The 57,314-nt window shown below is 60.7% G+C and carries 53 protein-coding genes (1 of these 53 running past the window's edge); 19 read left to right on the plus strand and 34 right to left on the minus strand.

All coding sequences use genetic code 11. The annotated features are described in order from the left end of the window. The first annotated feature begins 121 nt into the window (after nt 1–121). Nucleotides 122–484: an ArsR/SmtB family transcription factor gene (locus ACIOTL_RS08885; RefSeq protein WP_388022035.1), complete on the plus strand. Its 363-nt coding sequence runs from the start codon at nt 122–124 to the stop codon at nt 482–484. Nucleotides 485–656: 172 nt separating this feature from the next. Continuing rightward, entirely contained in the window at nt 657–1,124 is a 468-nt protein-coding gene (locus ACIOTL_RS08890) for an SRPBCC domain-containing protein (RefSeq protein ID WP_388022037.1), read from the plus strand. Between the two features lie 55 nt (nt 1,125–1,179). Here ACIOTL_RS08890 and ACIOTL_RS08895 read toward each other — a convergent pair whose 3' ends face one another. Then, on the minus strand, nt 1,180–1,767 hold the full coding sequence (locus tag ACIOTL_RS08895; protein ID WP_133833365.1) for an HAD-IA family hydrolase: 588 nt from the start codon (nt 1,765–1,767) through the stop codon (nt 1,180–1,182). Between the two features lie 226 nt (nt 1,768–1,993). On the opposite strand from ACIOTL_RS08895, the gene ACIOTL_RS08900 reads away from it, so the two are divergent. Further along, complete coding sequence (locus tag ACIOTL_RS08900) at nt 1,994–2,455, plus strand: DUF3817 domain-containing protein (protein WP_105661272.1); 462 nt, start codon at nt 1,994–1,996, stop codon at nt 2,453–2,455. Between the two features lie 149 nt (nt 2,456–2,604). Here ACIOTL_RS08900 and ACIOTL_RS08905 read toward each other — a convergent pair whose 3' ends face one another. Continuing rightward, nucleotides 2,605–3,573, minus strand: a complete 969-nt coding sequence (locus ACIOTL_RS08905) for an arsenic resistance protein (protein ID WP_105661273.1) — start codon at nt 3,571–3,573, stop codon at nt 2,605–2,607. Nucleotides 3,574–3,721: 148 nt separating this feature from the next. On the opposite strand from ACIOTL_RS08905, the gene ACIOTL_RS08910 reads away from it, so the two are divergent. Further along, on the plus strand, nt 3,722–4,096 hold the full coding sequence (locus ACIOTL_RS08910; protein ID WP_105658356.1) for a DUF3054 domain-containing protein: 375 nt from the start codon (nt 3,722–3,724) through the stop codon (nt 4,094–4,096). Here the strand turns inward: ACIOTL_RS08910 and ACIOTL_RS08915 are convergent. Continuing rightward, complete coding sequence (locus tag ACIOTL_RS08915; protein ID WP_208294227.1) at nt 4,085–4,627, minus strand: hypothetical protein; 543 nt, start codon at nt 4,625–4,627, stop codon at nt 4,085–4,087. The genes ACIOTL_RS08910 and ACIOTL_RS08915 overlap by 12 nt on opposite strands. After that, the gene (locus tag ACIOTL_RS08920) at nt 4,628–5,224 is read right to left on the minus strand and encodes a sigma factor-like helix-turn-helix DNA-binding protein (RefSeq protein WP_400342380.1); all 597 of its coding nucleotides are present in this window, start codon (nt 5,222–5,224) and stop codon (nt 4,628–4,630) included. A gap of 164 nt (nt 5,225–5,388) precedes the next feature. Here ACIOTL_RS08920 and ACIOTL_RS08925 point away from each other — a divergent pair, with 164 nt between their 5' ends. After that, complete coding sequence (locus ACIOTL_RS08925; protein WP_105658354.1) at nt 5,389–5,670, plus strand: Lrp/AsnC family transcriptional regulator; 282 nt, start codon at nt 5,389–5,391, stop codon at nt 5,668–5,670. Between the two features lie 85 nt (nt 5,671–5,755). Here the strand turns inward: ACIOTL_RS08925 and trpD are convergent, their stop codons facing one another. Further along, nucleotides 5,756–6,823, minus strand: coding sequence for an anthranilate phosphoribosyltransferase (trpD, locus tag ACIOTL_RS08930; protein ID WP_133833364.1), 1,068 nt, complete (start codon nt 6,821–6,823; stop codon nt 5,756–5,758). A 286-nt stretch (nt 6,824–7,109) separates the two neighbouring features. Between trpD and ACIOTL_RS08935 the strand changes: the two genes are divergently transcribed. The 4 genes from ACIOTL_RS08935 to ACIOTL_RS08950 all read left to right on the plus strand — a co-directional run bounded on the left by ACIOTL_RS08935 (nt 7,110) and on the right by ACIOTL_RS08950 (nt 11,413). Continuing rightward, nucleotides 7,110–7,748, plus strand: a complete 639-nt coding sequence (locus tag ACIOTL_RS08935) for a heme-copper oxidase subunit III (RefSeq protein WP_105658353.1) — start codon at nt 7,110–7,112, stop codon at nt 7,746–7,748. 76 nt (nt 7,749–7,824) lie between these two features. Then, nucleotides 7,825–8,619: a cytochrome c gene (locus ACIOTL_RS08940; protein WP_105658352.1), complete on the plus strand. Its 795-nt coding sequence runs from the start codon at nt 7,825–7,827 to the stop codon at nt 8,617–8,619. Nucleotides 8,620–8,690: 71 nt separating this feature from the next. Continuing rightward, complete coding sequence (locus ACIOTL_RS08945; protein ID WP_105658351.1) at nt 8,691–9,740, plus strand: ubiquinol-cytochrome c reductase iron-sulfur subunit; 1,050 nt, start codon at nt 8,691–8,693, stop codon at nt 9,738–9,740. Nucleotides 9,741–9,742: 2 nt separating this feature from the next. Beyond that, on the plus strand, nt 9,743–11,413 hold the full coding sequence (locus tag ACIOTL_RS08950) for a ubiquinol-cytochrome c reductase cytochrome b subunit (RefSeq protein ID WP_133833363.1): 1,671 nt from the start codon (nt 9,743–9,745) through the stop codon (nt 11,411–11,413). A 1,058-nt stretch (nt 11,414–12,471) separates the two neighbouring features. On the opposite strand, the gene ACIOTL_RS08955 is transcribed toward ACIOTL_RS08950, so the two are convergent. The 6 genes from ACIOTL_RS08955 to ACIOTL_RS08980 all read right to left on the minus strand — a co-directional run bounded on the left by ACIOTL_RS08955 (nt 12,472) and on the right by ACIOTL_RS08980 (nt 18,507). Continuing rightward, nucleotides 12,472–13,254 (minus strand): GntR family transcriptional regulator, encoded by a 783-nt coding sequence (locus ACIOTL_RS08955; RefSeq protein ID WP_133833362.1) that lies wholly within the window; start codon nt 13,252–13,254, stop codon nt 12,472–12,474. A 113-nt stretch (nt 13,255–13,367) separates the two neighbouring features. Continuing rightward, nucleotides 13,368–13,769 carry a cytochrome c oxidase subunit 4 gene (locus ACIOTL_RS08960; protein ID WP_105658347.1) on the minus strand — a complete coding sequence of 134 codons (402 nt, stop codon included), beginning with the start codon at nt 13,767–13,769 and terminating at the stop codon, nt 13,368–13,370. Nucleotides 13,770–13,771: 2 nt separating this feature from the next. Next, nucleotides 13,772–15,490: a cytochrome c oxidase subunit I gene (gene ctaD, locus ACIOTL_RS08965; protein WP_105658346.1), complete on the minus strand. Its 1,719-nt coding sequence runs from the start codon at nt 15,488–15,490 to the stop codon at nt 13,772–13,774. 2 nt (nt 15,491–15,492) lie between these two features. After that, nucleotides 15,493–16,416 carry a cytochrome c oxidase subunit II gene (gene coxB / locus ACIOTL_RS08970; protein ID WP_286134304.1) on the minus strand — a complete coding sequence of 308 codons (924 nt, stop codon included), beginning with the start codon at nt 16,414–16,416 and terminating at the stop codon, nt 15,493–15,495. A 172-nt stretch (nt 16,417–16,588) separates the two neighbouring features. Then, nucleotides 16,589–16,963 carry an iron-sulfur cluster assembly accessory protein gene (locus ACIOTL_RS08975; RefSeq protein ID WP_105658344.1) on the minus strand — a complete coding sequence of 125 codons (375 nt, stop codon included), beginning with the start codon at nt 16,961–16,963 and terminating at the stop codon, nt 16,589–16,591. Nucleotides 16,964–17,097: 134 nt separating this feature from the next. Beyond that, on the minus strand, nt 17,098–18,507 hold the full coding sequence (locus tag ACIOTL_RS08980; protein WP_388022047.1) for a M20/M25/M40 family metallo-hydrolase: 1,410 nt from the start codon (nt 18,505–18,507) through the stop codon (nt 17,098–17,100). A gap of 69 nt (nt 18,508–18,576) precedes the next feature. Between ACIOTL_RS08980 and ACIOTL_RS08985 the strand changes: the two genes are divergently transcribed. Continuing rightward, nucleotides 18,577–19,170, plus strand: a complete 594-nt coding sequence (locus ACIOTL_RS08985) for a DUF3043 domain-containing protein (RefSeq protein ID WP_105658342.1) — start codon at nt 18,577–18,579, stop codon at nt 19,168–19,170. A 403-nt stretch (nt 19,171–19,573) separates the two neighbouring features. Here the strand turns inward: ACIOTL_RS08985 and ACIOTL_RS08990 are convergent, their stop codons facing one another. Beyond that, nucleotides 19,574–20,638 carry a quinone-dependent dihydroorotate dehydrogenase gene (locus ACIOTL_RS08990; protein ID WP_105661278.1) on the minus strand — a complete coding sequence of 355 codons (1,065 nt, stop codon included), beginning with the start codon at nt 20,636–20,638 and terminating at the stop codon, nt 19,574–19,576. 42 nt (nt 20,639–20,680) lie between these two features. On the opposite strand from ACIOTL_RS08990, the gene ACIOTL_RS08995 reads away from it, so the two are divergent. Next, a complete protein-coding gene (locus ACIOTL_RS08995) occupies nt 20,681–21,745 on the plus strand; it encodes an alpha/beta hydrolase (protein ID WP_388022050.1) in 1,065 nt (354 codons plus the stop codon). On the opposite strand, the gene ACIOTL_RS09000 is transcribed toward ACIOTL_RS08995, so the two are convergent. The 8 genes from ACIOTL_RS09000 to ACIOTL_RS09035 all read right to left on the minus strand — a co-directional run bounded on the left by ACIOTL_RS09000 (nt 21,742) and on the right by ACIOTL_RS09035 (nt 30,027). Next, nucleotides 21,742–22,548: an isoprenyl transferase gene (locus tag ACIOTL_RS09000; RefSeq protein WP_388022052.1), complete on the minus strand. Its 807-nt coding sequence runs from the start codon at nt 22,546–22,548 to the stop codon at nt 21,742–21,744. The genes ACIOTL_RS08995 and ACIOTL_RS09000 overlap by 4 nt on opposite strands. Then, complete coding sequence (recO, locus tag ACIOTL_RS09005; protein ID WP_105661281.1) at nt 22,545–23,294, minus strand: DNA repair protein RecO; 750 nt, start codon at nt 23,292–23,294, stop codon at nt 22,545–22,547. The genes ACIOTL_RS09000 and recO overlap by 4 nt, the downstream gene beginning before the upstream one ends. A 49-nt stretch (nt 23,295–23,343) precedes the next feature. Continuing rightward, a complete protein-coding gene (locus tag ACIOTL_RS09010) occupies nt 23,344–24,180 on the minus strand; it encodes a serine O-acetyltransferase (protein ID WP_105661282.1) in 837 nt (278 codons plus the stop codon). After that, complete coding sequence (gene leuA / locus ACIOTL_RS09015; RefSeq protein WP_388022054.1) at nt 24,066–25,805, minus strand: 2-isopropylmalate synthase; 1,740 nt, start codon at nt 25,803–25,805, stop codon at nt 24,066–24,068. Before leuA ends, ACIOTL_RS09010 begins: the two co-directional genes overlap by 115 nt. A 477-nt stretch (nt 25,806–26,282) precedes the next feature. Continuing rightward, on the minus strand, nt 26,283–27,245 hold the full coding sequence (era, locus tag ACIOTL_RS09020; protein WP_105658337.1) for a GTPase Era: 963 nt from the start codon (nt 27,243–27,245) through the stop codon (nt 26,283–26,285). Beyond that, the gene (locus tag ACIOTL_RS09025) at nt 27,238–28,524 is read right to left on the minus strand and encodes a hemolysin family protein (RefSeq protein ID WP_105658336.1); all 1,287 of its coding nucleotides are present in this window, start codon (nt 28,522–28,524) and stop codon (nt 27,238–27,240) included. Before ACIOTL_RS09025 ends, era begins: the two co-directional genes overlap by 8 nt. 4 nt (nt 28,525–28,528) lie before the next feature. Beyond that, a complete protein-coding gene (gene ybeY / locus ACIOTL_RS09030) occupies nt 28,529–29,002 on the minus strand; it encodes an rRNA maturation RNase YbeY (protein ID WP_105658335.1) in 474 nt (157 codons plus the stop codon). Continuing rightward, nucleotides 28,999–30,027 carry a PhoH family protein gene (locus ACIOTL_RS09035; RefSeq protein WP_105658334.1) on the minus strand — a complete coding sequence of 343 codons (1,029 nt, stop codon included), beginning with the start codon at nt 30,025–30,027 and terminating at the stop codon, nt 28,999–29,001. The genes ybeY and ACIOTL_RS09035 overlap by 4 nt, the downstream gene beginning before the upstream one ends. Nucleotides 30,028–30,336: 309 nt before the next feature. On the opposite strand from ACIOTL_RS09035, the gene ACIOTL_RS09040 reads away from it, so the two are divergent. After that, nucleotides 30,337–31,248, plus strand: a complete 912-nt coding sequence (locus ACIOTL_RS09040) for a GerMN domain-containing protein (protein WP_332728102.1) — start codon at nt 30,337–30,339, stop codon at nt 31,246–31,248. A 330-nt stretch (nt 31,249–31,578) separates the two neighbouring features. On the opposite strand, the gene ACIOTL_RS09045 is transcribed toward ACIOTL_RS09040, so the two are convergent. From ACIOTL_RS09045 to hrcA, 3 genes are all read right to left on the minus strand, one after another. Continuing rightward, on the minus strand, nt 31,579–32,352 hold the full coding sequence (locus ACIOTL_RS09045) for a 16S rRNA (uracil(1498)-N(3))-methyltransferase (RefSeq protein ID WP_400342381.1): 774 nt from the start codon (nt 32,350–32,352) through the stop codon (nt 31,579–31,581). A 2-nt stretch (nt 32,353–32,354) separates the two neighbouring features. Continuing rightward, nucleotides 32,355–33,479 (minus strand): molecular chaperone DnaJ, encoded by a 1,125-nt coding sequence (gene dnaJ / locus ACIOTL_RS09050; protein WP_105658331.1) that lies wholly within the window; start codon nt 33,477–33,479, stop codon nt 32,355–32,357. Nucleotides 33,480–33,544: 65 nt separating this feature from the next. After that, entirely contained in the window at nt 33,545–34,558 is a 1,014-nt protein-coding gene (hrcA, locus tag ACIOTL_RS09055) for a heat-inducible transcriptional repressor HrcA (protein ID WP_105658330.1), read from the minus strand. Between the two features lie 127 nt (nt 34,559–34,685). On the opposite strand from hrcA, the gene ACIOTL_RS09060 reads away from it, so the two are divergent. Together ACIOTL_RS09060 and ACIOTL_RS09065 are read left to right on the plus strand one after the other, a co-directional pair. After that, nucleotides 34,686–35,555: a DUF3097 domain-containing protein gene (locus ACIOTL_RS09060; RefSeq protein ID WP_400342382.1), complete on the plus strand. Its 870-nt coding sequence runs from the start codon at nt 34,686–34,688 to the stop codon at nt 35,553–35,555. Between the two features lie 90 nt (nt 35,556–35,645). After that, nucleotides 35,646–36,047 carry a DUF4870 domain-containing protein gene (locus tag ACIOTL_RS09065; RefSeq protein WP_105658328.1) on the plus strand — a complete coding sequence of 134 codons (402 nt, stop codon included), beginning with the start codon at nt 35,646–35,648 and terminating at the stop codon, nt 36,045–36,047. 16 nt (nt 36,048–36,063) lie between these two features. On the opposite strand, the gene hemW is transcribed toward ACIOTL_RS09065, so the two are convergent. Both hemW and lepA read right to left on the minus strand, forming a co-directional pair. Continuing rightward, complete coding sequence (gene hemW / locus ACIOTL_RS09070; RefSeq protein WP_105661289.1) at nt 36,064–37,293, minus strand: radical SAM family heme chaperone HemW; 1,230 nt, start codon at nt 37,291–37,293, stop codon at nt 36,064–36,066. Continuing rightward, the gene (lepA, locus tag ACIOTL_RS09075; RefSeq protein WP_105658326.1) at nt 37,294–39,141 is read right to left on the minus strand and encodes a translation elongation factor 4; all 1,848 of its coding nucleotides are present in this window, start codon (nt 39,139–39,141) and stop codon (nt 37,294–37,296) included. It lies immediately after the preceding gene. Between the two features lie 112 nt (nt 39,142–39,253). Here lepA and ACIOTL_RS09080 point away from each other — a divergent pair, with 112 nt between their 5' ends. Together ACIOTL_RS09080 and rpsT are read left to right on the plus strand one after the other, a co-directional pair. Further along, the gene (locus ACIOTL_RS09080; protein ID WP_105658325.1) at nt 39,254–39,823 is read left to right on the plus strand and encodes a type II toxin-antitoxin system PemK/MazF family toxin; all 570 of its coding nucleotides are present in this window, start codon (nt 39,254–39,256) and stop codon (nt 39,821–39,823) included. 170 nt (nt 39,824–39,993) lie between these two features. Beyond that, nucleotides 39,994–40,254, plus strand: a complete 261-nt coding sequence (rpsT, locus tag ACIOTL_RS09085) for a 30S ribosomal protein S20 (protein ID WP_105658324.1) — start codon at nt 39,994–39,996, stop codon at nt 40,252–40,254. A 175-nt stretch (nt 40,255–40,429) separates the two neighbouring features. On the opposite strand, the gene holA is transcribed toward rpsT, so the two are convergent. From holA to leuS, 5 genes are read right to left on the minus strand one after another with little or no spacing between them, the layout of a single operon-like run. Then, on the minus strand, nt 40,430–41,422 hold the full coding sequence (gene holA, locus ACIOTL_RS09090) for a DNA polymerase III subunit delta (protein ID WP_400342383.1): 993 nt from the start codon (nt 41,420–41,422) through the stop codon (nt 40,430–40,432). A gap of 34 nt (nt 41,423–41,456) precedes the next feature. Further along, a complete protein-coding gene (locus tag ACIOTL_RS09095) occupies nt 41,457–43,724 on the minus strand; it encodes a ComEC/Rec2 family competence protein (RefSeq protein ID WP_400342384.1) in 2,268 nt (755 codons plus the stop codon). Next, complete coding sequence (locus ACIOTL_RS09100) at nt 43,721–44,368, minus strand: helix-hairpin-helix domain-containing protein (RefSeq protein ID WP_400342385.1); 648 nt, start codon at nt 44,366–44,368, stop codon at nt 43,721–43,723. Before ACIOTL_RS09100 ends, ACIOTL_RS09095 begins: the two co-directional genes overlap by 4 nt. 15 nt (nt 44,369–44,383) lie before the next feature. Next, entirely contained in the window at nt 44,384–45,322 is a 939-nt protein-coding gene (locus ACIOTL_RS09105; RefSeq protein ID WP_400342387.1) for a DegV family protein, read from the minus strand. 9 nt (nt 45,323–45,331) lie between these two features. Beyond that, a complete protein-coding gene (gene leuS, locus ACIOTL_RS09110; protein ID WP_181148905.1) occupies nt 45,332–47,821 on the minus strand; it encodes a leucine--tRNA ligase in 2,490 nt (829 codons plus the stop codon). 289 nt (nt 47,822–48,110) lie between these two features. Here leuS and ACIOTL_RS09115 point away from each other — a divergent pair, with 289 nt between their 5' ends. Further along, nucleotides 48,111–49,985 carry a hypothetical protein gene (locus ACIOTL_RS09115; protein ID WP_400342388.1) on the plus strand — a complete coding sequence of 625 codons (1,875 nt, stop codon included), beginning with the start codon at nt 48,111–48,113 and terminating at the stop codon, nt 49,983–49,985. 111 nt (nt 49,986–50,096) lie between these two features. On the opposite strand, the gene glpK is transcribed toward ACIOTL_RS09115, so the two are convergent. The 3 genes from glpK to ACIOTL_RS09130 are packed head-to-tail and all read right to left on the minus strand — an operon-like array spanning nt 50,097 to nt 54,102. After that, nucleotides 50,097–51,617, minus strand: a complete 1,521-nt coding sequence (gene glpK / locus ACIOTL_RS09120; RefSeq protein ID WP_105658318.1) for a glycerol kinase GlpK — start codon at nt 51,615–51,617, stop codon at nt 50,097–50,099. A gap of 17 nt (nt 51,618–51,634) precedes the next feature. Beyond that, nucleotides 51,635–52,363 (minus strand): MIP/aquaporin family protein, encoded by a 729-nt coding sequence (locus ACIOTL_RS09125; protein ID WP_105658317.1) that lies wholly within the window; start codon nt 52,361–52,363, stop codon nt 51,635–51,637. A gap of 59 nt (nt 52,364–52,422) precedes the next feature. Then, entirely contained in the window at nt 52,423–54,102 is a 1,680-nt protein-coding gene (locus ACIOTL_RS09130) for an FAD-dependent oxidoreductase (protein WP_400342389.1), read from the minus strand. A gap of 106 nt (nt 54,103–54,208) precedes the next feature. Between ACIOTL_RS09130 and ACIOTL_RS09135 the strand changes: the two genes are divergently transcribed. Then, complete coding sequence (locus ACIOTL_RS09135; protein ID WP_332486174.1) at nt 54,209–55,216, plus strand: sugar-binding domain-containing protein; 1,008 nt, start codon at nt 54,209–54,211, stop codon at nt 55,214–55,216. 10 nt (nt 55,217–55,226) lie between these two features. Then, the gene (locus ACIOTL_RS09140) at nt 55,227–56,123 is read left to right on the plus strand and encodes an alpha/beta fold hydrolase (protein ID WP_400342390.1); all 897 of its coding nucleotides are present in this window, start codon (nt 55,227–55,229) and stop codon (nt 56,121–56,123) included. On the opposite strand, the gene ACIOTL_RS09145 is transcribed toward ACIOTL_RS09140, so the two are convergent. Further along, nucleotides 56,120–57,314, minus strand: the 3' portion of a protein-coding gene (locus ACIOTL_RS09145; protein WP_400342391.1) for a primosomal protein PriA. It continues 767 nt past the right edge of the window; 1,195 of the gene's 1,962 nt are visible here — the last part of the coding sequence; its start codon lies off the right edge, out of view — the gene reads right to left on this strand; its stop codon occupies nt 56,120–56,122. The two genes, ACIOTL_RS09140 and ACIOTL_RS09145, sit on opposite strands and share 4 nt — an antisense overlap.

Here is a 57,314-nt window from a genome sequence, read left to right on the forward strand (position 1 = left end):
AATTTTGAGCATACCTATCGCTTTATCTTGATCCGTGGCCATAATGGACACACCCATAGAGCTGGGTTGAAGCAGTTGAATCGGACCAGGGCGGGCGAAATGCGGAGAGGGAGCGCGTGAGATGACCAGTGAATTCATTGTCCCAACGGCTGAAGACGAGATCGTCTCCAGCGATCTTTTGGACATGTCGGCAACGGTACTCAAAACCTTGTCGGATCCGGCAAGGCTCCAGATGCTCTGGGCGCTGTCCATGGACGATCTTTCCCTGTCCGATTTGGCTCAGTTGATCGGCGTTAGTCCAACGGTTGCCGGCCAATTGCTATCCAAGCTGCGAGCAGCTGGTGTATTGCAAACGAGGAAGTCCGGCCGCCATGTCATCTACTCGATGCATGATGAGCGATCGCGCGAGTTCATTCGGCAGACCCTGGAGTTCGCGAGGCACCGGCTGGATTTGCAGGATCAGCGTCAACAAGCTGAGCAGTAAGCGGCCTTCGAAATCCGTGGCGTAAATGGACGAATATGGCTACTTCCAGCGACATTGCGAATAAGCCGATAATCTACATTATGTAAAGTAATGGAAATCCACGACTCCCCACGCAGGGTCTCACTGCAGCCATTTGTGCTGGCTGCCCCGTCTATCGAAGCAGGCTCCTTTCATGCCCATCATTCGAAAGTTCGCGGACGCTTCGGCGGGATCTGTGGATCTCAGGTGGTCCTTCGGCGTATCGACCGACAGGCTTTGGCACGCAATGATTGATCGTCAGGCATTGCCACTCTGGCTGGGAACTCACGTCGCTGGAAGCCTTGGCGTGGGTTCTACTGTGCAGATCGAGCATGCGGAAAACTTCATCTGCGAAAGCCGGATTGAACAGGTCGAGCCAGCATCCGCCCTCGTGATGTCCTGGAAGTTTCCGGAAGAATCTGTGTCGGAGGTTAGTTTGACTCTGCAGTCGAGCCTCTTCGGAGCTGAACTTGCGCTGAGCCACTCCAAACTCAGCGTTGGCGTCTCGAATTACTTGGCGGGATGGGAAACGCATCTCATGTATCTGGAGGCCGTCCTGCTTGGGGCTCCGCGCTCGATGGATCAATTCTGGGACGTTTATCAGGAGGTATTCGAGAACTAGGGCGCTTTCCTCTTGCCACTCCCCTCGATGTTATTCCAAACGATGATCGATCCGGCTAGAGTACACCGCGCCGGGTCAATGCCGACCTCAAATCCGCAGCGGAAGCAAAGTGATGTGTGTGGATCCCGAGATCGGTCGCCCCGACAAGTTTCCCGGCGGAATCGTCGGTAAAGAGGATCTGGTTTGCACACAGGTGCAGAGCATTGATTACGTGCAGAAATGCTCGTCGGTCTGGCTTCGGATAACCGATTGTTGCTGAATTGAATACTCGGGCGACGTGGGTGGCGATTCCTTGCCGCTTAAGTTCGATGTCAATGGTGTCGCTGCCGTTCGTGAGAATGGCGGTGGTGATACCTGCACGTTGTAGATCGTCGAGTAGCTGCAGCACATCCTGATCTACAACGGGCTCTATGCGACCCCATGCGTTGGCGGCTTCCGTGGATCCAATGCTCTTCCCAATCTCCTTGATCCATGTCAAACGAGATATTTTACCTGTAGTGAGTCCTTCCAGGCGAGCAGGGTCGAAAGCCGCCGCGTTCAAAGTGCCCGATGGCAACCCATATTCCATTTCAACGTCAGCAGTGGCGGCCTCGGGAAAGTTGCGGATCACTCCGTCCAAATCGAAAACTACTGCGTGGATCATGGGGCAATCCTGCCAGATGCAGGCGCATTGGGGCATCTGGGGCCAAGTGCATGCGGTGCCTTTCCTGCAGCGAGGGCCTGCCTAGAAATCTAGCAGGTGCTGCGTCAACCGGGAACTCCATGTTCCAGGGCAGGATGTCGGCGGTATCCCGGGAGCCAGATAGGCTAGTACTTGACCGAGTTCCCGGACTACTCCCCTATCTACCTTCAAGGACAGAAAACACCCTATGTCTCCAAGCGCCCTGTACCGTCTAGTTGCCCGCGCTGAAGCTGTCACATGGACGATGCTGATCATCGCATTGATTTTGAAGTACGTCGTCAAGGTTGGTGATTGGCCTGTATCCATTGCCGGCTTCATCCACGGCTTTGTCTTCCTGACTTATGCAACGATGGCTGTGCTCATTGGCATGAATCAGCGCTGGAGGAAGTCGCTGATCATTGGAGCTGCCGCGACCGCCGTCGTCCCATATCTGACCATTCCTTACGACAAGTGGCTGGAACGCAAGGGAAAGCTGGAAGGTACCTGGCGTACCGAAGCAACCGATCATCCAGATGATCGCAAGTGGACCGACGCGACGATGCGTTGGCTTGTTGCCCGCCCGGCGCTGACCACGGTCCTGCTATTCGTCGTTATTGCCGGTATCTTCTCGGCCATGCTTTTCATTGGCCCTCCAGGTGGCGAGCACTAATCATGGATTCTATGAGGAGCAGGCTGCTTTCGCCTGGGCATCACTGAATGCACTGACTCCTCAATCCAATTTGCCTGGCCCGGTCACTTCCATGTGTTCTTGGCCAGGCAAATTCTGTTTAATCCGGACATAGCAGGGTAAGGCTCGAACTACTTGGTGGTGCGTTGCTTCGGTGCGTAGTGAACCATCACCAACATTCCAATTAGCTCTACCAAGGTCTGGCTAACGACCACGGCAGAAGCTAATTCCAGCTCCGCGGGCAAAGCCAGGGCCAGGGGAAGCACCACCAGAGAATTGCGTGTGACGCCGCTGAAAGTAACTGCCCGCCGCGAGGCGGTGGGCAGCTTGAAGAGTTTCCCCGCGGAGTATCCAAGGACATTCATGATGCAGATAAACAGGGCGAAAACCATAATGGCCAGCCCTAATTGACCCAGGCTTGCGCTCACCGTGAAGATCTGCGAGCCCACCACGCTAAATAGCGTTCCCATCATCAACGGAACCATTAGATAGTCGGCCCAATCCCCGATGGGCTCTGCCCAGGTAAATCGTTTGGCGAGTGCCTGGGTGAGTGCTGCTGCCAGCAGTGGGAGCACGATCAGTCCCAGCAGTGCCCCCAGGAAAGGAGCTGGCACGATCACGTCGATCGCCGAGGGTCCAGCAAATATATAGAGGTATGCCGGCACGAGCAGCATCTGCAAGATCAACAAGAGCGGTGTGGCCGCCAGCAACCGTTGGCTGTCTCCCCCGGCTAAGCCGGTAAAGACGATAACGTAGTCGATGCAGGGCGCTAGCAAGACCAGCAGCACGCCGAAGAGCAGTGCCTGGTCCCCCGCCACTATTCGCGATAGCCCGAAGGCCACGAGCGGCACCACGGCAAAGTTGACCGCGCACAGTGCACCCATGAAGCGAGTGTCCCGGAAGGCCTCCGGAAAACGGGTCAGCGGCATGCCCAGGAAAGTAGCGTAGAGCAGCAATCCAAGGAACGGGTTAACCGAGTTCTCGAGACCCTTGCTTGCGGCAGGCAAGGCCAGGCCGAGAACGCAACCGGCAGTGATCGCGGATAAATAGAGGGCGATCTGGTGCGTTTGCATCCATGCATTGCCAGGCCAGATCTTCATAGGACTAATGCTAGAACAATAGCTGCGGCCACCATGGCCGTGAGCTCATTCGGGCGAGCCTCGACGGCGACCTTCTGTGTCTGAACCGACAACGATCCAGCCAACGCCGAATTACTCACGGACACCGGGGTAAACCTATGATGAGTACATGAAGGATTCTATTCGTAAGTGGCCGCTGTGGATGGCTGTCGACGTTGTTCTCATTGTTCTATTCGCCCTGCTCGGTCGACGTGAACACGAGCATGCCTTGAGCATTGGCGGCATCCTGATGACCGCCCTGCCGTTCTTGGTTGCCTACGTCGTCGTGACCTTGCTGTCCAAGCCTTGGACCACGATCAACAAGCTCTTCCCTGTTGGCGTACTGGTCTGGGTGGTGACCGTAGCAGCGGGCCTTGCGCTTCGCGTTGGCATGGATTCCACTGCGGCACTCCCCTTCATCATTGTCGCGACATTGGTTCTGGGCGCATTCTTGATGGGGCGTCGGCTGGTTACCTCAATGGTGGCTAAGCGGCTAGGTAAATAGCAGGCCGAGCCCGTAGGAACCGGCAGCGACGAGACCGCTGGCGAAAGTCCCCAGAATAAACTGTTCGGCGGCGCGATGGTTTTTCAGTTCAGAGAACCGGCCAAGACCCTTGACCGCCAAGACGACGGCAATGCCTTCTGGCCAACCGGCCCAGAGGCTTCCAACGATGGCCGTGCGCTCCAGGAGTCCGATCCACAGCCCGCCTCGAAGCGGTGAAGGGTCGGACTCCTCCTTTTGGAGCTCGACATCATTCTTCGCAGCAAGCCGGAAAACAAGTTCCGTAAACGGACCGCCGAAACTAATGGCAAAGATGGAACTCAGGACGATCGCGTACACCGGCGAAAGCCCGTTCTGCTCCAACGAAGTTTGAGAAGCAACTGCCAGCAGGGCCGAGAGAATGGCGAACAGGGCAGAGCCCACAACTAGCCAGTCGCGGACACGAGCTCGTTTGCCCATGGCATAGCCAAGGTAGGCAGCTATGCAAGAGACAAACGCCGCCAGGCTCAGACTCCCCCAAGCGATCCAAAGCATTTACTGCTCCTTTAGCATCTTCAGCTGTCGGTTCAGCGATTTGGCAGCTTCATCCATCATTCGGTTCGCCTCAAACCATAGCGCGGCCGACAGACGAGAAGAGACAGCCTGCTGGGTGATTCCTAATTCTTGGGCAATCTGCTGCTGGGTCAGGCCTTCATCGGCCAGAGTGCCAGCTTCCCATGCCGTGGCCCGTCGCTTTGAAACTATGCAGGCAGTCAGCTGGAGCTCGGCTTCCAGGCGGGTGGCTTCATGCGACGGTCCATGAACAGCTAGATGCGCATTGGTGTTCTTTGCCCGCTCAACTGCGACACGAGCATATTCAAAGGCAGGCCCCCGTCCGGCACGGGTTTCTTCGGGCAGTGGCGTTTCAACTTGCCCGAAGCCAATGCCGACACTCCAGTCCCCTGAAGCTGCCATCATCACTGCCAAGCGAATTGCTTCGTTGGCGCTATCCAAGACAGCTTGGACTTCATCGCCGGCGGTTCGCTGGAAGGGGCGAACCACTGGAACGGTAGCATTAGCTTGCTTGACTAGAGCCTCCACCTTGTCTTCGGTGGAACGTGAACGCCGCTGGTCAATGGTCAACACAATCATGAAACAATTGTAAAACTTTGTATCCGAATCTACAAATTAAAATCATTGTACTATGCGAAGCGGGGCGATGCGCCCATGCCTCTCATTCGCTGCTTTTCGACTAGAGTTGATTCCAGATCAGCCGCCTCCTGGCAGGCGACAAGTTAGAACCGAAAGGCACAGTGATGGTCACCGCATTCGTCATGATCCAGACTGCAACGGACAGTATCCCTGAATGCGCTAAGCAGATCTCCGCAATCTCGGGCATCAGCGAAGTCTATTCCGTAGCAGGCGACTGGGACTTGATTGCAATTGCACGAGTCAACAAGCACGAGGACCTTGCCGAAGTCATTGCCAATAAGCTTTCCAAGATTCCAGGCATCCGCGGCACCCAGACCCACATTGCATTCCGCGCATATTCGGAACATGATCTTGAAGCAGCTTTTTCCCTAGGCCTAGGCGACTAAGGACTTTTCAAGAACAAAGCCGGCCTTCGGTTCAGCGATTGTAAAATCGCGAACCAAAGACCGGCTTTGTTGGCATCTGACGGTGCTACGCGCCTACGATCGCCTGGGTCGTTGAGGACCAGGCTTCCAAGGTCGCCTTCGCCGCACCGGAATCGATGGAATGCGCTGCTTTCCCAATCGCCGCCCGCATGCGGTCTTCGAAACTGCCTTCAGCAGTATCGCTGTAAGCCACCATTCCGGCAGCCGCGTTCAGGAGGACCGCATCTCTAACGGGTCCGGGACTCCCCGAGATGACATCTCGTACAACCCCTGCGTTATGTAGTGCATCTCCACCGCGCAGATCATTAAGCGTCGCACGGGCAAATCCCACGTCCCGGGCATCGAACGTGAACTCGGAGACCGTGCCGTTGCGCACTTCCCAGACGCGGTTAGCTGTAGTGGTGGTTAGTTCATCCAGTCCGTCATCCCCGCGGAAGACCAGCCCACGCACGCCACGGCTTGCAAGAACGCCCGCCATGATTGGTGCCATGACCATGTCGGAGCAGCCGATGGCGGATGCGCTGGGCAATGCGGGATTGGTCAAGGGGCCCATGAAGTTGAAAGCGGTTGGTATGCGCAATTGACGGCGTGCTCCGGCAACGTGGCGCATCGAGGGATGGAAGACGTTGGCGAAGCAGAACGCAATCCCAACCTTGTCGTACACCTCTACAAGGCGCTCGATTGGTACCTCCAGGCGGACGCCCAATGCTTCAAGCACGTCGGCGGAACCCGAGGACGAAGAGGATGCGCGGTTGCCGTGTTTAACTATGCTCACGCCGGCGCCAGCGCACACCAGTGTGGCCATCGTTGAGATGTTGACGGTGTTCTGGCGATCGCCACCGGTCCCAACAATGTCCAAAGTTTGTGCATCGATGGTCAAAGGGCGCGCATTGGCGACCATGGAGTCCACCAAGCCGGTCAATTCGGCCACGGTCTCACCCTTGGATCGCAGTGCAACCAGGAACCCGGCAATCTGAACGTCGCTCGCCTCGCCGGACATGATCTCATTCATTGCCCAAGCGGCCTGTTCGCGGCTGAGATCGCCACCGTTGATCAGGGTGGCCAATAGATCTGGCCACGTCGGGAACTTTTCGTTTACAAGGCTCGTTGACACATGGGAAAGCCTATCCAGACACCGGGGCGCTACCCAATTCATGTCGTTAGATGATGTGGCTCAGGTCGCTAAAAATGCCTAGTTTCTGGGGTTAAATACGAAACACTTTCGTTGCATAAATGATTGTTTCGTGAGACTCGCCGGACGAAGCTCTACGAATTGTAGAAAGAGTTTTCTCTGTACTTCCGCATGTTTCCGCGGATGTTGCCAAGATGTGGCGCAACAAACCTCTGCCAACCCGCTTTTGCATTGGTATCTGAGGGGCATTTAGAGACATAATGTCAGTGTGACAACTGCGACTCATGCCCCAAATACGACGGCGCCACATGCGCCGAACCGCCCAAACATGGTGTCGGTGGGAACGATGGTGTGGCTCTCCAGCGAGCTCATGTTCTTCGCCGCCCTCTTCGCCATGTACTTCAGCCTCCGGGCTGCCGCGCCCGAACTATGGGCGACTGAAACTGCCAAGCTCAACGTACCGTTCGCGCTGGTTAACACCATCATCCTGGTGTCCAGCTCGTTCTCGTGCCAGCTAGGCGTGTTCCGTGCCGAAGAATTCAAGCCTCGCCGTTCCGGTGGGCTTTTCAACTTCAAGGAATGGGGAATGATTGAATGGTTCATTCTTACCTTCATCCTTGGCGCGATCTTCGTTTCGGTTCAGGCCTACGAATACGCTGTCCTCGTTAGCGAGGGCGTGGCATTCGACTCGAACTCCTACGCTTCGGCCTTCTACATTACGACCGGCTTCCACGGCATTCACGTCGCTGGTGGTCTGATTGCATTCTTGCTGATCATTGGTCGTGCGATGCTGGCTAAGAAGTTTGGTCACTTCGAAGCAACCGGCTCCATCGTCGTGTCCTACTACTGGCACTTCGTTGACGTTGTTTGGATCGCCCTGTTCGCGATCATCTACTTCTTGAAGTAGCAACTTAAATTCATTAGTTGCCTCAACAAGAAGTACGGCAACACCACACCAAAGAAACTAAGTGAGGAACCAGCAAGTGAAGGCTCTTTCGAAAAAGCGCCGCCACCCGCTCGCCGCTGTGGCCCTGCTTCTGTTCGGATTGCTGATTACCGGCAGTCTTTACACTGCAGCCGGTAACATCAGCGAAGCGAAGGCAGCTGAGACCACTTCTGCATCGCAGGCCGATGTAGAAGAAGGTCAGAAGCTTTTCGTCGCCAACTGCGCTACTTGCCACGGCATGAATGCCGAAGGCTCTGACTCCGGTCCATCGCTGATCGGCGTTGGCGCGGCTTCTGTTGACTTCCAGGTCGGCACCGGCCGTATGCCGATGCAGATGCAGGGCCCGCAGGCCCAGGTCAAGCCAGTACAGTTCGACGACGAGCAGATCTCCCAGCTGGCAGCGTATGTTGCAAGCCTGGGTGCAGGCCCAGCGATCCCTGATGAGGAATACTTGGATACCACCCAGGGCGACGCCGCCCACGGTGGCACCGTCTTCCGTGTGAACTGCGCAATGTGCCACAACGCGGCTGCTGCCGGTGGCGCGTTGACCCGCGGCAAGTTCGCACCAACCCTGACCGGTGTATCCGAGAAGCACATCTACGAAGCGATGGCTACCGGCCCACAGAACATGCCAGTGTTCAACGACTCGAACATCACCCCAGAAGAGAAGCGTGACGTTATCACCTTCCTGAAGACCATTGAAGCAAATGGTTCCGCTGGCGGTGCAGCCCTGGGCTCCCTGGGTCCAGTTGCTGAAGGCCTGTTCACCTGGACCGCAGGTCTGGGTATCATCATTGCCTTCACCATTTGGTTGACCTCGCGTCCTTCCTAAGGCAAACCCGCGGCCTCGGCCGTAACCATCACTACGTACATAAATTCCTAACAGAAGGATGAGAGAGAAACATGGGCGACCATAGTCACGGCAGTCCCGAAAACTCGGGCACCGTTGCTAAGGCTGACGATGTAGCTCAGGATCGATTCCCAGATCCGGGCTTACCACCCCATCGTCCGCGTCTCGCAGACCGCGATCCGCGCGCAGCCAAGCGACATGAGCGTCAAGTAGCGCTCCTATTTACCATCTCCATCATCGGCACGCTCTTCTTCTTCGTGGCCTACTTCGTCCTGGGCCACCTGGGCGAGATGACCTTCGCTGAACTGCGTGTGCAGAACGCTGCACTGGGACTGGGCACCGCTTTCGCGATGCTCGGTATCGGTGTGGGTATTGTTCACTGGGCCAAGACCCTGATGCCGGATCACGAGCTCATGGAAATGCGCCACGAGATCCGCTCGGAAGAAGATCGCCAGGATGCCGTCGAAATCATCGATACCGTGCTCGAAGAGTCCGGCATCAAGCGTCGTCCGCTGATCCGCAATACCCTGATCGGTGCCATCGCCTTGGCGCCAATCCCAGCAATCTTCATGTTCCGCGACCTGGATCGCACCGGTAACACCGCGAACGAGATGATCGATTCCCTGCGCCACACCATGTGGGACAAGGGCATCCGTCTGACCCGCGACCCATCTGGTACCCCGATCAAGGCTTCGGATGTGCAGATCGGTTCCGCATTCCACGTGATCCCAGAAGGCCTCAACGAGACCGAGCACCCGCTGAACGAAAAGGCCAAGGCCGTCGTTCTGCTGATGCGCATGGATCCAGCAGAAATGCAGATCTCCGAGGGACGCGAAACCTGGAACGTCGACGGCATCGTCGCATACTCCAAGATTTGCACCCACGTGGGTTGCCCGATTGCTCTGTACGAGCAGCACACCCACCACTTGCTGTGCCCTTGCCACCAGTCGACCTTCGACCTGACGCAGGAATGCAAGGTCATCTTCGGCCCAGCTGGCCACGCACTGCCACAGCTGCCAATTACCGTGGACTCCGAGGGCTACCTGGTAGCTCAGAGTGACTTCCACGAACCAGTTGGCCCGTCCTACTGGGAGCGTGGTTAATCATGACGACGACTAACGAATACCAGGCATCGACCGCTACCGGTCGCATCGCCAACTTCGTGGATTCCCGCGTCGGCGCTTCGGGCATGGTCAAGGAATTCGGTCGCAAGATCTTCCCGGACCACTGGTCGTTCATGTTCGGCGAAGTGGCAATGTACACCTTCGTACTGCTGCTGCTCTCGGGCACCTTCCTGACCTTCTTCTTCGATCCGTCGATGGCTCACGTCGTCTACGACGGCTCGTACGTACCGATGAAGGGTATCGGCATGTCGACGGCTATGGCCTCGACCATGGATATCTCCTTCGACGTGCGCGGCGGCCTGTTCATGCGACAGGTACACCACTGGTCGGCACTGCTGTTCGTCGCTTCCCTGTCCGTGCACATGCTGCGCGTATTCTTCACCGGCGCATTCCGTCGCCCACGTGAACTGAACTGGGTTGTCGGCGGCGTGCTGCTGATCATGGGTCTTGCTGCCGGCTTCACCGGCTACTCCCTGCCAGATGATCTGCTGTCCGGCAACGGCCTGCGCATTATCGATGGCGTCATGAAGGCACTGCCGATCGTCGGCACCTACCTGTCGATGTTCTTCTTCGGCGGCGAGTTCCCTGGCGATACCGTGATTCCGCGACTGTACTCGTTGCACATCATGATTGTTCCTGCGGTCATCATCTTGCTGATCGTTGTGCACCTGTTCATGGTCGTGACCCACAAGCACACCCAGTACCCTGGCCCAGGCCGCACCAACGACAACGTTGTTGGCTTCCCTGTTGGTCCGGTATACGCAGCCAAGGCCGGTGGATTCTTCTTCATCGTCTTCGGCATCGTGGCATTCATTGCTGGCCTGTTCCAGATCAACCCGGTATGGAACTACGGTCCATATGACCCATCCCCTGTTTCGGCTGGTACCCAGCCGGACTGGTACATCGGTTTCGTCGATGGCGCGCTGCGCTTGATGCCAGGTTACCTGGGCAACTTCAGCTTCGAATGGATCATTCCATTCCCATGGGGCGATAACACCCTGGTGATGTCGGTACTGCTGCCAGCACTGGTTCCTGCAGGCGCACTGTTCGCAGTGATGTTCGCATGGCCGTGGATCGAACGCTGGATCACCAAGGACAACCGTGAGCACCACCTGCTCGACCGTCCACGCAACGCTCCATTCCGAACCGCAGTGGGCGCTGCCGGCGTAGTCTTCTACTGCGTCATGTGGGCTGCTGCTTCCTCGGACTTGATCGCGACCCACTTCCACGTGTCGCTGAACGATGTCACCTACTGGCTGCGTACGCTGTTCTTCCTGGGCCCAATCTTCGCCTTCTGGTTGACTCGCCGTATCTGCCTGTCGCTGCAGCGCAAGGATCGCGAGATCGTCCTGCACGGCCGTGAAGCTGGCATCATCCAGATGTCGCCTGAGGGCGGCTTCTCGGAGAAGCACGAGGAAGTCGACGTCTACAAGCGTTACCTGCTGACCAACTACGTTGATCGCAAGTACATCCCGGCTCAGCCTGACGCAGCAGGACACGTCTCCGGTTCGGAGAAGCGTCGTGCAGCAATCTCGAAGTTCTTCTTCGAAGATCGCGTCGCCCCGGTAACCCCATCGGAGCTGGAAGCTGCTCATGCAGCCCACGGCCACCATGAGGTTGAGGGTGACACGCAGGACTCGATCGCCAAGTAATAGCGACCTGAGTTAGTCACAAAAGGAGGGACACACCGCAAGGTGTGTCCCTCCTTTCGTTAACCCGGCTTTCCCAGGGGGCCCAGTGAGCCTAGCGCCGGTGAGCGCTCCGAAGACGCATGGTGGACGCCCATCGAAATTCCAGTGGCTGAGAACGCCATCTGGCACTGCCGGGTGCTCAGGGTGGAAAGTCCGTTCCTGCTCCCCTAGCCGCGTATCGAGCTGCGCTCCCCAGTGCGGAGAAGAATTGGCCATCCTGTTTGGCACTTCAGTCAGAAATGCCGTTCGGGGCTGTATGCTACTGCCGGCCTGCAGTGCAGCCATTCTGGATTGGCTGGAATCGAATGCTGCACGCCAATGCCAGTTGCGACTGGCGCAGCTGCCCGGTGTCGTCCCGGGCCGAACCGGAGCGGAGAGCTGCTCAGTGCATTCGTCTTTCCAGCGAAGGCCCTCCAGACTGGGGACGAGCTCAGTTCCGCAATCACGTTCGCCAAGACTTCGAATGCAGCAGTTCAGACTCCCGTTTTGGCGCTCGGCATGGCCGAGCCGATATCCAGAGCGCTCTTCCAAAGGCTGCTCCCCTGCCAGAAAGAATGCCCGGCAGGCACCATGACCTCCAGTCCTGCTTCAGAATCGTTTGAATTGGATGACGGAATAACTCTGGACGCATCGACCGGATGGCAGAATCACGCTGCAAACAAGACTGTGTGATCTAGGGATATATTGGATCTTCGCTACGGCCTATCGCACCAGTGTGGCTGGTTTCCCACTGGACAGGGCGGCTGGAGTGTCCACTTTTCAACTTCCGTCGACATTCCATGTCCTGCTGCCTTGAAGCGGCTTTGAGCTTGCGCCGCGATCTTCTTCCGTGTGCGGGAGACCTGCTAGTTCCTGCTATAGCTCCATACCGGCGGACCAGGCTGCGGGAGTGCTTATTCAGTAGTTGATGCCCGGAACCATTTTGAACGGCAGATATGGCATCCTTGGGCATGGTTGACGGGTTTGCCTGGTACTTGCCCGTTGAAATCGAAGCAGCCGGCCGCCTGGCCAGGCCAGGCCTAGAAAGTATCGGTGTAGCGAGGCGTGCGTGTGCCCACTCGCTGCAACGGCACGAAGAGCTTGTAGCGGTCTGAGCGGTAGAGCGAGACCGAGTAGTCGGCTAGCCGATCGCCGATGTAGGCATACCGGGTGATCTGCAGGAGCGGGAAGCCTGGTTCTACGCCCAGGAGCACGGCTTGCCGCTTGCTCGCCGCAGTGCTTTCCACCTGGTCCTCACCCCATTCGAGCAAGATGCCATAGCGCTCGTGCAATGCCTGATAGAGCTTTGACGGCGGATCGCCATCCACAAAGCCAGGCACGAGATCGGCAGGCATATAGTTCTCGTCCAGGCTCATGGGGGTGCCATCGGCCAGCAGCAGGCGCTTGAACTGGACTACGGCAGTACCCTCCTCCACCATCAGCTGCGAAGCCAAGGTGGCGCTGGCTTTGATCTCCGCGAATTCGAGTACATGGGCATCGGGAACCATGCCGCGGCGCATCATATCTTCGGAGTAGGAATGCAGGCGGACACGAAGGTCCAATTTTTCGGGCACGACGAATGTGCCGATTCCCACCACGCGTTTGAGCACTTGTTCATCCACCAAGGCATCGATGGCTTGGCGGATGGTCTTGCGGGCCACGCCGAAGTGCTCTGCCAGCACGCGTTCGGGCGGAAGCTTGTAGCCGGGTTTGCAGGCCTCGCGCGCATGGGTCTTGAGAATCTCTCGGATTTGCCGGTACTTACTTTGCCGGCTGGCCGGATCAAGGTGCGCCTGGACATGTGGCTGCGGTGCGTGGCGCATGCTGCTTCTCCTTGATCCAAATAGCCTGACGGCCTATCGCCATCGAGGAACCCCTATTAAAAGACTAACGGGACGACAAGCAAAATTGCTTGTCGTCCCGTCAGGGTTACTGCCTAGTGAGCGTGATCGCCACGGCTGTATTCGTAAACCCAGCCGGTCACGCCAACGACGGCCAAACCGGCGCCGATGAAGAAGACCCACCAGCCCACAGCGAGGCCAAGGAAGCCAATCGCTGCAGCCGAAGCCAGGACCAGTGGCCACCAGCTCCATGGGGAGAACATTCCGATATCGCCGGCGTTCTCGTGGATTTCGCCATCCACGCGGTCCTCGGGCCTGTTGCCAACGCGCTTAGCGGTGAATAGCAAGTAGCCACCTACCATCGCGGACAATGCGACCAGCATCAGCAATGCCAGGAATCCGACCCATTCGCTCCAGTTGGTCATGTAACCGTAGACAATCGCTACTGGGGTGAAGAAGAAGACGCCACCCAGGAAAATCCAGGATTCAACTTTCATCGTTACACGTCCTTCTGGTCAGCCGAGCCGAAGATCTTCGCAACCGGAGTTTCGGGGGTTACCCGTCCACTCAGTTCCGGGTGGTGCAGATCCAGTGCCGGACGCTCGGAACGGATGCGAGGGATCGAGTGGAAGTTGTGGCGTGGTGGAGGGCAAGAAGTTGCCCATTCCAGCGATGCGCCGAAGCCCCATGGATCATCTACTTCGACCTTCTTGGCGTTTCGGTGGGTTACCCACACGTTCCAGAAGAATGGAATCATCGACGCACCCAGAATGAATGCGAAGACGGTCGAAACCTGGTTCATGGTGGTGAAGCCATCTTCAGGCATGTAGTCGGCGTAGCGACGTGGCATGCCCATAACGCCCAGCCAGTGCTGGATCAGGAAGGTGCCGTGGAAGCCGATGAACAGCAACCAGAAGTGGATCTTGCCAAGACGCTCGTTGAGCATCTTGCCGGTCCACTTCGGCCACCAGAAGTAGAAGCCAGCGAACATCGCGAACACAACGGTACCGAAGACTACGTAGTGGAAGTGAGCCACAACGAAGTAGGTATCCGATACGTGGAAGTCCAGCGACGGAGCCGACAGGATAATACCGGTCAGACCGCCGAACAGGAAGGTGATCATGAAGCCCATGCTCCAGAGCATTGGGGTTTCGAAGGTGATCGAGCCGCGCCACAGGGTTCCGATCCAGTTGAAGAACTTCACACCGGTTGGAACTGCGATCAGCATGGTCATGAAGCCGAAGAACGGCAGCATTACCGAGCCAGTGACGTACATGTGGTGTGCCCACACGGAAACCGACAGTGCAGCAATCGAGATGGTCGCGAAGACCAGGCCCTTGTAGCCGAAGATCGGCTTGCGGGAGAACACTGGGAAGATCTCGGAGACGATGCCGAAGAACGGCAAAGCAATGATGTAGACCTCAGGGTGCCCGAAGAACCAGAACAGGTGCTGCCATAGTACGGCACCGCCATTCTCTGGGTCGAAGATGTGGGCACCGAAGCGGCGGTCTGCACCCAGTGCGAACAGCGCAGCTGCCAGTGGCGGGAAAGCCATCAGGACCAGCAACGAGGTGATCAAGGTGTTCCACGAGAAGATCGACATGCGCCACATGGTCATGCCAGGTGCACGCAGGCAGATGATCGTGGTGATGAAGTTGACGGCGCCAAGGATGGTACCGAAGCCCGACAGTGCAAGGCCGAAGACCCAGAGGTCTCCGCCGATTCCTGGCGAGAAGGTGGTGTTCGACAGCGGAGCGTAAGCGAACCAACCGAAGCTAGCTGCACCCTGGGGGGTGAGGTAGCCGGCCAGAGCGATCAGCGAGCCCAGCGAGAAGAACCAGAAAGCCAATGCATTCAGACGTGGGAAGGCCACATCCGGGGAACCGATCTGCAGGGGCATCATGACGTTGGCGAAACCTGCGAACAGCGGGGTTGCGAACATCAAGAGCATGACAGTGCCGTGCATGGTGAACAGCTGGTTGTACTGTTCCTTGGTCTGCAGGATCTGCATGCCTGGTTCGAACAGCTCTGCACGAATCAGCAGCGCCATAACGCCACCGACACAGAACAGGATGAACGAGCTGATCAGGTACATGTACCCGATCTTCTTGTGGTCGGTCGAAGTAATGTAGTCGACGAACAGACGACCCTTGGACTTCGGCACTACGGCTGGAGCAATCGACTTCACGTCGTCAGTTGCATATTCAAACGTTGTCATGATTACTCTCCTTCCCCGTGCTCTACTACGACGCCGTTAACAACATCTGGCTTACGGTCGTACTCTTCACCAATGTGTCCATCTTCCATCTTTGCCAGCTGAGCCTTGAACTCGGACTCATTGACAACCTCGACGTTGAAGAGCATCTCGGAGTGGTACTCGCCGCAAAGCTCGGCGCACTTTCCGTCGTAGCTGCCTTCAACCTGTGGAGTCAGGTAGATGTAGTTGGTCTTGCCTGGGATCATGTCCAGCTTCTGCAAGAAGGCTGGTACCCAGAAGGAGTGGATGACATCGCGGCTATTCAGCTCAAGGGTTACCGACTTGCCCGCTGGCAGGTACAAGGTTGGCAGTTCTTCGCGAACGCCTTCCGAGCCATCGGTGTTCAGGTGAGCCTGTTCGCCGGCGTAATACTTCTCGGTGCCCTGGTAGCTGTAGTTGAAGTCCCACGACCATTGCTTGGCTCGGACGTCGACTACGACCTCAGAATCAACAGGGGCGTTGATCTGCTTTTCCAGGGTGTTGTTGAAGCTAAAGAAGACTAGAACAAGGACCAAAGGAATGGCCGTGTAGAAGATCTCCAATGGCAGGTTGTAGCTCAGCTGACGCGGGTAACCCGTATCGTTCTTGCGGCGGCGGTAGGCGATGACGCACCAGAGCATCAATCCCCAGGTCAATACGCCGACGACAATAACAGCGATCCACGAGTTAACCCAGAAATCCTGGATTGCCCCGGTGTGGTTGGTGGTGTCGCGCTCCACGTTTGGGAGCCAACCGCGTTTTGCCTCCGCTGTACATCCCGTCAACAGCAATGCGCCAGTGCCGACTAAAGCCAGTACTTTGGCTTTAGCGGACCCGCGACTGCCGGTTCGGTCTTGCGAACTCACAGACGGCCCTTCCTCTTTGTTGGTGCAGAATGTGGTCTTCATAAGTCACCTCGTGGTTTAAACGAGTTGCACGGTGAGGTGGCTCACGAAGGGAAACATAGTTTTACTACTTAATGTAGAGCTTACCCTCTTTGGGGTCAGAATGCCGAAAAACGCCGCTGTGCTAACGAGAAATTTCTTCAACGTTTGAACAGCGGCGTTTGTTCCCTACGGCCTAGTGGAAGGAATCTCCACAGGCGCAGGAACCCGATGCGGCCGGGTTGTCGATGGTGAAGCCCTGCTTCGAGATGGTGTCCTCGAAATCAATGGACGCGCCAGCGAGGTACGGGACGCTCATCTTGTCAACGATGACCTCAACGCCATCGAAGTTGCGTACCGCGTCGCCGTCGAGCATGCGCTCATCGAAGTAAAGCTGGTAGATAAGGCCCGAGCAGCCACCTGGCTGCACGGCGATGCGGAGACGAAGATCATCCCGGCCTTCCTGTTCCAGAAGCGAGCGAACCTTGTCCGCCGCCACGTCGGAAATCTCTACCTCATGGGTTGGCACCTCAGTTGGATCGCCCTTGGTCTGGTCAACAGATGCAGTCATGATTTTCCTCCCATACTGCTCGATGCGGCACCAAGCTCCAGATTTGTTACTGGAACCGGCACCTCTGTTCTTGCTTCTATCCTACGTCGCTACGCTGAAGAATTCTTCCCCTGCGTCTCTCCGTATGACACGGTTCATAGTCCCTTGGCGTTGATCCTCGCCAGCATGAGGGCTTCAGCCTCAATTGCGTGCTGGAAGTCGCCTAGATGCAGCGACTCGTTGGCCGAGTGCGCACGCGAATCGGGATCCTCGACACCGGTCACCAGGATCTGCGCCTTCGGGAAAACTTCCAGCAAATCTGCGATGAATGGAATTGATCCACCCAGGCCCATATTTACTGGTACAACGCCCCAAGCTTGTTCAAGCGCCCAGCGCGCAGTGTCATTTGCCGAAGCGTCCAGGTTCGCCTTGTAGGCGTTGCCTGCTTCGGTGGCGACAAATTCAACCTCGGCGCCGCGAAGGTCAACGCTTTTGACGTGTGCCTCAAGGGCCTTGAGCGCATCTGCAGGATTCTGCCCTGGGGCCAGGCGCATCGATACCTTGAAACGCGTTGCCGGCAGCAAGGTATTCGACGAGTGGTCGACACTCGGGATATCCATTCCAATCACGCTCAGTGCTGGTTTATTCCACAAGCGGTCGGTGATCTTGCCGGTGCCGGCAAGCTGGAAGGATTCCAGAACGCCGGAGTCCCTGCGGAATTCGGCTTCGTCGAAGTCGACTTCAGCGATGTCGTTGGCAACCAGGCCGGCAAAGGCAACAGAACCGTCTTCGTTGTGGAAGCTGGAGATCAACTTGGCGGCGAGGATCGGGCCATCGAGAACTGGTCCGCCAAACATGCCCGAGTGAACTGCATGGTTCAACGAGCGAACGGTGATCTCCGCTGCGCACATGCCGCGCAGCGAGCTGGTCAGTGCTGGGGTTCCAACCGACCAGTTGGACGAGTCGGCAACTACGATCACATCTGCTGCCAACTTGTCCTGATGGGCTTCGAGGAAGTTGCGGAATGATGGGGATCCTGCTTCTTCCTCCCCCTCGAAGAAGTAGGTTACGCCGACGCCGAAATCGCCAATGAGGTCCAGCACGGCGCGCATCGCCGCGATGTGGACCATGATGCCGGCCTTGTCGTCAGCGGCACCGCGGCCGAACAGCCTGTCCCCTACCTTCGTGGCTTCGAATACCGGGGTGTTCCAGTCCGCCGCGTTGCCAGGAGGCTGGACGTCGTGGTGTGCGTACAGGAGCACGGTTGGCTTTCCGGGTGCCGCCTTGCGCTGGGCTACCACGGCAGGCGCGCCCATAGCGCCGTTCTGCGCAGGCTCGCGCAGGATTTCCACGGTCTCCATCCCGGCCGACTTGGCCAATTCGGCCACTGCCGCAGCCGATTTTTCCAGGTTCTGCGGGTCGAAGGATTCCCATGCGATGCTCGGGATCGCGACCAGGGAAGTGAGCTCTTCGAGGATCTTCTCGAAGTTCGTGTCGATGTGGCTTTTTAGCGCGGCAATATCGACGCCGCTTGCAACAGCGTCGACGGTAGTATTTTCGGTCATGCCTTCAGCCTAGCAATTCCTCGCGTATCGAATGTCACGCCGCTAACTATTTCCGGCTAGAATAGAGGGGTGTTTGGACGTAAGAAGGATGAACCTCAATCCCCCGTAAATGTGGAGTCTGCCCAGCAGGCCCCGGAAACAACCGACGGCCGCAAGACTGGTCCAACGCCCAAGCGCAATGCGCAGCAGGCGAACCGTCAGCGCCCGTTGGTTCCTACCGATCGCAAGGCCGCTAAGGAAGCCCAGCGTCAACAGCGTGTTGAAGCGCAGAATCGTTTGCGCTTAGCCAACGAAACTGGCGATGAACGCTACCTGATGCCACGCGACAAGGGTGAGCAGAAGCGCTACACCCGTAACTTCATTGACTCTCGCTGGATGTTCGGCGAGTTCATGATGTTCATCATCCTGGCCTTCTTGGTTGTCTCGCTGGTGTTCCAGCGCAACCTGCAGATCCAGATGTTTGTGCAGGCAGCCCTCTGGGTTGTTATCGCACTGATCATCATCGAAGCAATTGTGACGACCATCCTCTTGAAGAAGCGCCTGGTCGCCAAGTTCGGCCACATGGAAAAGGGCGTACGCATGTACGCGGCAATGCGTGGAATGCAGTTCCGCAAATTGCGCCTGCCAAAGCCACAGGTCAAGCGCGGCGCAAATATCGACTAGTCGATACCGCTAGACCGCAAAGGGGCAAGCTCGCTGAGCTTGCCCCTTTCTAGTTAATTGCTTGGTTGAATAACAATGTTCAAAATTTGTGGAGCCAACTACAAGGTGATGCAAATTCTGCGATAGGAATATCGTTGCCGCGACGCATTTCTGCCAATCCTGTCCGTGCTCGCAGCATGCGGCCTTGTTGGCTCCGATACAAGGATTCATCCCGGTCGGCAACCGTTATTGCCACCTTCTCCCCTAGCGCGGCTGCCCTTGCCTAGTCTCCTGATCCAAGTTGCGTTCAAAGCTGTTGCAGGCATGACGTACGCAGAAGATGGGCCCGGTTAACACGGAATGGCTCCGATTCTTCGAGAATCGGAGCCATTCCGGAGCATTTGGGAAATTCCACTCCAAAGAACTAGAGCATGTGCTCCAGGTCCTTATTGATCGAACGTGCCCAGAACGGACCCTCGTAGAGGAATGCGGTGTAACCCTGTACCAGGTCCGCGCCTGCGTCCAGGCGTTCCTTCACATCCGCGGCATTTTCCACGCCGCCGACGGCGATCAGAGCCATCTCGGCCGGAACAAGTGCACGCAACTGGCGAAGAACTTCAAGCGATCGCTGCTTGAGCGGAGCGCCAGATAGCCCGCCGGCGCCAATCTCTTCAACCTTGGACGCATCGCTGGTCAAGTTCTCGCGACCGATGGTCGTATTGGTGGCAATAATGCCGTCGAGTTCAAGTTCCATGGCCAAGCGTGCAACGTCAGCGACATCCTCATCGCTAAGATCGGGAGCAATCTTGACCAGCAAGGGAATATGGCGGCCGGCAACCTTGTCAGCCAACTGGCCGACTTCCGAAAGCAGCGGACGAAGAGAGTCAACGCTCTGGAGCAGGCGCAGACCCGGGGTGTTGGGGCTCGAAACATTGACGACCAGGTAATCTGCGTGGATCGCCAGCTGGCGGGTGGACGCCAGGTAATCCCCTACCGCGTCTTCCAGCTCTACAACCTTGGTCTTGCCGATATTCACGCCGATGACCGGGCGGGTTCCAGCGTAACCAGTCTTGAGCTCTTGGCGAGAACTGGCGACACGGGCAGCGACAGTTTCGGCGCCTTCGTTGTTGAAGCCCATCCGGTTGATTACCGCGCGGTCCTCAACCAAGCGGAAGAGCCGCGGTTGCGGGTTGCCGGACTGGGCCTGTCCGGTGACGGTTCCGATTTCAACATGGCCGAAACCGATATCGCTCAACGCCAGGATTCCGGTGGCGCCCTTGTCGAAGCCAGCAGCCAATCCGAATGGGGATGGGAAGTCGATGCCCATAACGGTGCGCTTCAGCTTGGGTGCCGGAGCGAAGAACTTGCGAGCTGCCTTAGTGAGCCCTGCGCGTTGCGCAATCTTGATCGCGTTGAATGCAAAATGGTGAGCCTGTTCAGGATCCATCTTGGTGAACACGTGTTTGAAGACCAGTGGGTATATGCGCATGGAACCATTTTCCCGTGAAGAACCCGAAACAGACAACTTGAGATGGGTAGTATTCAAGATATGAAGCACTTCGTTGTTCCAGAAAGCAGCAGTTGGCCAGACTTTATGTCTTCAACTAGGCCGGGGCAATGGGTCGAAGATCCCCTCGGGCCTGATTTTGAGCACCAAACCTTGGATTTCGGCGTCGATGCGGAAGGACCGGCCGTCGCGACCTTGGTCCGCTATTGCCCGGCTGGATTCAGGAATCGGCTCGGACGACGAGCCCAGGGAATTGTTCTGAGCGTGCATGGCTGGAGCGATTATTTTTACAACCGCGAACTGGCAGCTTTCTGGCATCACCATGGATACCACTTCTACGCACTTGATCTACGCAGGCATGGACGCAGTCTGAGAGCCGAACATGCTTTGCCTGGTTATGTCGATGACTTGGCGGACTTCGATGAGGAGCTCAATGCGAGCTTGGAACTGCTGCGTAATGAGCATCCTCAATTACCGGTGGTTGCCCAAGGGCACTCGACGGGCGGCTTGATCCTGACCTTGTGGCTTGCGCGCCAAGCGCCGGGCATTAAAGCTCTGGTCCTGAATGCTCCATGGCTTGAGTTTCAGGGAACGGCGTTCCTGCGCATTCCTTTTCACGGCCTTATGGAAGCGATCACCCGCACGAATCCGCGCAGGAAGCTCAACGGACCAGAATTCGATCATTACTGGCAATCGTTAAGTACTGGTAGCCATGGCCAGTGGGACGTTCATCGGTTATGGCGACCACGGATCGCTTTTCCGAACACCGCGGGATGGCTGAAAACGATATTTGATGGCCATGCCCTAGTTGCGAAGGGGCTGAAACTTCAACAGCCGATCTTCGTCCTCACCTCGGATCGCACCCATATCGGCACGAGCTACTCCCCTGACATGCAGCACTGCGATTCGGTACTCGACGTTCAGCAAACGCGCTTGCGGGCGTTGAAACTAGGCAGTTTCGTTACCTTGTCCGAAATTCCGGGCGCAATGCACGATGTATTCACCTCCGCTGAGCCCGCCAGATCCGCAGCATATCGAGACCTAAGCCTCTGGTTGCGCTTGGTGGGAACAGCGCTGAAAACGTCCTAGGTCTGTGGCTTGTCGATAGCTCCGCCGTAACGGCGATCGCGTTTGGCATATTCTTCTACGGCGGTAAAGAGCGTTCGCCGGTCGACATCCGGCCAAAGCTGGTCGAGGAAGACCATCTCTGCGTATGCCGACTGCCAGAGCAGGAAGTTGCTTGTGCGTTGCTCGCCACTGGTTCGGAGGAAAAGATCCACATCTGGCAGTTCGGGAGCATGCAGGTATTTGGCGATAGTCTTTTCGCCAACCGAGCTAGCGCGAAGCCTGCCGGCTGCAACATCCTGGGCAATCGCGCTGACAGCGTCGCCTAGTTCTGCGCGCCCGCCGTAGTTCACGCACATGGTCAGCTGGCAACCCAGGTTGTCTTTGGTGAGTTCTTCGGCTTCCTTGAGTTCATTGATAACCGATTTCCATAGCTTGGGTTCTCGCCCCGACCAGCGTATGCGGACGCCCCATGAGTTCAACGTATCGCGTTGGCGGCGCAGAACATCACGTGAGAAGCCCATCAGGAAGCGCACTTCCTCAGGGCTGCGCTTCCAGTTCTCGGTTGAGAACGCGTAGACAGAGACGTACTTGACGCCCAGCTCCACGGCTCCGGCCACCACATCAAGCAAAGCTGCTTCGCCTGCACGGTGCCCCTCGGTACGAGGCAATCCCCGCTGGTTCGCCCAACGTCCATTGCCATCCATGACGATAGCTACGTGTTCAGGGATGAGTTCCTGCGGAATGGCGGGCATCTGCGGATTATCCGGATGCGCATAAGGAGCAACGGGGCCTTGGCGGCCGGTGATCTTAGGAAGCTTCTTCAATTTCTCTCCACAAGACGTAGGGAATTCACGGCACGCTCAAGGTGCCACTGCAAGTAGTTGGCCACGATATCTGCTGCTTGCTTGCGCGCTCGAGGTCCTGCTTCTGCCACGGTGGACCAGTCGCCTTCCAGCAGCGCCTGCAGATATTCAATGGTGACGGGGTGCGGCGATAACGATCCAGAGGGGCGGCATTCGGGGCAGACGACGCCGCCAAGCTGGACGTGGAGCGCTTGATGCGGGCCAGGCTTGCCGCAGCGCACGCAGTCGGTAAAGGACGGCGCCCAACCAGCAACCGAGAGGGCCCGCAAGATGTAGGAGTCCAGCACGGCTCCGGAATCGACTCGCTGCTTGGATAACAGGGCGATCGCACCGTGAAAGAGCTGATATTGCTGGAGGGCTGAATCGCTTTCTGTTTCCAGCAGTTTTTCAGCGATCTCCGACATGGCGTTGGCCACCGTGTAGCTCGGGTAATCCATGACCAGCAATTGGCCGTATGGATTTCGAAGCTGTGCCTGCGAGACGATATCGAGATTGCGGCCCATCACCAGAAGCGCGTCGACTTCCATGAACGGTTCCAGCGTGGCGCCCATCCGCGACGACGTGCGGCGTACGCCCTTCGCCACCGCACGGACAATCCCATTGGGTGTCAGCAGGGTGATGATGCGATCGGCTTCTCCCAGCTTGTGGGTACGCAAGACCAAACCACGGGTGTGGTAGCTCTTGGAAGCGAAACCTGATCTGGACACGGACAATATTCTCCCACTTCAACTCCCAAAGTTCTGAATCCAACGATTCCTATGGGTGTCGATTCGTCCCTGGGCGCGGTAGCTGCAGGAGCAACCCGGCATCTACCGGGCCCGAGGAAAAGGGGTTCAAGGTGTCTCTCGACTTGAATTGAGCGGGAACACCGACAGCGACGCAGTTATCAGGCAGGTCAGTAGCGACCACGGCATTCGCTCCTATATTGCACCGGCTACCTACTTGCACGCCACGCAATACCGTGGCACCGGATCCAATCATGCAGTCGCTGCCGATGACGGTTGTAGCTGGACCGGCAGACCCGGCTGCCGCGATAGTGGCCCCCTGGTAAATCAAAGTTCTGGATCCAATTACCGTATTAGGCCCGATAACGACACCAGTGCCGTGATCGATGAGAACGGGACTGCCAAAAACAGCAGAGGGATGGATGTCGATTTGCGTCAATGATCGGGCAATGAGCCTGATGATTTTCGACAGACCCCTGGTTGTCTTGCGCTGCCACAGCTGGTGAGTAACCCGATGCATCCAGATCGCGTGCAAGCCCGTTGAAGTAGTTGCCGTGGCCAATAGTCCTTGTGCTGCCGGATCGCCCGCAATGACCGCGCGGATTTCATCCATGAAACGGGGCAAAGCTCTTCCCTTTCCTCGTCGGCGCTTGCTTGCCAGCCGCCCTGGCAGTATATGGAAGGCAAAACGCCACGGCCAGCGTGGTGAGGCTGGCCGTGGCGTTGAGCTAGCAACAAGGTGGTGCCGCAGACCTACTTGCTGTCGCGGATCGCGCGGTTGACGGCCGAAACTACGGCCTTCAGTGCTGCAATGTTGGTATTGGTGTCCAGGCCAATGCCCCACAGGATGCGATCGCCCACGGCGCATTCGACGAATGCGGCTGCACGGGCGTTGCCACCTTCGCTCATGGCGTGCTCGGAGTAGTCCAGCACGCGCAGATCCACGCCATCATCGTTGAGCAGCTTGACCAGCGCGGAGACCGGACCGTTACCCTGGGCGCTGCGCTCATGGGCCACGCCGTCGATGATCAGCTTGGTATCCAGGCGGAAGCTTCCGTCCTCCGCCGAAGCCGCGGTCGCCGAAGCAATCTGGTAGTAGCCCCAGGGGTTCATGCCCGAATCTTCGCTGACCGGCAGGTACTCATCCTGGAAAACGTCCCAGATGCGCTGCGAGGAGATCTCGCCGCCCTCGGTATCGGTCTTGCGCTGGATGACCCCGGAGAACTCGATCTGCGCGCGGCGCGGCAGGTCCAAGTTGTAGTCGTTCTTCAGCAGGTAAGCAACCCCGCCCTTGCCGGACTGCGAGTTCACGCGGATCACGGCCTCGTAGGAACGGCCGATGTCCTTCGGGTCGATCGGCAGGTAAGGAACAGCCCAGACCAGGTCGTTGATGTCCTTGCCTTCAGCCGAAGCCTTGGCTTCCATCGCTTCCAGGCCCTTCTTGATTGCGTCCTGGTGCGAACCGGAGAAGGCAGTGAAGACCAGATCTCCGCCGTACGGGCTGCGTTCAGCCACTGGCAGCTGGTTGCAGTACTCGACGGTGCGGCGGATGTGGTCCATGTCCGAGAAATCGATCTGCGGGTCGATGCCCTGGCCGAACATGTTCATGCCCAAGGTCACCAGGTCGACGTTGCCGGTGCGTTCGCCGTTGCCGAACAGGCAGCCTTCGATGCGGTCGGCGCCGGCCAGGTAGCCCAGTTCTGCCGCGGCCACTCCGGTGCCGCGGTCGTTGTGCGGGTGCAGCGAGAGAATGATCGAGTCGCGGTTGGCCAGGTTGCGGTGCATCCACTCGATGGAGTCGGCGTACACGTTCGGGCTAGCCATTTCCACCGTGGCCGGCAGGTTCAGGATCATCTTGTTTTCCGGGGTCGCTTCCAGCACCTCGGCTACGGCCTCGGAAATGCGCTTGGCGAAGGCCAGCTCGGTCCCGGTGTAGGACTCTGGCGAGTACTCGTAGGTGATCTTGGTGCCGGTCAGCTGCTCTTCGTACTTCTTGCACAACCGGGCGCCCTGGACGGCGATGTCCACGATGCCGTCTTCGTCCTGGCGGAAGACGACTTCGCGCTGCAGGATCGAGGTGGAGTTGTACAGGTGGACGATGGCCTGCTTGGCGCCCTCCAGCGCTTCGTAGGTGCGCTCGATCAGGTGCTCGCGGGACTGGGTGAGCACCTGGATGGTCACGTCATCGGGAATGCCGCGCTCGATCAGCTGGCGGACAAAGTCGAAGTCGGTCTGCGAAGCCGACGGGAAGCCGACCTCGATTTCCTTGAAGCCCATTTCGACCAGCAGGTCGAACATCTTGTGCTTGCGCTCCGGGCTCATCGGATCGATCAGCGCCTGGTTGCCATCTCGCAGGTCGACCGCGCACCAGCGCGGGGCCTTGGTGATGTACTTGTCGGGCCAGGTGCGATCGGGCAGATTGACCTCGATCTGATCCTGGAATGGAACATACTTGTGGATTGGCATGTTCGAAGATTTCTGCATGTTCTGCATTTCTGTGGGTCCCCTAGACAAAATTAGTGCTTAGTTTGTGGGGCCAGACAAGAGCTACTCCGCGACGAGGGGTCGGCCTGTAGACCACTAGCGGTCCTTTGGATCCTCGCAGCGGCTAAGTAGTAGTAGAAGCTCGAAATGCACGAGATGAGCATAGCACCGCGCTTTGGAGGCAAGTGAAACTTATGTCACTTGCGTGTCACATAGTGGACGTCCGCCTTGCGCAAGGCAGCGGACAGGATGCCCAAGCAGGCGAACAATGGGGCTCATGGAGCTAAGCGCCAGGGAGGTCCATGGATGGAGGCGATCGGCATCGGCGCTGGAATCCATGGGCTGCGTCCCGGTGTTTCTCCCGCGGAAAGGCTGGCCCAGGAGATCCAGAGTGCGGGCCAAGCAGCCGATTAACCAGCTCGTCCCCCAAAACCGGTCTGGTCTTGAGGGACGAGCTACGCATTTTCCAGCGCTGGGGTGCGCAGCCTAGAAGCCGAGGCGTCCAAGCTGCTTCGGGTCGCGCTGCCAATCCTTGGCAACCTTCACGTGCAGGTCCAGGTAGACCTTGGTGCCCAGCAGCTTCTCGATGCCCTGGCGGGCGTTGGTGCCGACCTCTCGCAGGCGCGAACCGCCACGGCCAATGATGATGGCCTTCTGGCTGGAGCGCTCAACGAAGAGCGAGACGTGGATGTCGATCAGCGGATTGCTTTCGCTGCGTCCTTCGCGGGGAACCATCTCTTCGACGACGACGGCCAGCGAGTGCGGCAGTTCGTCGCGCACGCCTTCAAGGGCGGCTTCGCGAATCAGCTCGGAAACCATCTTGGCTTCCGGCTCGTCGGTCAGCTCGCCGTCCGGGTACAGCGGCGGGCCCACTGGCAGGTGCTCTGCCAGCACGTTGGCCACCTCTTCGACCTGGAATTCCTTGACAGCCGAGACCGGAACGATTGCGGCGAAGCCGTTCTCGCCGAAGTTCTGGGTACCCATTTCGGCCACCGCAACCAGCTGCTGCGCGAGCTGTTCGCGGTCCACCAGGTCAGCCTTGGTGACCAGGGCGATGATCGGCTTGCGCTGCAGCTGAGCCAGCTGCGTGGCGATGTAGCGGTCGCCCGGGCCGATCTTCTCATTGGCCGGGATGCAGAAGCCGATCGCGTCCACCTCGGAGAGGGTGTCGGCGACCAGGTCATTCAGGCGCTGGCCGAGCAAGGTGCGCGGACGGTGCAGGCCCGGGGTATCGACCAGGATCAACTGCGCATCCTCGCGGTGCACGATACCGCGGATAGTGTGGCGGGTAGTCTGCGGCTTGGCCGAGGTGATGGCCACCTTCTGGCCCACCAGCGCATTGGTCAGGGTCGACTTGCCGGCATTCGGGCGGCCTACGAAAGAGGTGAAGCCGGAGCGGAAGCCCTCAGGCCATCCGCTGGATGCAAGCAGGTTGTGGTTTTCACTCATGTGAGGAATCCTCGTCGTTCTCAATATGGTCGGATGCATCTGTTTCCAGACGCTCTACATGGATTTTGCCGATACGGTTGCGGCGGCCCGCGAGGGCTACCACGGTCAGGCGCAGGCCGTGCACTTCAGCGGTGGAACCGAGTACCGGCACCGATTCCAAGGCCTTGGAGAGCAGGCCGCCGACGGTGTCGACGTCCTCTTCCTCGATGTGCATGTCGAAGTGGTCGGCAATATCGTCAATGGATGCCGCCGCCACGGCGAAAATCGACCCGTCAGGGTTCTGGATCAATTCGGCCCTCGAACGATCATACTCGTCATCGATTTCGCCAACGATTTCCTCAAGCAGGTCTTCCAGGGTCACCAGGCCCGCGGTGCCGCCGTACTCGTCGATGACGATGGCCAGGTGGATGGATTCCTGCTGCAGTTCCTGCATCAGCTCTGCTGCCGACTTCGATTCGGGAACAAAGCGGACCTTTCGCGCCAATTCGGCCAGGGTCCGGGCCTGCTGCAGACCGTGGATCTCGCGGATCAGGTCCTTGAGGTAGATGATGCCCTGGATATCATCGGTGTCCTCGCCGATCAGCGGGATGCGGGAGAAGCCCGAGGCGATGAACAGGTCCATGGCGCTGTGGAAGGAATGATCCGCATCCAGCACCACCATGTCGGTGCGCGGCACCATCACCGAACGAACGCTGGTCTCCTCCAAGTCGATCACCGAGGAGATCAGTTCGGCCGATTCCTCATCCAGGTCCTCGCCTTCGGAGGCGCGATCCACCAGATCACGCAGTCGTTCCTTGCCCAGGTAGCCGTCGCCATCCACGCCGCCGGGGCTCAGCGCCTTGGCGATGGATGCCAACCACGTGGTGATGGGTCCGAGCACCAGGCGCAGGAAGCGGACCAGGGTGGCGGTGGACTGCACGACGTTCTGGGCGTTGGAACGCCCGTAGCGACGTGGCGACACGCTGACCAGGACGAATCCCAAGGCGGCCATCGCAATAGTGGAGATCATGCCGATCAGCCACACATTCTCGATCCACTGCGAAACGAGCAGGGCTACAGCGACAGCGGAAGCGGTCTCGAACCAGATCCGCCAGAACTTCACTGCCTGGGCGTGGGTTTCTGTTTCATCCAGAATTGCGGACAGCGATTTGGAATTGGACTCGGCGCGCAGGCGTTCAGCAGCGTGCCGGGATAATGCGTAGAAGGCTGAGTCTGCGGCAGTCAGCACGGCCGAGAAGGCCATGAAAACAAGGGCGAGAATCAGCAAAATTATTTCCACGGGGTTATTCCACCGTTTCCTTTGGCGCGGGGCGGCCGGTGTAGCTCTCTAGCAGCTGGCGCTGCAGCGCAAACATCTCTTCCTTTTCTGCTGGCTCCATGTGGTCGAAACCCATGAGGTGCAGCAGGCCGTGGGTGGTCAGCAACAGGATTTCATCGTGGGTGCTGTGGCCCCCGGCCTTGGCCTGCGCTTCGGCGACGGCAGGGCAGATGACGATGTCGCCAAGGATGCCGCTCTCCCCCGGCGCACCGGCAGTTCCTGGGCGCAGCTCATCCATCGGGAAGCTCATCACATCGGTGGGGCCTTCGAGGTCCATCCACTCGACGTGCAGGGCGCTCATGGCATCCTCGTCGATGAAAACGATCGATACTTCGGTTTCCGGATGCAGGAACATTGCCCGCATCACCGATTCTGCCAAGGCGTTGACATCCTTGAGATCGACGTCGTATTCGGTTTCGTTATTTACTTCAATGCTCATTTGCTGCGGCGTCCCCGGTTGTGGTCTTTGCGTCGGGTGTCATCCCAACGGTCGTAAGCAGTAACGATGTCGGCAATCAGACGGTGGCGAACCACATCCGAAGAGTCGAGTCGGCAGATGCTGATGTCGTCGATGCCTTCAAGGACATCGCTGGCCATGCGCAACCCGGAGGTCGCATTGTTGGGCAGATCCACCTGGGTGACATCCCCCGTCACTACCATCTTGGAACCGAATCCCAGGCGGGTCAGGAACATCTTCATCTGTTCACTGGTGGTGTTCTGCGCTTCATCCAGGATCACGAAGGCGTCATTGAGGGTGCGTCCACGCATATAGGCCAGCGGAGCGACCTCAATGGTTCCGGCTTCGAGCAATTGCGGAATGGTTTCCGGATTGATCATGTCGTGCAAGGCATCGTAGAGCGGGCGCAGGTACGGGTCGATCTTCTCGGTCAACGAGCCCGGCAGGAAGCCCAGCTTCTCCCCTGCCTCAACGGCAGGCCGGGTCAGGATGATGCGGTTGACCTGCTTGTCCTGCAAGGCGGCGACGGCCATGGCCATGGCCAGGAAGGTCTTGCCGGTACCGGCTGGGCCAATGCCGAAAGTAATTGTCGAATCCTCTATGGCGTCGACATAGCTCTTCTGGTTCACGGTCTTGGGGCGGATGGAACGTCCGCGCCCCGAGAGGATCTTCAGGCCCAGGACGTCGGTGGGTGCATCCGGATTGCCGGCGCTGAGCATCTTGATGATCTGCTCGATCGTTTCGGCGCTCATGCGCGAGCCGCGAGTGGCCAGCGAACGGGCTTCTTCGGTGACGCGCTGGGCCTTGCGGACTTGCTGCGGTTCACCTACCAGAGCCAGGGATTGGCCGTTGGGGCGGAAGCTCACCTGCGGGTAGGCGCCGGAGAGAATACGCAAGAGCTCGTCATTGGGACCGAGGGTGGCAATCATGAGCTCAGCTGTATCGAAACTGATGGTGAGCGATGCGGATCCGTTCTCCGCTGTCGCCTTATTCTGTTCAACCTGCATGCAGTGCGCGGCGCCCCTTTGCGAGCTTGGTGGTAATCGTGATTTGTCCTGCTTGCCATTCTATCGAGTCGCAGGCCAATCCGGAGAAAATTCAGGTCTCAGCGTAAGCAGTAGAACCTGAAAGTAGTCTTGAATGATGCTAATCGGGGCAAGTGGCGAACATATAGATTTGGTTACGGATTAGTAAGTTGGGCCATTTTTCTGCAGTTAGCCGCTTCTGATATGGCAAGCTTGAGAGCGGTTCCAATACGGCCAGGAGCCACAACAGCTAAAATCACCACGGATTGGTACGCAGTGCAATCAAGGATCTTGCGGAAGATTCCACGCCGATTCGGCGTTTTGGGAATCACTGCCGCTCTCGTCGTCGCCGCAGGATGCGGTCTGACGAATCGCGAGAGCTCCTATGAGATGCCATCGACCGCCGTGGCTGAATCGCTGAACCTGCCGAACGCCACCGACGCTGGCGAGGATGTCGGCATCGCGGCTAGCCTGCCCATCTACTGGCTGGAAAACACCGATACCGGCGTGTTCCTGTACCGCGAGTACATCGAGGACACCCGCCATCAGGAACCCATCGGCGATGCGATCTGGACGCTGCTCTCAGCCGACCCGATGAAGCCGAAACGCTATACCCATTTGAAGCCCACCGATGAAATCGGGGTTTCAATCAATAATGCGAATGTCATCACCTTGGATCTGCCGGCCAAGGTCTTCAGCGCCAATCTCGACCAGGGCCTGTCGGAGCGCGCCATCCAGCAATTGGTCTTCACCGCTACGGCAGCTGCCGCCAGCGCTGGACTGGTCGTGGGCGAGCTTCCCGCAACGGTCCGCATCCTGGTTGATGGCCAGGCAAATGCCACAGTCTTCGACGGTTTCCGGCTCAAGGATGTCTACGAGCGCGATGCGGCGTTCATTGCACCGATCTGGATCATCGATCCGCAGTTCAACAAGACCTTGGCGGATGGCTCGATCAAGATTAACGGCCGAACCACCCAGTTCGACATCGGCACCTTCTACTCCTTGCAGCGCAAGGACGCCGACGGCAAGCTCACGGTGATGACCGCTCAGAAGCAGGTCAACCCCGGGCAGATCAATGCCGACGGTTCATTCACCCTGACCACCGATCTGCGTGCCGGCTCATACCGGCTGACTTTCTGGGGCGTTGAGACCGAATCGGACCATCTGGTCGGCAAGGTCACCAGCGACTTCCGCGTCGAGTAACGCAGCATCCAGCGCTGCAGCCCCCGCCGGAAGTCCTGGACATGAACCTGGGCGCCCGTTGTCCTGGCCAGCTCCTGAACTGGTGGCGGATGAGCATTCTTGGCCTGCTGGCAGGATTTCCAGTGCCGTTGCCTTGGACAGCGTCCTTATCCGATCGGCTGCCGCATTCGCGTATCTGACCCGCAGCGACTTCGCGTTCCCCGTCCCGAGGCCTTTTCTCGGCTCGAACCCGTTGCGCCGGCCGGAGACGAAATTGCTCCGCAGATCCCGGCAGGCACATGCCTGCCGGGATCTGCGGAGCAATTCACCTGCTAACCGGAATTCTGGAACCTAGATTTCGCCGATCAAATGGCGGATCAAGACCAGGGCCGCGGGGCCCGCGGTCGAGGCACGCAGCACATGCTGGCCCAGCAGGGCTGGTTGGGCGCCGGCATCGACGAAGGACTGCAGCTCCGTTTCGGAGATGCCTCCTTCTGGCCCGACGATCATGATGATCTCCTGGCCGGTCCGCGCATCGGCGAGCCACGACTGCACATGCCGGGCCGCCGATTCCGCGGCCTGCTCGTGCAGAACCAGAACCAGTGCGCCATTTGCGGTATCGGCCGCGATGGCCTTGGCCAGTTCCTTGGAACCCAGCGGGTCCAGCACCTCTGGCTCATAGGCGCGGCGCGACTGCTTCTGCGCCGAGCGCACCTGGGCGCGCCACTTGGCCATGGCCTTGTCGACCTTGGCCGCGTTCCAGCGCACGATCGAGCGGTCAGCCTGCCAGGGGCGTACCGACAGCACGCCCAGTTCCACGCCGGACTCGACAGCTTGCAGGTCGCGATCCCCCTTGGACAGCGCCTGGACCAGGGTGACCGGGTGATCGCTGACCGCTTCCTCGGCACGGCGCAGGACCTTCACGCTCAGCAGGTCCTTGGCGGTGCCGATGACCTCCACAGTCAGGCGCAGCCCCTTGCCATCCAGCAGGTCCAGGTGCTCGCCCGCGGAGACCCGTTTAACGGTGACCGCGTGGTACGCTTCGGAGCCATCCAGTTCAAGAATGTCCCCGACCGATGCGTCCCGGCCCTGCTGGGCGTCAATGACGAAGCTGTGGTTGCTCATGCCTAGCGCTGGTTCAGCTTGTCGCGCAGGCGGGAGAACATGCCGCCGCTGTGCTCCACGCGGCCGGCGGAGAGTTCTTCGCCACGCAGCTTGGCCAGCTGCTCGAGCAGATCGCGCTGGGCAGCGTCGAGCTTGGTCGGGGTCTCCACCTGCAGGTGCACGATGATGTCCCCACGCTTGCCTCCGCGCAGGCGCGGCACACCGAGGCCCGGCAGGGTGACGGTGTCGCCATCCTGGGCGCCTGGCTCCACATTGATGGACTGGCCGCCGTCGAAGGTTTCCAGCTTCAGCTCGCAACCCAGTGCGGCGGCGGTCATTGGCAGGCTCATCTTGGCGTGCAGGTCGGTGCCGGCGCGCTCGAAGACCTTATGGCGGCGCACGTCGATCTCGACGAACAGGTTGCCGTTAGGCCCGCCGCCCGGGCCGGCTTCGCCCTGTCCGCGCAGCTGGATGCGGGTGCCGGAGTCGACACCTGCAGGAACGTTCAGCGACTTGGACACATGCTCGCGCACCCGACCTTCGCCGTTGCACTCCAGGCAGGGGTCCGGGATGGTGGTGCCGAAACCGCGGCAGGCCGCACAGGTTTCCACGGTCATCATCTGGCCCAGGAATGAACGCACTGGACGCTGCACCTGGCCTGCGCCATGGCAGATGTCGCAGGTGACCGGGCTGGTGCCTTCGCGCGTGCACGAACCGTTGCACGTCTTGCAGGTGACAGCGGTTTCCATCTCCAGCGGGTAGACCGTGCCCTTGACCGCGTCTTCCAGGTCGATGGTGATGGTGATCAGCGCGTCGCGGCCCGGCTGGGTGCGTGATGCCGGGCCCTGGGCCTGGCCGCCACCGAAGAACTGCTCGAAGATGTCGCCGAAGCCGCCAAAGCCCTGGCCGCCACCGCCGAAGCCCGGGTGGCCGTTGCCGTTCTCATCGCCGGTGGCGTCGTAGTTGGAGCGCTTGGTCTGGTCGGAAAGGACTTCGTAGGCTCGGGTGACCAGCTTGAACTGTTCTGCAGCGTCATCGCTAGGGTTTACATCCGGGTGCAGCTTACGCGCCAACTTGCGGTAGGCACTCTTGATTTCCTGCGGGGTCGCGTCCTTGGCGACGCCTAGGGTCTCGTAATGCGAGCTCACGTTATTCGCCGTGTCCTTTCCTGAGAATCTTGAAATTCGGTAGTGCCGGGCGGTGCCCAGCGAGGCTAGTTAGCCAAAATCTTCGACAGGTACCGTGCCACCGCACGAACCGAGGCCATGGAGGTTGGATAGTTCATCCGGGTGGGGCCCAGGACCCCGAGCTTGTTGCGCACATCGGTGCCGTAGGTGGTGGCGACCACGGCGGCTTCCGACAGCTGCCCGTAGTGGTGCTCGGTGCCGATGGCCACGGCCACGCCGCGCGAATCGGCTTCCAGCTCGGAGAAGAGCTTGAGCAGCACTACCTGCTCCTCGAGCGCCTCGAGCACCGGGGTTATGCTCAGCGGGAAGTCCCCTTCCACGCGGGCGAGGTTCGCGGTGCCTGCCATGATGATGCGTTGCGCGTTGGCCGCCTGGGCCATTTCTTCCAGCGCACCGATCACCTGGTCCACCAGGGGGTCGGCCTGCTGCGTCGAACTGCGCTCGATGCGGGTGAGCCGGCCGGCAAGTTCGGCAAGCTTCACTCCCCCGAAATTGTTGAGCAGCCACAGCTTCAAGTCATCCAGCTCATCATCGCTGTAGGAACGCTGGACCGGCATCATGCGCTGATCCACCGTGCCATTGGAAGCGATCATCACCATCAGCACCTGGGCCGAGCCCAGTCCGACCAGATCGAGGTTCTTCAACGAAGCGGTGTCGTAGTGCGGCACCTGGATCATTGCTACCTGGTTGGTCAACCGCGCCAGGAGGCGAACGGTGCTCTTGAGCATCTCGTCCAGGTCCGTGGAGCTGTCCAGGATCTTGTTGATGGCGTCGCGTTCAGCCCGCGACAGCGGCTTGAGCTCGCCGATCTCATCGACGAAGCGGCGGTATCCCTTTTCGGTGGGGATCCGTCCGGAGGAAGTATGCGGAGCGACTATGAGCCCCTCTTCTTCCAGCATAGCCATGTCATTGCGGATCGTCGCGGCGCTGACACCGAGGTTGTGCCGGTCAAGGAGCGCTTTGGAACCCACTGGCTCACGGGATTGGACGTAGTCCTCCACGATGGCACGCAGAACGTCTAGGCGTCGCGGCTCTGTCACAACAGCACCTCCTTGGATTCCCTGTGCCCGGCTTTGGCACTCTAACCTGTCAAGTGCCAAGTCTAATACGTTCAGCAGTTGCTAGCATTGGATTTCGAGCGTATTCGATCACAGCGAAAGGCAGTACGTGACTAATTACTCCTGGGGACCACGGGATCTGAGTGCACCGGCACCGAAAAAACTCCGCCAGGTCCCTGTTGAACGTGGCATGATTCTGGAAGATGCCACCTCAGGATGGGTAGGAGAAGTCATCCGTACCGAGAAATCCGGTGGCATGCGCGTGATCGTGCTCGAGGACCGCCACGGCAAGATCCGCTCCTTCCAGGCGGGCTTCGGGTTCTTCCTCGAAGGCGAAGCGGTGGAGATCATTGATCCCGTTGCCAAGGCCGCACCGCCCCAGAAGCTGGTCTCGGCTTCGGGTTCGCGTGCCGTTGCCGGACTGAAGGCCCGGGAGGCCAGGGCAAGCCGCATCTGGGTAGAAGGCAAGCACGACGCTGAGCTGGTTGAAAAAGTTTGGGGCCACGACCTGCGTGTTGAAGGCATCGTCGTTGAACCGCTGCATGGCGTGGACGATCTTGCCGGGGCTATCCGCGACTTCGCCCCCTCCGCGCAGCGCCGCCTGGGAATCCTGGTTGACCACCTGGTTGCCGGAAGCAAGGAATCGCGCATCGTTGCCGAGGCGATGAAGGTCCCCGGTGCAGCGCAAAACGTGCTGATCCTCGGCCACCCGTACGTGGATGTATGGCAGGCGATCAAGCCTGCGACACTGGGCATCAAGGCTTGGCCGGTGATCCCCAAGGGCACCGATTGGAAAACCGGTGTGCTCCGGGCCTTTGGCTGGCCGCACTCCACCGCGGAAGACATCGGCATCGGATGGCAGCGGCTCTTGTCCACGGTGCAGCATTACGGGCAGCTTGAACCGCAGCTCTTGGGCCGGATTGAAGAATTGATCGATTTTCTCACGACCGAAGATTACGGTTTCCTAACGATTGACTAATAGTTGGAGATTAGTCTGCGAATCTCCCCGTGCGCCCAGCCGCGGTCGCTATGATAAGAGGAACCACACTTAGCAAGACAAGGAAAAATAGTGACATCACGCCAGACGAAGCCATCGGAGAATTCCCGCTTCGAAGGTTCCAGGACCTCTGCGCTGCCGCTGACTCCTTCAGAAGATCGCCAGTGGGCAATGATGGCCCACTTCGGTGCCATCTTGGGTTGCGTTCCTTCGGCAATCGTCTTTGCCGTATTCCGGGACCGTGGCCCGTTCACTGCACAGGAATCGAAGGAAGCGTTCAATTTCACGTTCCCGCTGACCATTCTCGCCATCGTATTCAATGTGCTCATGGTCTTGCCGGTGATCGGCTGGCTTTTCGCAGTACTCGCCGTGGCCCTCTGGGTCTTCATGACGGTCTCGGGCGCCCTTGCTGCCATCCAGGCCAACAAGGGACGCCCTTACCGCTACCAATTCAATCTGCGGCTGATGAAGTAGCAGCGGTTTCCCAGTCTTAGAAATCGAGCAGTTCACGCACCACGAGGTCGGCCAGGAGCCGGCCTCGCTGCGTTAACACCAATGTGCCGGCGAACGCGGCCTTGGCATCAATCAGCTCGTCGGCGATCAAGCCGGCGACTTTCTTGCGTCCGGTTTCATCGAGCTCGCTAATCGTCATGCCCGAACCCAGCCGGGTCAACAGCATCGTGCGCTCAAGCTGCACGGCCTCGGCATCCGGGTATTCGCGGCCGTGGCCCGGGGAGATTCCAGCATCGATCCGTTGCTGATACGCGGCTGGATGCTTCACATTCCACCAGCGCAGCCCGCCAACATGGGAATGCGCGCCGGGGCCTGCGCCCCACCAGTCGCCGCCCTGCCAGTAAGCGATGTTGTGCTGGCAGGCATTCGCCGGGGTCTTCGCCCAGTTGCTGACCTCGTACCAGGAGAAACCGGCCGCGGCAAACATGTCGTCGGCCAACTGGTACTTTTCGGCATGGTCGTCATCATCGATGTTCGGTACCTCGCCACGGCGAATCTGGGCCGCCAGCTTGGTGCCTTCCTCGATGATCAGCGCATACGCCGAAATGTGATCAGGTTCGTAGCTCAACGCGGCTTCGATGCTGGTGCGCCAGTCTGCCAGGCTCTCCCCCGGAGTGCCATAAATCAGATCGACACTGACATCCAGGCCGGCCTCGCGCGCCCACGCAACGGCTTGCGGAACGCGCTTCGGATCATGGGTGCGCTCAAGCACCTTGAGCACGTGGGGCACCGCGGACTGCATGCCGAAGGACACGCGGGTGAACCCGCCGTCGGCCAGCTCCTGCAGGCTTTCGCGGGTCACCGAATCCGGGTTGGCCTCCGTGGTGATTTCCGCACCCGGCTTCAGGCCGAAGTCGTCGCGGATCCGGCCGAGCACCGAGACCAGGTCTCCGGCGGGCAGCAGCGTGGGAGTTCCGCCGCCGAAGAAGACAGTTTCAATTTCGCGGTGCGGTTGGCCCGAACGGTCCATCACCTCGCGGGCGAAGCTGATTTCCTTGCTGACGGTGGCAGCGTAGGTTGCTTGGCTGGAACCGGAGCCCAGCTCCGTGGCGGTGTACGTGTTGAAATCGCAGTAGCCGCAACGGACGGTGCAGAACGGAATATGCACATAAAAGGACATGGTCCGCCCCTGTGCCTCATGCGCGCATGAGGCAGGGAGCAGACCATCGGCCGGAGCCGGATCGCCGTCAGGCAGTACTGAAGGCATTTACTTCTTTTTCGGCTCGTCGGTGGACAGTGCGGCAATGAAGGCTTCCTGCGGAACCTCCACGCGGCCGACCATCTTCATGCGCTTCTTGCCTTCCTTCTGCTTTTCCAGCAGCTTGCGCTTGCGGCTGATATCGCCGCCGTAGCACTTGGCAAGAACGTCCTTGCGGATTGCGCGGATGTTCTCGCGGGCAATGATGCGCGAACCGATCGCGGCCTGGATTGGAACTTCGAACTGCTGGCGAGGAATCAGCTCACGCAGCTTCGAGGTCATCATGGTCCCGTAGTTGTAGGCCTTGTCGCGGTGCGTAATGGCGCTGAAGGCATCCACTTGCTCGCCCTGGAGCAGGATGTCGACCTTGACCAGATCTGCAACCTGCTCGCCGTCGGCCTTCCAGTCCAGCGAAGCATAGCCGCGGGTCTTGGACTTGAGGTGGTCGAAGAAGTCGAACACGATCTCAGCCAGCGGAAGGTGGTAGCGCATTTCGACACGGTCCTCGGAGAGGTAGTCCATGCCGCGCATGGTGCCGCGGCGGGTCTGGCACAGTTCCATGACCGAGCCGATGAATTCGCTGGGCGCCAGGATGGTGGCGGCAACCATTGGCTCGTGGACTTCCAGGATCTTGCCATCCGGGAATTCCGAGGGGTTGGTGACCGTAATCATTTGCTTGTCTTCGCCCATGACCTCGTACACCACGTTCGGCGCCGTGGAAATCAGGTCCAGATTGAATTCGGATTCCAGTCGCTGGCGGGTGATTTCCAGGTGCAGCAGGCCCAGGAAGCCCACGCGGAAGCCGAAGCCCAGGGCCACGGAGGTTTCCGGTTCGTAGGTCAGCGCAGCATCGTTGAGCTGCAGCTTATCCAGCGCATCACGCAGTACCGGGTAGTCGGTGCCGTCCATCGGGTACAGGCCGGAGAAGACCATTGGCTTGGCCTCTTCGTACCCGCCCAAGGACTCGGTGGCCGGCTTGTGGAAGTTGGTGACGGTATCGCCGACCTTGGACTGGCGCACGTCCTTGACACCGGTGATCAGGTAGCCCACTTCGCCAACGCCCAGGCCCTTGGTGGGCTCGGGGTTCGGCGAGGATACGCCGATTTCCAGCAGTTCGTGGGTGGTGCCGGTGGACATCATCTGGATCTTCTCGCGAGGAGACAGATTGCCATCGACAACTCGAACGTAGGTCACCACGCCACGGTAGGTGTCGTATACGGAGTCGAAGATCATTGCGCGAGCCGGAGCCTTGGCATCGCCGACAGGCGGCGGGAGCTGCTTGATGACCTCATCGAGCAGTGCTTCAACGCCTTCACCGGTCTTGCCCGAAACCTTCAGCACGTCTTCTGGCTCGCAACCGATCAGGTTGGCCAGCTCGGCAGCGTACTTTTCCGGCTGCGCGTTGGGCAGGTCGATCTTATTGAGCACAGGGATGATCGTCAGATCGCCCTCGATAGCCAAATAGAGGTTGGCCAGGGTCTGCGCCTCGATGCCCTGGGCGGCGTCAACTAGCAGGATCGCGCCTTCGCAGGCGGCCAGCGAACGCGAGACTTCGTAGGTGAAGTCGACGTGCCCGGGGGTATCGATCATGTTCAGTGCATAGGGGGTGCCATCTTCGGCTCCCCACGGCATGCGCACAGCCTGGGACTTGATGGTGATGCCGCGTTCGCGCTCGATGTCCATGCGGTCGAGGTACTGTGCCTTCATGTCGCGGGCAGCGACAACGCCGGTCAGTTGCAACATCCGGTCGGCCAGGGTCGACTTACCGTGGTCGATATGGGCAATGATGCAGAAGTTACGGATGAGCGACGGATCGGTCGCGGCAGGCACCGGAGCGGTGCGGGCCAATGGAGACACCTAAACAGACCTCACTAGCTGACTAAAAGACATAGTTGGATTAGCTTCCATTCTGTCATGATTTCCGCGTCTTCTCATATTTCGACAGCCTGAAACTGATAGTTTGTCGTCCATGGCACTGAATCCAGAGAAGATATTTAGCATCGTCATGCGCGCGCTGAAGGAAATCAGCAAGGTCCGCGCAAATTCGGCAAGCAAGCGCCCGGCCAGCAACCGCGGGGCCAGCGGGTCCCCGAGCACTGCCGGAAGCCGCTCTCGTGCCAACTCCATGCAGGATTCTCCAGCGGGTGCCGGCTACCCGGGTGATTACCGTGGCAAGATTCACTACGAGTACAACCCGGCGAAGGACGGCAACGCCGATCCGGGCGAAATTGTCTGGACTTGGGTTCCCTATGAAGAGGATTATTCGCAGGGCAAGGATCGCCCGGTGCTGATCGTCGGCCGTGATAGTGGCTGGCTGCTGGGGTTGATGCTCACCAGCAAGGACAAGAACAACTCGGATCACCGCGACCGCAACTACATGGACATCGGTACCGGGGACTGGGACCGCGAGCGGCGTCCGAGCGAGGTCAAGCTCGATCGCATTATCCGAGTCGGCGAGCAAGCCGTCCGCCGCGAAGGCGCCATCCTGGATCGCGAACGCTTCTCAAATGTGGTGAACGCCCTAAACGAACGCGCATAAGCACTCGTTGTCAGGCTCCCTATCTGATAAAGTTAATCTTTGTGTGTTGCGCAGGTTGGGCAACACGCCCCCTTCGGGTCGCCATAGGTGCCCCACACCGCTCAGTCGATGGCCTGAAGGATGAACCCTCTACCGACCGTATAAAACGATAAACGAGAGAGTTTATTAAAGTGGCTAACATCAAGTCCCAGAAGAAGCGTATCCTGACCAACGAGAAGGCACGTCTGCGTAACGTAGCTGTCCGTTCCGAGGTCAAGACCGTGATCCGTAACGTCAACGAGGCAGTAGTCTCCGGTGACAAGGAAAAGGCAACCGAGGCACTGCGCCTGGCTGGCAAGAAGATCGACAAGGCTGTAAGCAAGGGTGTTCTGCACAAGAACAACGCTGCTAACCGCAAGTCGGCTATCGCCAAGAAGGTTAACGCCCTCTAAGCCGAGCTTAGACTTCATCAACTCCCCCGCACTCATCGAGTGCGGGGGTTTTGTTTTGCCCGGAACTGCTCATCGAAGCTTCCAGGCAGACACGCGCTGATGGCTAGCCTTCATTAAGGAGCAGTGGGAGCGCGCAGGAGTGCATCGTGCCCGCCCCCACCTGGAACCTCAGCGGCTAGCGTCCCGGAGCCTTGCCTGCAATGAACATGATGGCGTGTTCCAGCGCGTAGCCCGGTGAACGGCTGCCGCCCTTGACCATGCGGTCGGTATTCGCTATTTCTTCGACGCACAGGGCAAGATCGCTGCGTTTCCAGCCGCGAGCCTGCTGCTGCGCCTGCTGAACTTGCCACGGCGCCATCCCCAACTCGGATGCCAATGAAGCTGCGGGTTCATTCACGCCGGCGACCTTGGCGATCTGGCGGACCCTCATCGCCAAGGTGGCCACAATGGGAATCGGGTCGGTTCCAGTACCCAGCGCATGGCGCAAAGTGCGAAGCGCCATCTGGGCGTTGCCGGAAATTGCGGCATCGGCCACCTTGAACGCAGTTGCTTCAACCCGACCGCCGTAGTACCTGTCGACCGTATCCTGGTCAATGGTTCCCGTGGTGTCGGCAATCAGCTGGGAGCAGCTCGATCCAAGCTCTGCCAGCGAGTTGCCTACCGCCGCTACGAGGGCTTTGACCGCGTCATTGGTAATCCGGCGCTTGGCGGCCTTGAATTCGGACTGGACGAAGTCGATCTTCTCGGAGTCCTTTTTCACCGGTTGGCAATTGACGATCAGGGCACCGGCAGCTTTGATTGCGTCAATCAGCTTCTTGCCGCGCGTACCACCCGAGTAATGCATGATGAGCACATTCTCGGGAGCCTGGTCTTTCAGGTAGGCCAGGGCGTCCTTGAGGAAGTACTCGTTCATGTGGGCCAGTTCGTGGACCTCGACCAGATTGGCGCTAGAAAACAGCGAAGAGCTGGTGGCCATGAGCAGCTCTCCAGGCTCGTACTTTGCCGCGTCAAGACGCGTGTGCTGGATATCGTCCCGCTGGGATGCCTGGGAACGCAGCAATTCGAAGGCGCGCGAAGCGAGGTAATCCTCTGAACCGGTCAACAGGATCAGTGGTTGCGGGCGCAGTTCCCGCCATGAGATACCCGGATTTGCTTGGGCGCGTGCCATCGAACTCCTTAGTGCATCGGTCGATATAACGATCCTACCGAACTGGCGTACCCAGGGCGGTACCCAGAACGCCCTGGCTGGTAAATGTGAGCAGTACGGTACCCGATTGGTCGGTGCGAATCACCGTCGCGCCGACCTGCTGCGCCATCTCCAGGGTTTCGGGGTGCGGATGGCCATAGGAATTATCCTTCCCCGCGGAGACCAGCAGGATCTGCGGACGGATCTGCTCGATGATTTCGGTACCGCCGTTGCGTGCCCCATGGTGCGAGGCTTTCAGGATCGCTGCATGCCCTTGCGGATGCAGGCGCAGCAGGCTCTCCATGGCTTCGGTTTCCATGTCCCCGGCTGTGAAGAGATCGATGGTTCCGGACCCGGTGGAAAAGCTGAACCGGATGACCAGCGACGTATCGTTGGGTTCGGCGTATTTCGCGAAGCGCGCCTCGGGGCCCACGACTTCGAAGCCCACCTGCCCTGCAGCCTGCCGCGTACCGGGCTCCAAGGCGCGTGCACCGGGCCATAGTTCAAGGTCGAACCCGGTCGAGACCAGGCGTTCACCAATCTTTACGTGCGAATTCTCCAGCTCGCCCACGGCCCCGAAATGGTCGCTGTGGGTATGCGTGATGAAGACCTTGCTCAAGGTGCTGATGCCCAGCCGCTCCAGGCACAGCAGCAACCCGCTCTCCGGTGGTCCGGTATCGATCAGCCAGCCCTCTGAATCCCCCAGATTGATGACGAAGGCGTCGCCCTGGCCCACATCGCACATGGCAATGCTCCAATGCGGCGCGATATCTTCCCGGTAGAACAGCGTCGCAGGCAGAACGAGCGCTACGGCGAATACCAGGATCGCTCCCAGCACGCTTAGGGACACCTGCCTGACCCGGAGCCTCTCGGTTTCCCGGCCCAGCACCAGCAGGGTGCAAAGCACCAGGGAGAGCATCACTGCCAAGACGATTCCGGGTAGGCCTTCGGGCCACGGCCGGGCGGCACCGGGGAGCCCGGAAACGAAATGGGCCACCTGGCCAATGGCTTCTGCCGGCAGCCCCGGAACCCAGATCAGCACCGATTCCAGCGCTGGCCACGGCGTGCACAGCAGCAGGCAGGCCATGCCGAGCGCAGTAATCAAGGGCAGCAACGGCGCGACCACGAGGTTCGCGGGCAGCGAGTACAGGCTGAAATCCGAATTCAACGCGATGACCACCGGCAGGCAGGTGAACTGTGCCGCGCAGCAAATGGCCATCAGCTGCGCGAACCAGGCCGGGAATATGTGGAGAAGAATTTCGGTCAGGGCCGGGGCGAGCATGATGATTCCCAGGGTCGCCAGCATCGACAGGGCGAAGGCCGGTTCGGCACCCAGCGAGCGATCGATAGCCAGCAAGGCGGTTCCGCTCAGGCACAGTATTCCCAGAGAGCCTTGGCCACGACCCAGCAGCACCGAGATGACCGCGATGCTGCCCATCAGGCTGGCGCGCAGGACACTGGGATCCGGCCCGGCAAACCAGGCGAAGAGCCCGACCACGCCAATCATCAAGATCGCGCTGGGTGCCCGTGGCACCGAAAACAGCCGGAGCAGCACCAGCACAATGGCCCCGATCAGGGCAATGTTCGATCCGCTCACCGCGGTCAGGTGGCTCAACCCGCTGGATCTCATCGCCTCGCTCAACGCTTCGTCCTGTCCGGAACGATCGCCATAGAGCATGCCAGGTAGCAGCGCCTGGGCATTGTCCGGCAGGCCGCGCAGGCCCTGGGTGAACCGTTCCTTGAGGTAATCCGCGGCGGTAGGCTCAACCCAGGAGCTCACCTGCGGTTCGCTGGCGGCATGCGCCCACCAATCGAAGGCGCCGGCAGCTGCTGCTTCCAAGTCGAGGATGGTCTCGAACTCGCCCGCAGTGGCCGGCACCCCGAAATCAATGGTGAGGAAGACCGGCACCCGGCATGGCACCCATTGGCCGTTGGCCCAGTACCGCTGGATTTCCGCCCGGCCGGCGGCAGCCCCCTGGCCCTGCGCGGTGGCCGGGTCCTCGAAGCGGACCACGGCACGGCGCTGTTGCTCGCCGGCGCCCGGCAGCTGGCACTGGGGGTCGGTGAAGGCCAGGCTGCTGACGGCCACCACCCCCAGGAGCAGGATAATGGGACCGGTAAACCATGGCGCCGCGTAGGCGCGGTCGTGCCGTGGCCGCAATAGCAGGAACAGCAGGATAGCCATCAGCGCGGAAAGTACCCAGAGCAACCAGACTGGGAGGGTGAAGTAGGCGGCGGTCCACGCGCCGCCCAGCAGCCACAGGCCGCGGAAATCGGTGTTCACGGGATCACCAGTTCGCTCAGCTGGCCCAGCAGCGCCGGACCGATGCCCGGTACCGCATCCAGCTCTTCCACGGAGCTGAACGGGCCGTTCTCGGTGCGGAAGTCGATGATCCGGGCTGCCAATGCCGGACCGATCCCCGGAAGCTCCTGCAGGGTCTGGGAATCGGCACTGTTGAGCGAAATCTTCCCGCCCGCCGTCGCGCTCGGTGCCGCGGCTAGTTCCGTGGCCGTTTCGGCGCCCGGAAGGACCACCTGCTGGCCGTCGACCAGTTTGGCCGCCAGGTTCACCATCTGCGCACGTGCGCCTTTGGCCAGCCCGCCGGCGGCGTCCACCGCGTCGGCAATCCGCGAATCCACGGGCAGCTGGTAGACGCCGGGCTTCTTCACCGCGCCGACCACGTGGACCGTGATCTCGGGTGCGGCCGGGCTCGGGGACTGGTGGTCCGCCGGCGCCGAAGCGGACGGGTCGGATACCAGCGGAACTGTTTCAAGCTCCTGGGCGACCGGCGGTGGCGCGAGCAGGATGGAGATCGCAATCCAGGCGAGCACCACGATGACCAGCACCAGCACGGCCACGCGCGAGATCGCGAATCTCAGGCGACCGGGACGTGGCGCGTATTTGTTGAAAAAGTCGTGGCGGCCCATGGGCCACAGTCTGGGCTATGGTGCCGGCGGCCGATCCAGGATGGACGCCGACTGTGGATAGCTGGGGGCGACGCACACGGCGATCACGCCCAGGCCGGTATGCGCGGCCAGCACCGCCGGAAGGGACTCGACCACGACCGGCATGGCGCTGAACGGCGCCAGTTCGGTGGCGATTTCCTCGGCCAGTTCCTCGGCGCCGAAATGCATCACCCCCAGCCGCACCTCGCCACTGGCGTCGCGGGCGTCGCGCAGGGCCAGGGCGACCAGCCGTGCGGTGGCGCGCGCGAAGGAGCGGGGCTTTTCCAGGGCGACGATCGAGCCCTCGGCGATCCCGAGGATCGGCTTGAAATTCAGCAAGCTGCCGACCACGGAGGACAGCGCGCTGATCCGGCCGCCGCGGCGCAGCTGCTCAAGGCTTGGCACCGCGAAGTACACGGTGTTGGCGGTGGCCGTGCCGGCGATCTGCTCGAGCATCTCCAGCGGGGCGCCGGCGGCGCGGGCAGCCAGCACATCGGCCACGGCAAATCCCTGGGGCAGGCACACGGTGCGCGAATCGACCACGGTGATTGGTGCGTCAAAGCTGCGGGCCGCCAAGCGGGCCGCCTCCACGGTGCCCGACAGCGCCCCGGACATGTGGATCGAGATGATCGACTCGCAGCCGGCGTCGAGCAGCTGCCGGTAGGCGCTTTCGAACTCGCCTGGCGCCGGGCGCGAGGTTTTCACCGCCTTGCCCATGGCCAGGCCCATCATCAGCGCCTGCAGGTCTTCGCCGTGCACATGGTTGTCCACGATGATCGGGATCGGCACTTCGATGAAGTCCGGATGCGGCCCGAAATGCCCGGGCAGGCAGGACGCCGAATCGGAGACGACCCCGATGCGGGTACGCGAAAGCCCGCGCGGGGCCAGCCACTTGGGCAGCCAGCCCGCGCGCAAGCTTTTCTGGCGTTCAGTCATGAGCCGAGCTTACGGGGCGGGAACCACGTTCACGAGCTTCGGCGCACGCACGATGACCTTCAGCGGCTCCTTGCCATCGAGCATCCGGATCACCGACTCGTGGGCCAGGGCCTGGGCGCGCAGCTGCTCCTCGGTGATGTCCACCGGAACCTCCAGGCGGGCACGGACCTTGCCCTTGATCTGCACGACCGCGGTGATGGTGTCATCGACCAGCAGCGACTCGTCCACTTCAGGCCAGGCGCTGGTGACCACGGAGGGCGCATAGCCCAGCGCTTCCCACATGTCCTCTGCGGTGTACGGGGCGAACATGCTCAGCAGCTGGGCGGTCACCGTGGCGGCCTCGCGCACTGCCGGGTCCGCTGCCCCGGCACCGGAGTCGATGGTCTTGCGGGTCGCGTTGACCAGCTCCATGGTCTTGGCGATGACCACGTTGAACTTGCCCGAATCCAGCAGCGCGGCGGATTCATGCACGGTGCGGTGGGTGACCTGGCGCAGCGCCTTGTCCCCTGCCGCGTAGTCCACGCCGGCCTCGCTGGTGGTGTCCTGGGCGATGCGCCAGGCGCGGGCCAGGAACTTCTGCGAGCCCGATGGGGAGACATCGGCCCAGTCCACGTCGTCCTCCGGCGGGGAGGCGAAGACCATGGTCAGGCGTACCGCGTCGACGCCGAACTTGTCCAGCTGCTCGCCCAAATCCACGCCGTTGCCCAGCGACTTGCTCATCGCCTTGCCGCCGTTCAGGACCTGGCCCTGGTTCAGCAGCGCGGAGAACGGCTCGGTCGCGTCGATCAGGCCCAGGTCGTGGATGACCTTGGTGAAGAAGCGCGAGTACAGCAGGTGCAGGATCGCGTGCTCGACCCCGCCGACGTACTGGCCTACCGGCATCCAGTCGCGCACGGCCTTCGGGTCGAAAGGGCCCTGCGTGTACTGCGGGGAGACGAAGCGCAGGAAGTACCAGGAGGAATCCACGAAGGTGTCCATGGTGTCGGTGTCGCGCTTGGCGGCGCCGCCGCACTGCGGGCAGGCCACGTTGACCCATTCCTCGGCGGCGGCCAGCGGGGAGGTGCCCTTCGGGGCCAGCTGCTCGCCGCGCAGGTTATCGGGCAGGCGCACCGGCAGCTGGTCGTCGGGAACCGGGACCTCGCCGCAATCGGCGCAGTGGATGATCGGGATCGGGGTGCCCCAGAAGCGCTGGCGGGACAGCAGCCAGTCGCGCAGGCGGAAGTTGATGGTGTGCTTGCCGGTGCCGGCAGCTTCCACGATCTCAATGGCCTTGGCGATCGCCTCGGTCTTCTCCAAACCGGACAGCTGCCCCGAATTGACCAGCTGGCCTTCGCCCGCGGTGGCGGTGCCGGTTTCGTTCGGGTCTTCCAGACCGGTTTCGACGACCACGCGTACTGGCAGGTCAAAGGCCTTGGCGAAGTCCAGGTCGCGCTGGTCGTGCGCAGGCACCGCCATGATGGCTCCAGTGCCGTAGTCGGCCAGCACGTAGTCCGCCGCCCAGACCGGCAGCTTCTCCCCGGAGAGCGGGTTGATCGCGTAGCGGCCGGTGAATACGCCGGTCTTCTCGCGTTCGCTGGACTGGCGCTCTATCTCGGACAGGGCCTTGACCTGCTCCTGGTATTCCTCCAAGGCGGCGCGGTGCTCATCGGTGACCAGTTCGCCAGCCAGCTGCGCGTCGGCGGCGACCACCATGAAGGTAGCACCGTACAAGGTGTCCGGGCGGGTGGTGAAGACCGGGATCTGCAGCGCAGGCTTGTCCTCGTGCGCTTCGATCCCGAAGGTGACCTCGGCCCCTTCGGAACGGCCGATCCAGTTCTTCTGCATCAGCAGCACGCGCTCAGGCCAATGGCCCTTGAGCTGCTCCATGTCCTCAAGCAGGCGGTCAGCGTATTCGGTGATCTTGAAGTACCACTGGTTCAGCGACTTCTTGGTCACCGCAGTGCCGCAACGCTCGCAAGCGCCATTGACGACCTGCTCGTTGGCCAGCACGGTCTGGTCCTTCGGGCACCAGTTCACCGGGTGGTCCTTGCGGTAGGCCAGGCCCTTCTCGTAGAACTTGTTGAACAGCCACTGGGTCCAGCGGTAGTACTCCGGATCCGAGGTGTGCAAGCGGCGATCCCAATCGGCGGAGATCGCGTAGCGCTTGAAGCTGGCGGCCTGGGTATCGATGTTCTTGTAAGTCCACTCGGCAGGGTGGGCATTGCGCTTGATCGCGGCATTCTCTGCGGGCAGGCCGAAGGAGTCCCAGCCGATCGGGTGCATCACGTCATAGCCGCGCAAGCGCCAGTAGCGCGCGACCACATCGCCCATGGCGAAGGCCTCGGCGTGGCCCATGTGCAGATCGCCCGATGGGTAGGGGAACATGTCCAGCACATAGCGGCGTTCGCGGCTGCCATCATCGGCGGGCTTGAACACCTGTAGTTCGTCCCACACCGGAAGCCACTTGGACTCGATGTCCTTGAAGTCGTAGGTCCTGGGTTCGTTCGTCGATGATGTCACGCTGCTCTTCTCACACGCTTTGCGGAAAATTTCCGATAGGAAAAACTTGTTCTTGGTTCCAGACACAACAAAAGCCCCCAAATTTCCACTCGGGGGTACGGCCAACGGGCCGTGCTCAGGCTAGGTTGCGCTTCGGATTCATATCGCGATTCTATCGCATATCCCCTGCCCACGCGCGCATCGATGAAGCGCAAGATTGCACACAGCGGCAAACGCGGCGCCACCGCAGTTATCCACATCCCGCAGCTGCCCGCAGGGGCAGGAGCTTCCAGCGCCCGATCATGGAGCCATGAACGCGCCAGCCCTGATCGCCGCATTGCGCACCGCATGCCAGGCCCCGATGCACCTCGGACCGGCCTTGTCCGGTGCCATGGTGCTGCGCCTTGGCTACCTGTGCCTGGCCCTGTATGCCGCGCTGGGCAAGCTGGTGCGCGATGCGGGCGACCCGCGCCTGGTCCTGGCGCATCTGCAGCTCACCGAAAGGTTCGCCCAGCAAGTCCATTGCGAGCAACACGCCGGCGCACTGCATGCCGAGGCCACCGGCGCCCGGGCGCTGGCACTGGACAGCTACGCGGCCCTGCGTTTGCCTGCGGATGACCCCGACGCCATCACCGACGGGCTCTTTGCCGGGGAACCGGACCTTGCCCCGGGGCGCTGCTGCTACAAGGACACCGCCCAGCTGCTGGCCGCATGGCTGGGCATCAGCTACTTCGAAGCCCAACGGCGCATTGCCGACGCGCACCTGCTCATTGGCCGGCGCACCCCCGATGGCGGCATCTGCGCGCCGCGTTTCGAGCATCTGGCCGAACTCTACGGGCAGGGCGCTGCCAACCGCCGGGCCATCGCTTCCGCCGCGCGGCGCCTTGAACGGCTCGAACCGCAGGACACCATCTTTGACGGCGTGCCCGTGCCGTTGCTGGCCCATGGCACCGATGGCCGCAGCCTGGACCAAGCCGCGGCCCACTCCCTGCGGGAGCTGGGCCCCGCCGCCGCGCAGAAGCAGATCAGCACCTCAATCAGGACCTACAAAGAACTGCACGGCAAGCAGCTGCCTCCCAAGCTCGGCATGTTCATCGGCCCGGTGAAAAACGGCGTGCATTTCTTCTCGCTGCGCACCGATGCCACCGACGCGCAACTGGTTCATTCGGTACTCACGCAGGCCGGCAACCCACGAACCAAGGCCGGCCGGGCCGATCGCGATCCCCAGCAGCAGCGCCCGGCAGGTTCGGGATCCAGCGCCAGCGGCGGCCCGCGAGAGGGCCAGGACTCCCAAGCGGACCAGGAGTCCACGGCAGGCCAGAACGCTGGCAACGGAAGTGGAGCCGCACCCGAGCCGCCGTCGTGGCTGCGCAGCGATCAGCCCATGCCGCCGTGGGCCGAAGAGGAACCAGAAGCTCACGATGGCCAGAACCCGGACGGCGGCCGCACCGCAAAGCAGGCAGAGGCCCAAGGCGAACCGCAAGACGGGGCGCAAGACGAGCCGCACCTGCAGGACTCCCCCGCCGGGCAGCCCGATGTGCATCGTCGCCGGCTCAACGCGTTCATGGCGCTGTTGCGCGCACCATTTGCTGGCGGCGATCGAAAAGTCGTCATCCCGAAGTTCGTGGTCTACCTGTGGCTCGCGGATCTGCAGAACCTGGCGGACGCGCACGGCATGACCGCAAATGGCATCGACATCCCGCCCGAAGAACTCCGGCAGCTGCTCGCCAGGGCGAACATCATCCCGATGGTCCTTGGAGGCAACAGCCAAGTGCTGGATATGGGGCGCAAGATGCGCTACCACAAAGGCCGGATCCGCGAAGCGATCATGGCCCGGGATCGCGGCTGCATCGTGCCCGACTGCACCGCGCCGCCGGATCATGTCGAAACCGACCACTACCAGAAGCCCTGGTCCGAAGGCGGCGAAACCAGTGTCTGGTCCGGGGCGGGAATGTGCACGTCCGATCACCACAAGCGCCATGCCGGACAGCTCGAGGTCGTCGATGTCGATGGGCTGCCGCACGTGGTCATGCCTGCACATGTCGATCCGGAGCAAAAGCCCCGCCGCAATACCTATTGGGACGCCCGGCAAGCCGGCGAGTCCCCCGCGCGCCGCAGACCCGCCGCGCAGGAAACCGCGCGTCCAGGCCAGGAGGACACCCTTGAGGCCGCATCGGGCGATTGAGGCGATTGAGCTGCCCCGCGGGTTAAACCGGCAACGCCCGAACCACCCATCCGGGTGATTCGGGCGTTGCCGGTTGCGGCCGGCTCGGAACCGGCCAAGCCACGGTTGCGCTTAGGCCTTGGTATCTTCGTCGACCCAGTCGAAGGTGCGGGTGACAGCCTTTTTCCAAAGGCGCAAGCTGCGCTCACGCGTAGCCTCATCCATGGTTGGCTCCCAGCGCTTGTCCTCGGCCCAATTGTCTTCCAGTTCGCCCAGGTCCTTCCAGAAGCCAACGGCCAGGCCAGCAGCGTAGGCTGCACCCAGTGCGGTGGTCTCGGTGACCTTCGGGCGAACCACTGGCACGCCGAGGATGTCAGCCTGGAACTGCATCAGGGCTTCGTTGGCCACCATGCCGCCGTCGACCTTCAGTTCGGTGAGCGGAACCTCTGCGTCGGCGTTGACCGCATCCAGGACTTCGCGAGTCTGGAATGCGGTGGACTCCAGGGCCGCACGGGCGATGTGGTTCTTGTTCGCATAGCGGGTCAAGCCCACGATCGCGCCACGGGCATCCGAGCGCCAATATGGTGCGAACAATCCGGAGAAGGCCGGAACGATGTACACGCCGCCGTTGTCCTCCACCTTTGCTGCCAGTTCCTCGATCTCCGGAGCGGTAGCGATCATGCCGATATTGTCGCGCAGCCACTGGATCAGCGACCCGGCCACGGCAATGGAACCTTCCAAGGCGTACACCGGTGCGTTTTCGCCCAGCTTGTAGGCCATGGTGGTCAGCAGGCCGTTGGTCGAATTCACGATCTCCGTGCCGGTGTTGAAGATCAGGAAGCAACCGGTGCCGTAGGTGTTCTTCGCGGTACCTGCGGTGAAGGCCGCCTGGCCGAAGGTCGCCGCCTGCTGGTCGCCCAGGATGCCTGCAACGGGCACCTCGCGCAGCAGCTGGTTGGTGTGCACGGAGCCGTAGACCTCCGAAGAAGAGCGGATCTGCGGCATCATCGAGCGCGGCACGCCGAAGTCAGCCAGGATCTTCTCGTCCCAGTCCAGGGTCTTGAGGTCCATGAACAGGGTACGTGATGCGTTGGTCACGTCGGTGACGTGCACGCCGCCGTCCACGCCGCCGGTCAGGTTCCACAGCACCCAGCTGTCGGTGGTGCCGAAGAGCAGGTCGCCTGCTTCGGCACGCTCCCGGGCACCTTCGACATTGTCCAGGATCCACTTGATCTTGGTGCCGGAGAAGTAGGTCGCCAGGGGCAGGCCAACGGTCTGCTTGTAGCGTTCCAGGCCGCCATCGGCTGCCAGTTCGTCGACGATGTCCTGGGTACGGGTGTCCTGCCAGACGATCGCGTTGTAGACGGCTTCGCCGGTGTTCTTATCCCACACCACCGCGGTTTCACGCTGGTTGGTGATGCCGACGACCTCGATGTCGTGGCGGGTCAGGTTGGCCTTGGACAGGGCCTGGCCAATCACTTCGCGCACGTTGCTCCAGATTTCGGCTGGATCGTGCTCGACCCATCCGGCAGCCGGGAAGATCTGCTCGTGTTCCTTCTGGCCTACCGAATGCACCTCACCGGCGTGCGTGAAGACAATTGCGCGGGAGCTGGTCGTGCCTTGGTCAATGGCGATGACGAATTTTTCACTCATGATTCACTGCTCTCTTTCTAGAACATTGGCGCGGCGGCAAGTCCGCCAAGAATACCGCCGATGGCTGGACCAGCCAACGGAACCCACGAGTAGGACCAGTCGGAGGAGCCCTTGCCCTTGATCGGCAGGATGGCGTGGGCAATTCGTGGACCGAGGTCGCGGAACGGGTTGATGGCGTAGCCGGTGGCTCCACCCAGGGACAGGCCGATGGCAACAACCAGCAGGCCGACAGCCAGCGGGCCAAGCTCGTGAGGAGTGTGCCCCAGTCCGGCGATCACGAACACCAGGACGAAGGTGCCGAAGATTTCCGAGACCAGGTTCCAGCCGTAGGAGCGGATGGCCGGTCCGGTGGCGAAGACGCCCAGCTGCGTGCCCGCGTTCTGCGGATCATCCAGGTGCTTCTTGTAGGACAGCCAGGTGCCCACGGCACCCAGGAAGGCGCCAATGAACTGCGCCGCGAAGTAGAGCAGCGTATTGGCCATGGTCTTGGCGACGCCGGGGGCGTACTCGGCAACGTCCGGGTTGACCAGCAGGCCCAGGGTGACTGCCGGGTTCAGGTGGGCTCCGGAGATCCCAGCTATCCAGACGCCGCAATAGACGCCCAGGCCCCAGCCGAAGCTGATGGCTACCCAGCCCGCGGCGCTGCCGAGAGTGCCTTTCAGGGCGACGTTCGCGCAGACGCCGCCGCCCATCAGCAGGAGAATGAAAGTGCCGGCTAATTCGGCGAGAAACACGTGAGTGGACAACGTTGACCTCTTAGTGGTTTCGAGTGCCAGCGGCGCCTTGCCGCCGGCCTGGATGCAGGTTAGACCAGGGTGACTCCGTGGGCTTCTGCGAGTACCGAGAGCGAATGGTCGATCTCGGCTTGGGTCTGGGACTGGTCCCAACCCATCGGCTCTGCAAGGCAATTAGCTGCCTCGATTACCAAATCCTTCGTGACCAGGCCGCGGAAGGCCAGGTTGGTGCGGCGGATGAAGACATCGATCAACCGGCCCACCTGCTCTTGGTTCGCCATGTAGGCCAACTCCTGGCAGGACAGCTCGTTGGTGTGCTCCAGCATGGTTTCGTTGCCGCCGAGGGTCTCCAGCAGGGCATCGGCTCCGGTGCCGTAGCGCTCGAGCAGCACGCGCAAGCGTTCGCGGCCGGCCTTGGACTCGCGCGCGGCATACCAAGCGGCGAGTTCGCCCTCGTTGGCCGGGAAGTTCTTTCCGCCACCGATGGCTGCGCCGGCGGTGGACTTCACTTCACGGGCGCCGAGGAATTCCAGGGCCTTGCCGCCGAGGTTCTCGCTCAATGCGCGGAAGGTGGTCCACTTGCCGCCGATCAGCGAGAGCATGGTGGTCGCGTCGGTCAGGCGGGTTTCCTTGATCTGGTAATCGCGGGATACGAAGCCTGGCGCGGTGTCGTCATGGCTGGGCAGGGGGCGCACGCCGGAGAACTTGTAGACGATCTGTTCCCTGGTGGCCTTGATGCCCGGGAAGACATGGTGGACCAGCTCGAAGAAGTAGTCGACTTCCTCGTCGGTGCATACCGCTGGCTCGTTCATGTCGTGCTCGAGGTCGGTGGTGCCGACCAGCACGCGGCCGAGCATCGGGTAGATGAGCACGATTCGGCCGTCTTCATGCTCGAAGAAGATTTCGCGGCCTCCGGTAGCGGCGAGCAGTTCCGGGTGATCCAGCACGATGTGCGAACCCTTGGTGCCGCCGGTCCACTTGGTATCGCGGCCCAGGTCCTTGTTGGTCAGATCCACCCACGCGCCGGTGGCGTTGATGATGACATCGGCGTCGAAGTCGAATTCTTCGCCGGAGAGCATATCGCGCAGCTTCGCGGTGCCGCCGTCGACGCCGGCCAGCTCAACGTAGTTGCTGGCGCGGGCCTCGTCGTTGGCGTTCAGGCCTTCACGCAGCACATCCAGGGTCAGCCGCTCGGGGTTGTGCACCGAGGCGTCGAAATAGGTGGCGGTGTACTTGACGTCATCGCGCAGTGCTGGAAGATCCTGGCGGGCAGCCTTGCCGGCCTTGAAGTTATGCCAAGGGGTGTTGCGTCCGCCGATCCCTGCGAACACGTCGTACATGATCAACCCGGCCTTGATCAGCGCCGCCCCGCGTTCGGTTGGCTTGCCCGACTTGTGGGACAGGAAGCGCATCGGTGCGCTGAGGATGCCGGAGAAGGTGGAGAAGATGGGAATGGTGGTCTGCAGCGGCTTCACGTAGTGCGGAGCGATCTCCAGCAGCGAGTTGCGCTCCTGCACCGACTCGTGAACCAGGCGGAACTCGCCGTTCTCCAGATAGCGGATTCCGCCATGGATCATGTGCGAGCTGGCACCCGAAGCGCCCTGGCAGTAATCGCCGCGCTCGATCAGGGCTACATCAATCCCCTGCATGGCCAGGTAGCGGAAGGTCGCTACGCCGTTGATGCCACCGCCAACAACCAGAACCTGCGCCTGCGGACGTTCGCGCAGTTTGGCTAGCTGTTCCCGAATCACGATTTGTGCCCCTTATGTAAATATTGAATGAGTCTGAAGCTAGTCTTGTTACTGAACGGCAAAGCGGTCAAACAAAATGCACAAACGTGCAGAAGTGGTCTGAATCATGATGAAATCCTCGTCCGGGGGCACCTACAAGCGGGCAACGACTGGCACATCTGTGCACAGCACCCCCAAGGCCAAGGATGCGCTGCGCGCCGCCCAGCTGTATTACCTTCAGGATATGAAGATGGAAGTGATCGCCAAGGAGCTGGGCACCTCGCGGTCCACGGTCTCCCGGTTGCTCACCCACGCCAAGCGCACCGGCATGGTTTCGATCAGCATCTCCCCCAGCGCCAACATGTCGGCGCTGCTGGGAAACCAGCTCTCCGAGCACTACGGGATCAGCTTCAACGTCGTACCCACCGACGGCAACATGGATGACTCCGAGCTGCTGGCCCGGGTCTCTGCGCACGCGGCCTACCTGCTCGGCGGCATGGTTTCCTCCTCGATGACGGTGGGTGTTGCCTGGGGATCGACCATGCAGTCGGTGTCCACGGCTTTGGGCTCCCACCCGACCCATGACACAAAGATCGTGCAGCTCAATGGAGCGGCTAATCCGGTGACCAGCGGCGTGCGCTATGCCAGCGACATCCTCACGCGTTTCGGCCAAGCCTTCACCGCCCGCACCGAGCAGTTCCCGGTCCCGGCCTTCTTCGACCGGGCCTCCACCCGCGACGCAATGTGGGAGGAAACATCGATCCGCCGGGTGCTGCAGGTGCAGAAGGAGATGAGTCTCGCGGTATTCTCCCTGGGCTCGGCCGGCTCCGCCGTGGCTTCGCAGGTCTACCGCGGCGGCTACCTGACCAAGGCCGAAACCCAAGAGCTCAACGAGATCGGCGTGGTCGGCGACGTGGCCACGGTGTTCTTCGACAAGGACGGGAACAGCTCGAACATTTCGCTTAATGCCCGCTCCACCGGCCCGAACCTCGATGCCCTTCGCAAGGTGCCGACCCGTTTCTGCGTGGTCGCCGGCCGCGGCAAGCTCCAGGCCGTGCGCGGTGCGCTCAAAGGCGGGCTGATCACCGATCTGGTGATCGACGAGGGCACCGCCCTGGCGCTGCTGGACGGGTAGGGTTAAAGCCATGGCCCCACGACAGCAGCTAGTGACCACCCATCATTTGAACGGTGCAGGAATCCGGGTCTACACCCACCCGGCCCAGCAGCCCTCCCGCGGGGTGATCTACGCCGTGCATGGTTTCCGCGGAGACCACCACGGGCTGGCGCGCATCGTCTCGCACCTGGAGCACTACACGGTGATCGTTCCCGATCTTCCCGGCTTTGGCACTTCGACCTCGATGGCGGATCTGCCCCATGACGTCGAGGGGTACGCTGCGGTGCTCAATCAGCTGGCCGAAGAGCTGCAGCTGGAATCCTCCGTGCACCTGCTGGGGCATTCCTTCGGCTCGATCGTGGCCGCCAAGCTGGCCACCGTCCGCGGCTTTGCCTCGCTGGTATTGCTCAACCCGATCTCCGAGCCGGCGTTGGAGTCCGACCAGGCGCTGCTGGCCAAGCTCACCAGCGGCTACTACGAGATGTGCGCCAAGCTTCCGGCCCGCATCGGCGAACCGCTGCTGCGTTCCAAGCTGTTCAGCGATGCCATGAGCCTGGTGATGACCAAGAGCAGGGACCCGGAAATCCGCCGCTACGTGCGCGAGCAGCACCGCGCCTACTTCGGCGGCTTCCACTCGCGGGCCACCTTGGCCCAGTCGTACCGCGCCTCGGTCAGCGCAACGGTCGGGGACTACTCCCCTGCGCTGAGCTTGCCGACGCTGATGGTCGGCGGCCTGCAAGACGAACTGGGCACCGCGCAGACGCAGGAGGCGCTGCGGGCCAGCTTCGCCAACGCCCAACTGGTCATGCTCGAAAACGTCGGGCATCTGATCCACTACGAGAAGGCTCCCGAAACCGCCGCCGCCATCGATGGCTTCCTGCAGCTGCTGGCAACCGGCCAGGCCGAGGATCCCGCGGCGGGCTCCTAGAGCGCGTCGTCCGGGTCGATAGCGATATTCACGACCGGGTCCTTGGCCGCGGACATGCTCGCGCGCAGCTGGCGCAGGGCCATGGTCACCGCCGGCCCGTCGGAGTAGGAGAAGAAGAGCACGTAGCGGTGCTGGGCCGGGGGCCCGTCTATCACCGTCGGGCCGTGGATTTGCACGCACTGCCGGGTCTGCGGATCCAGGTTCGCGACCAGCCGTTCGGCGCCCAGGCCCGAAATCACTGCGCTGCGCACTGCCGGAGGCAACCCCACCTCGCGGCGCTCGGCCAATTCGCGTTCGGCAAAGCTCGCCGGGTCATAGCGCACCAGCGCGGCCCCGGCGGGGCTCGGATTGCCGGTGAGCACCACTACCCCGTCGGCACGCGCCATGGAAGCAGCGGTGAACCAGCGGGAGATGACTTCTTCGGGGTTGCGCAGCGAATCGTGGGCCATCATCTTGTCGGCATCGAGCAGCAGAACCGCGGCGTAGCCGGATTCGGCAAATGGTTCGACCCCTGGCGTAGCGACCACCAGCGCCGGTTTGCCGGGAATCTTGTCCACGGGTTTTGCTCCGGTGGAAGAAATAACGCTGACCTTGGGGAAGGCCAGCCCGAGTTCTTCGGCGGTGCGGTCGGCGCCGATGCTGGCGGCCCGGATCCTCGGTGAGGCGCAGTGCACGCACCGGTAGTCGTGGTACTGCTCGCCGCACCAGCGGCAAGCCACATGCGAGCCTTTGCCGGCGATGTGCAGCGGGCCTTGGCAGGCAGTGCAGCGCGCCGGGGTCCGGCAGTCCTGGCAGGCCAGCGCCGGCATGAACCCGGTGCGCGCCACTTGCACCAGCACCGGGCCGGATTCCAGGGCCTTGGTAGCTTCCCGCCAGGCCAGCGAAGGGATGCGCGCCCGGGCGAGCACCGGGTCGCGCTCGAGCTCGAAATCGTTTGTGGTGGCCACAATGCGGGCGGTTTGCGCACGCAACAGGTCGCGGGGAACCTTCAGTTCGGTGGCCCAGCCGGTCGCCACCAGGCGCTGGGCTTCGACCGAGCGCGATGGCGATGCGATCAGCAGGGAGATGCCTGCCTGCTGGCTGCGCAGCAACGCCACCTCGCGGCTGTGCTGGTAGGGTGCGCGCTGTTCGCGGTGCGATTGGTCCGCGTCCTGCCACACGATCATCAGTTCCAGCCCGGGCACGTGGCAT

It is taken from the genome of Glutamicibacter sp. NPDC087673 (assembly GCF_044743255.1).
Taxonomy (GTDB): domain Bacteria; phylum Actinomycetota; class Actinomycetes; order Actinomycetales; family Micrococcaceae; genus Glutamicibacter.

Excerpts from the sequence above, each read along its gene's own strand:
- ACIOTL_RS08885 (WP_388022035.1), top strand. The coding sequence starts at position 122 with ATGACCAGTGAATTCATTGTCCCAACGGCTGAAGACGAGATCGTCTCC.
- ACIOTL_RS08890 (WP_388022037.1), top strand. The coding sequence starts at position 657 with ATGCCCATCATTCGAAAGTTCGCGGACGCTTCGGCGGGATCTGTGGAT.
- ACIOTL_RS08895 (WP_133833365.1), bottom strand. The coding sequence starts at position 1,767 with ATGATCCACGCAGTAGTTTTCGATTTGGACGGAGTGATCCGCAACTTT.
- ACIOTL_RS08900 (WP_105661272.1), top strand. The coding sequence starts at position 1,994 with ATGTCTCCAAGCGCCCTGTACCGTCTAGTTGCCCGCGCTGAAGCTGTC.
- ACIOTL_RS08905 (WP_105661273.1), bottom strand. The coding sequence starts at position 3,573 with ATGAAGATCTGGCCTGGCAATGCATGGATGCAAACGCACCAGATCGCC.
- ACIOTL_RS08910 (WP_105658356.1), top strand. The coding sequence starts at position 3,722 with ATGAAGGATTCTATTCGTAAGTGGCCGCTGTGGATGGCTGTCGACGTT.
- ACIOTL_RS08915 (WP_208294227.1), bottom strand. The coding sequence starts at position 4,627 with ATGCTTTGGATCGCTTGGGGGAGTCTGAGCCTGGCGGCGTTTGTCTCT.
- ACIOTL_RS08920 (WP_400342380.1), bottom strand. The coding sequence starts at position 5,224 with ATGATTGTGTTGACCATTGACCAGCGGCGTTCACGTTCCACCGAAGAC.
- ACIOTL_RS08925 (WP_105658354.1), top strand. The coding sequence starts at position 5,389 with ATGGTCACCGCATTCGTCATGATCCAGACTGCAACGGACAGTATCCCT.
- ACIOTL_RS08945 (WP_105658351.1), top strand. The coding sequence starts at position 8,691 with ATGGGCGACCATAGTCACGGCAGTCCCGAAAACTCGGGCACCGTTGCT.
- ACIOTL_RS08950 (WP_133833363.1), top strand. The coding sequence starts at position 9,743 with ATGACGACGACTAACGAATACCAGGCATCGACCGCTACCGGTCGCATC.
- ACIOTL_RS08955 (WP_133833362.1), bottom strand. The coding sequence starts at position 13,254 with ATGCGCCACGCACCGCAGCCACATGTCCAGGCGCACCTTGATCCGGCC.
- ACIOTL_RS08960 (WP_105658347.1), bottom strand. The coding sequence starts at position 13,769 with ATGAAAGTTGAATCCTGGATTTTCCTGGGTGGCGTCTTCTTCTTCACC.
- ctaD (WP_105658346.1), bottom strand. The coding sequence starts at position 15,490 with ATGACAACGTTTGAATATGCAACTGACGACGTGAAGTCGATTGCTCCA.
- coxB (WP_286134304.1), bottom strand. The coding sequence starts at position 16,416 with ATGAAGACCACATTCTGCACCAACAAAGAGGAAGGGCCGTCTGTGAGT.
- ACIOTL_RS08975 (WP_105658344.1), bottom strand. The coding sequence starts at position 16,963 with ATGACTGCATCTGTTGACCAGACCAAGGGCGATCCAACTGAGGTGCCA.
- ACIOTL_RS08980 (WP_388022047.1), bottom strand. The coding sequence starts at position 18,507 with ATGACCGAAAATACTACCGTCGACGCTGTTGCAAGCGGCGTCGATATT.
- ACIOTL_RS08990 (WP_105661278.1), bottom strand. The coding sequence starts at position 20,638 with ATGCGCATATACCCACTGGTCTTCAAACACGTGTTCACCAAGATGGAT.
- ACIOTL_RS08995 (WP_388022050.1), top strand. The coding sequence starts at position 20,681 with ATGGGTAGTATTCAAGATATGAAGCACTTCGTTGTTCCAGAAAGCAGC.
- ACIOTL_RS09010 (WP_105661282.1), bottom strand. The coding sequence starts at position 24,180 with ATGCGCCGTGGGCGATCGCATCCTGTGGGGCATTGGCCTGGACACCAA.
- leuA (WP_388022054.1), bottom strand. The coding sequence starts at position 25,805 with ATGCAGAACATGCAGAAATCTTCGAACATGCCAATCCACAAGTATGTT.
- era (WP_105658337.1), bottom strand. The coding sequence starts at position 27,245 with ATGAGTGAAAACCACAACCTGCTTGCATCCAGCGGATGGCCTGAGGGC.
- ybeY (WP_105658335.1), bottom strand. The coding sequence starts at position 29,002 with ATGAGCATTGAAGTAAATAACGAAACCGAATACGACGTCGATCTCAAG.
- ACIOTL_RS09035 (WP_105658334.1), bottom strand. The coding sequence starts at position 30,027 with ATGCAGGTTGAACAGAATAAGGCGACAGCGGAGAACGGATCCGCATCG.
- ACIOTL_RS09045 (WP_400342381.1), bottom strand. The coding sequence starts at position 32,352 with ATGAGCAACCACAGCTTCGTCATTGACGCCCAGCAGGGCCGGGACGCA.
- hemW (WP_105661289.1), bottom strand. The coding sequence starts at position 37,293 with ATGCCTTCAGTACTGCCTGACGGCGATCCGGCTCCGGCCGATGGTCTG.
- ACIOTL_RS09080 (WP_105658325.1), top strand. The coding sequence starts at position 39,254 with ATGGCACTGAATCCAGAGAAGATATTTAGCATCGTCATGCGCGCGCTG.
- holA (WP_400342383.1), bottom strand. The coding sequence starts at position 41,422 with ATGGCACGCGCCCAAGCAAATCCGGGTATCTCATGGCGGGAACTGCGC.
- ACIOTL_RS09100 (WP_400342385.1), bottom strand. The coding sequence starts at position 44,368 with ATGGGCCGCCACGACTTTTTCAACAAATACGCGCCACGTCCCGGTCGC.
- ACIOTL_RS09105 (WP_400342387.1), bottom strand. The coding sequence starts at position 45,322 with ATGACTGAACGCCAGAAAAGCTTGCGCGCGGGCTGGCTGCCCAAGTGG.
- ACIOTL_RS09115 (WP_400342388.1), top strand. The coding sequence starts at position 48,111 with ATGAACGCGCCAGCCCTGATCGCCGCATTGCGCACCGCATGCCAGGCC.
- glpK (WP_105658318.1), bottom strand. The coding sequence starts at position 51,617 with ATGAGTGAAAAATTCGTCATCGCCATTGACCAAGGCACGACCAGCTCC.
- ACIOTL_RS09135 (WP_332486174.1), top strand. The coding sequence starts at position 54,209 with ATGATGAAATCCTCGTCCGGGGGCACCTACAAGCGGGCAACGACTGGC.
- ACIOTL_RS09140 (WP_400342390.1), top strand. The coding sequence starts at position 55,227 with ATGGCCCCACGACAGCAGCTAGTGACCACCCATCATTTGAACGGTGCA.